The 50975-nt window shown below is 66.6% G+C and carries 69 protein-coding genes (2 of these 69 cut by a window edge); 12 read left to right on the top strand and 57 right to left on the bottom strand.

The window, feature by feature from the left end; all coding sequences use genetic code 11:
* On the bottom strand, nt 1-757 hold the beginning of the coding sequence (locus AC1PZ7_RS19620) for a lysine--tRNA ligase (protein ID WP_482356859.1). Its footprint begins 902 nt before the window's first position; only the first 757 of its 1659 coding nucleotides appear in the window; its start codon is at nt 755-757; the stop codon falls past the left edge of the window.
* A gap of 94 nt (nt 758-851) precedes the next feature.
* A complete protein-coding gene (locus AC1PZ7_RS19625) occupies nt 852-1613 on the bottom strand; it encodes a transporter substrate-binding domain-containing protein (protein ID WP_482356860.1) in 762 nt (253 codons plus the stop codon).
* Between the two features lie 234 nt (nt 1614-1847).
* Here AC1PZ7_RS19625 and AC1PZ7_RS19630 point away from each other — a divergent pair, with 234 nt between their 5' ends.
* On the top strand, nt 1848-3584 hold the full coding sequence (locus tag AC1PZ7_RS19630) for a glycosyltransferase (protein WP_482356861.1): 1737 nt from the start codon (nt 1848-1850) through the stop codon (nt 3582-3584).
* Between the two features lie 426 nt (nt 3585-4010).
* Here AC1PZ7_RS19630 and AC1PZ7_RS19635 read toward each other — a convergent pair whose 3' ends face one another.
* The 3 genes from AC1PZ7_RS19635 to AC1PZ7_RS19645 form a co-directional block, all read right to left on the bottom strand.
* Entirely contained in the window at nt 4011-4595 is a 585-nt protein-coding gene (locus tag AC1PZ7_RS19635; RefSeq protein WP_482356862.1) for a DNA-binding protein, read from the bottom strand.
* A gap of 70 nt (nt 4596-4665) precedes the next feature.
* On the bottom strand, nt 4666-5091 hold the full coding sequence (locus AC1PZ7_RS19640; RefSeq protein ID WP_482356863.1) for a hypothetical protein: 426 nt from the start codon (nt 5089-5091) through the stop codon (nt 4666-4668).
* 1 nt (nt 5092) lies between these two features.
* On the bottom strand, nt 5093-5278 hold the full coding sequence (locus AC1PZ7_RS19645) for a hypothetical protein (protein ID WP_482356864.1): 186 nt from the start codon (nt 5276-5278) through the stop codon (nt 5093-5095).
* A 156-nt stretch (nt 5279-5434) separates the two neighbouring features.
* Here AC1PZ7_RS19645 and AC1PZ7_RS19650 point away from each other — a divergent pair, with 156 nt between their 5' ends.
* The 10 genes from AC1PZ7_RS19650 to AC1PZ7_RS19695 all read left to right on the top strand — a co-directional run bounded on the left by AC1PZ7_RS19650 (nt 5435) and on the right by AC1PZ7_RS19695 (nt 13015).
* Nucleotides 5435-5641, top strand: coding sequence for a hypothetical protein (locus tag AC1PZ7_RS19650; protein ID WP_482356865.1), 207 nt, complete (start codon nt 5435-5437; stop codon nt 5639-5641).
* Nucleotides 5622-5840 carry a hypothetical protein gene (locus AC1PZ7_RS19655; RefSeq protein ID WP_482356866.1) on the top strand — a complete coding sequence of 73 codons (219 nt, stop codon included), beginning with the start codon at nt 5622-5624 and terminating at the stop codon, nt 5838-5840. Before AC1PZ7_RS19650 ends, AC1PZ7_RS19655 begins: the two co-directional genes overlap by 20 nt.
* 1018 nt (nt 5841-6858) lie before the next feature.
* Nucleotides 6859-7749, top strand: coding sequence for a Mu-like prophage major head subunit gpT family protein (locus AC1PZ7_RS19660; RefSeq protein WP_482356867.1), 891 nt, complete (start codon nt 6859-6861; stop codon nt 7747-7749).
* A gap of 85 nt (nt 7750-7834) precedes the next feature.
* On the top strand, nt 7835-8713 hold the full coding sequence (locus AC1PZ7_RS19665) for a phage protease (protein WP_482356868.1): 879 nt from the start codon (nt 7835-7837) through the stop codon (nt 8711-8713).
* A gap of 30 nt (nt 8714-8743) precedes the next feature.
* A complete protein-coding gene (locus tag AC1PZ7_RS19670; protein WP_482356869.1) occupies nt 8744-9193 on the top strand; it encodes a hypothetical protein in 450 nt (149 codons plus the stop codon).
* Nucleotides 9194-9293: 100 nt separating this feature from the next.
* Complete coding sequence (locus AC1PZ7_RS19675; RefSeq protein WP_482356870.1) at nt 9294-11291, top strand: phage tail tape measure protein; 1998 nt, start codon at nt 9294-9296, stop codon at nt 11289-11291.
* A gap of 32 nt (nt 11292-11323) precedes the next feature.
* Nucleotides 11324-11734, top strand: a complete 411-nt coding sequence (locus tag AC1PZ7_RS19680) for a hypothetical protein (RefSeq protein WP_482356871.1) — start codon at nt 11324-11326, stop codon at nt 11732-11734.
* A 586-nt stretch (nt 11735-12320) separates the two neighbouring features.
* Nucleotides 12321-12548 (top strand): hypothetical protein, encoded by a 228-nt coding sequence (locus tag AC1PZ7_RS19685; RefSeq protein ID WP_482356872.1) that lies wholly within the window; start codon nt 12321-12323, stop codon nt 12546-12548.
* Nucleotides 12549-12561: 13 nt separating this feature from the next.
* Nucleotides 12562-12783, top strand: coding sequence for a hypothetical protein (locus AC1PZ7_RS19690; RefSeq protein ID WP_482356873.1), 222 nt, complete (start codon nt 12562-12564; stop codon nt 12781-12783).
* Complete coding sequence (locus AC1PZ7_RS19695) at nt 12776-13015, top strand: hypothetical protein (RefSeq protein ID WP_482356874.1); 240 nt, start codon at nt 12776-12778, stop codon at nt 13013-13015. The genes AC1PZ7_RS19690 and AC1PZ7_RS19695 overlap by 8 nt, the downstream gene beginning before the upstream one ends.
* Here the strand turns inward: AC1PZ7_RS19695 and AC1PZ7_RS19700 are convergent.
* The 9 genes from AC1PZ7_RS19700 to AC1PZ7_RS19740 all read right to left on the bottom strand — a co-directional run bounded on the left by AC1PZ7_RS19700 (nt 12972) and on the right by AC1PZ7_RS19740 (nt 20456).
* The gene (locus tag AC1PZ7_RS19700; RefSeq protein ID WP_482356875.1) at nt 12972-13736 is read right to left on the bottom strand and encodes a DNA-methyltransferase; all 765 of its coding nucleotides are present in this window, start codon (nt 13734-13736) and stop codon (nt 12972-12974) included. The genes AC1PZ7_RS19695 and AC1PZ7_RS19700 overlap by 44 nt on opposite strands.
* Complete coding sequence (locus tag AC1PZ7_RS19705; protein ID WP_482356876.1) at nt 13712-13903, bottom strand: zinc finger domain-containing protein; 192 nt, start codon at nt 13901-13903, stop codon at nt 13712-13714. The genes AC1PZ7_RS19700 and AC1PZ7_RS19705 overlap by 25 nt, the downstream gene beginning before the upstream one ends.
* A gap of 131 nt (nt 13904-14034) precedes the next feature.
* Nucleotides 14035-15048, bottom strand: a complete 1014-nt coding sequence (locus AC1PZ7_RS19710; RefSeq protein WP_482356877.1) for a phage late control D family protein — start codon at nt 15046-15048, stop codon at nt 14035-14037.
* The gene (locus AC1PZ7_RS19715; protein ID WP_482356878.1) at nt 15048-15275 is read right to left on the bottom strand and encodes a tail protein X; all 228 of its coding nucleotides are present in this window, start codon (nt 15273-15275) and stop codon (nt 15048-15050) included. Before AC1PZ7_RS19715 ends, AC1PZ7_RS19710 begins: the two co-directional genes overlap by 1 nt.
* Nucleotides 15272-15643, bottom strand: a complete 372-nt coding sequence (locus tag AC1PZ7_RS19720; RefSeq protein ID WP_482356879.1) for a phage tail protein — start codon at nt 15641-15643, stop codon at nt 15272-15274. Before AC1PZ7_RS19720 ends, AC1PZ7_RS19715 begins: the two co-directional genes overlap by 4 nt.
* A 3-nt stretch (nt 15644-15646) precedes the next feature.
* Nucleotides 15647-17728 carry a phage tail tape measure protein gene (locus AC1PZ7_RS19725; protein WP_482356880.1) on the bottom strand — a complete coding sequence of 694 codons (2082 nt, stop codon included), beginning with the start codon at nt 17726-17728 and terminating at the stop codon, nt 15647-15649.
* Nucleotides 17729-17909: 181 nt separating this feature from the next.
* Nucleotides 17910-18365, bottom strand: a complete 456-nt coding sequence (locus AC1PZ7_RS19730) for a phage tail assembly protein (RefSeq protein ID WP_482356881.1) — start codon at nt 18363-18365, stop codon at nt 17910-17912.
* 72 nt (nt 18366-18437) lie between these two features.
* Nucleotides 18438-18971 carry a phage major tail tube protein gene (locus AC1PZ7_RS19735; RefSeq protein WP_482356882.1) on the bottom strand — a complete coding sequence of 178 codons (534 nt, stop codon included), beginning with the start codon at nt 18969-18971 and terminating at the stop codon, nt 18438-18440.
* A 15-nt stretch (nt 18972-18986) separates the two neighbouring features.
* Complete coding sequence (locus AC1PZ7_RS19740; protein ID WP_482356883.1) at nt 18987-20456, bottom strand: hypothetical protein; 1470 nt, start codon at nt 20454-20456, stop codon at nt 18987-18989.
* A gap of 185 nt (nt 20457-20641) precedes the next feature.
* Here AC1PZ7_RS19740 and AC1PZ7_RS19745 point away from each other — a divergent pair, with 185 nt between their 5' ends.
* Nucleotides 20642-21241: a hypothetical protein gene (locus AC1PZ7_RS19745; protein WP_482356884.1), complete on the top strand. Its 600-nt coding sequence runs from the start codon at nt 20642-20644 to the stop codon at nt 21239-21241.
* Between the two features lie 32 nt (nt 21242-21273).
* On the opposite strand, the gene AC1PZ7_RS19750 is transcribed toward AC1PZ7_RS19745, so the two are convergent.
* The 43 genes from AC1PZ7_RS19750 to AC1PZ7_RS19960 form a co-directional block, all read right to left on the bottom strand.
* Nucleotides 21274-21684 carry a hypothetical protein gene (locus AC1PZ7_RS19750; protein ID WP_482356885.1) on the bottom strand — a complete coding sequence of 137 codons (411 nt, stop codon included), beginning with the start codon at nt 21682-21684 and terminating at the stop codon, nt 21274-21276.
* Complete coding sequence (locus tag AC1PZ7_RS19755; protein ID WP_482356886.1) at nt 21681-23027, bottom strand: hypothetical protein; 1347 nt, start codon at nt 23025-23027, stop codon at nt 21681-21683. The genes AC1PZ7_RS19750 and AC1PZ7_RS19755 overlap by 4 nt, the downstream gene beginning before the upstream one ends.
* Nucleotides 23024-23467, bottom strand: coding sequence for a hypothetical protein (locus AC1PZ7_RS19760; RefSeq protein ID WP_482356887.1), 444 nt, complete (start codon nt 23465-23467; stop codon nt 23024-23026). Before AC1PZ7_RS19760 ends, AC1PZ7_RS19755 begins: the two co-directional genes overlap by 4 nt.
* On the bottom strand, nt 23467-23694 hold the full coding sequence (locus AC1PZ7_RS19765; RefSeq protein WP_482356888.1) for a hypothetical protein: 228 nt from the start codon (nt 23692-23694) through the stop codon (nt 23467-23469). Before AC1PZ7_RS19765 ends, AC1PZ7_RS19760 begins: the two co-directional genes overlap by 1 nt.
* Entirely contained in the window at nt 23694-24956 is a 1263-nt protein-coding gene (locus AC1PZ7_RS19770; RefSeq protein WP_482356889.1) for a hypothetical protein, read from the bottom strand. Before AC1PZ7_RS19770 ends, AC1PZ7_RS19765 begins: the two co-directional genes overlap by 1 nt.
* Nucleotides 24957-24964: 8 nt before the next feature.
* Nucleotides 24965-28198, bottom strand: a complete 3234-nt coding sequence (locus tag AC1PZ7_RS19775) for a DUF4815 domain-containing protein (RefSeq protein WP_482356890.1) — start codon at nt 28196-28198, stop codon at nt 24965-24967.
* Complete coding sequence (locus tag AC1PZ7_RS19780) at nt 28198-29373, bottom strand: phage tail protein (RefSeq protein WP_482356891.1); 1176 nt, start codon at nt 29371-29373, stop codon at nt 28198-28200. The genes AC1PZ7_RS19775 and AC1PZ7_RS19780 overlap by 1 nt, the downstream gene beginning before the upstream one ends.
* A complete protein-coding gene (locus tag AC1PZ7_RS19785) occupies nt 29370-30251 on the bottom strand; it encodes a baseplate J protein (RefSeq protein ID WP_482356892.1) in 882 nt (293 codons plus the stop codon). Before AC1PZ7_RS19785 ends, AC1PZ7_RS19780 begins: the two co-directional genes overlap by 4 nt.
* Nucleotides 30248-30631 (bottom strand): GPW/gp25 family protein, encoded by a 384-nt coding sequence (locus AC1PZ7_RS19790; RefSeq protein WP_482356893.1) that lies wholly within the window; start codon nt 30629-30631, stop codon nt 30248-30250. Before AC1PZ7_RS19790 ends, AC1PZ7_RS19785 begins: the two co-directional genes overlap by 4 nt.
* A 47-nt stretch (nt 30632-30678) precedes the next feature.
* A complete protein-coding gene (locus AC1PZ7_RS19795; protein ID WP_482356894.1) occupies nt 30679-30858 on the bottom strand; it encodes a hypothetical protein in 180 nt (59 codons plus the stop codon).
* A gap of 11 nt (nt 30859-30869) precedes the next feature.
* Nucleotides 30870-31490 carry a hypothetical protein gene (locus tag AC1PZ7_RS19800; protein ID WP_482356895.1) on the bottom strand — a complete coding sequence of 207 codons (621 nt, stop codon included), beginning with the start codon at nt 31488-31490 and terminating at the stop codon, nt 30870-30872.
* The gene (locus AC1PZ7_RS19805; RefSeq protein WP_482356896.1) at nt 31487-32077 is read right to left on the bottom strand and encodes a hypothetical protein; all 591 of its coding nucleotides are present in this window, start codon (nt 32075-32077) and stop codon (nt 31487-31489) included. The genes AC1PZ7_RS19800 and AC1PZ7_RS19805 overlap by 4 nt, the downstream gene beginning before the upstream one ends.
* Nucleotides 32077-32580: a phage virion morphogenesis protein gene (locus tag AC1PZ7_RS19810; protein WP_482356897.1), complete on the bottom strand. Its 504-nt coding sequence runs from the start codon at nt 32578-32580 to the stop codon at nt 32077-32079. Before AC1PZ7_RS19810 ends, AC1PZ7_RS19805 begins: the two co-directional genes overlap by 1 nt.
* Nucleotides 32580-33059, bottom strand: coding sequence for a phage protein Gp36 family protein (locus tag AC1PZ7_RS19815; RefSeq protein ID WP_482356898.1), 480 nt, complete (start codon nt 33057-33059; stop codon nt 32580-32582). The genes AC1PZ7_RS19810 and AC1PZ7_RS19815 overlap by 1 nt, the downstream gene beginning before the upstream one ends.
* Nucleotides 33060-33061: 2 nt before the next feature.
* Complete coding sequence (locus AC1PZ7_RS19820) at nt 33062-33343, bottom strand: DUF2312 domain-containing protein (RefSeq protein WP_482356899.1); 282 nt, start codon at nt 33341-33343, stop codon at nt 33062-33064.
* A gap of 119 nt (nt 33344-33462) precedes the next feature.
* Entirely contained in the window at nt 33463-34074 is a 612-nt protein-coding gene (locus AC1PZ7_RS19825; RefSeq protein WP_482356900.1) for a hypothetical protein, read from the bottom strand.
* Nucleotides 34075-34190: 116 nt separating this feature from the next.
* Nucleotides 34191-35153, bottom strand: a complete 963-nt coding sequence (locus AC1PZ7_RS19830) for a capsid protein (protein WP_482356901.1) — start codon at nt 35151-35153, stop codon at nt 34191-34193.
* 37 nt (nt 35154-35190) lie between these two features.
* Nucleotides 35191-35574 (bottom strand): hypothetical protein, encoded by a 384-nt coding sequence (locus AC1PZ7_RS19835; protein ID WP_482356902.1) that lies wholly within the window; start codon nt 35572-35574, stop codon nt 35191-35193.
* Nucleotides 35571-36578 carry a phage protease gene (locus AC1PZ7_RS19840; protein WP_482356903.1) on the bottom strand — a complete coding sequence of 336 codons (1008 nt, stop codon included), beginning with the start codon at nt 36576-36578 and terminating at the stop codon, nt 35571-35573. Before AC1PZ7_RS19840 ends, AC1PZ7_RS19835 begins: the two co-directional genes overlap by 4 nt.
* Before the next feature lie 324 nt (nt 36579-36902).
* Nucleotides 36903-38267 carry a phage head morphogenesis protein gene (locus tag AC1PZ7_RS19845; RefSeq protein WP_482356904.1) on the bottom strand — a complete coding sequence of 455 codons (1365 nt, stop codon included), beginning with the start codon at nt 38265-38267 and terminating at the stop codon, nt 36903-36905.
* Nucleotides 38254-39888 (bottom strand): DUF935 domain-containing protein, encoded by a 1635-nt coding sequence (locus AC1PZ7_RS19850; RefSeq protein ID WP_482356905.1) that lies wholly within the window; start codon nt 39886-39888, stop codon nt 38254-38256. Before AC1PZ7_RS19850 ends, AC1PZ7_RS19845 begins: the two co-directional genes overlap by 14 nt.
* Entirely contained in the window at nt 39882-41516 is a 1635-nt protein-coding gene (locus AC1PZ7_RS19855) for a hypothetical protein (protein ID WP_482359688.1), read from the bottom strand. The genes AC1PZ7_RS19850 and AC1PZ7_RS19855 overlap by 7 nt, the downstream gene beginning before the upstream one ends.
* Complete coding sequence (locus AC1PZ7_RS19860; protein ID WP_482356906.1) at nt 41500-42117, bottom strand: phage protein Gp27 family protein; 618 nt, start codon at nt 42115-42117, stop codon at nt 41500-41502. Before AC1PZ7_RS19860 ends, AC1PZ7_RS19855 begins: the two co-directional genes overlap by 17 nt.
* 2 nt (nt 42118-42119) lie before the next feature.
* Nucleotides 42120-42428 carry a VpaChn25_0724 family phage protein gene (locus AC1PZ7_RS19865; RefSeq protein WP_213376043.1) on the bottom strand — a complete coding sequence of 103 codons (309 nt, stop codon included), beginning with the start codon at nt 42426-42428 and terminating at the stop codon, nt 42120-42122.
* Complete coding sequence (locus AC1PZ7_RS19870; protein WP_482356907.1) at nt 42425-42745, bottom strand: DUF2730 family protein; 321 nt, start codon at nt 42743-42745, stop codon at nt 42425-42427. Before AC1PZ7_RS19870 ends, AC1PZ7_RS19865 begins: the two co-directional genes overlap by 4 nt.
* A 147-nt stretch (nt 42746-42892) precedes the next feature.
* Complete coding sequence (locus tag AC1PZ7_RS19875) at nt 42893-43228, bottom strand: hypothetical protein (RefSeq protein ID WP_482356908.1); 336 nt, start codon at nt 43226-43228, stop codon at nt 42893-42895.
* A complete protein-coding gene (locus AC1PZ7_RS19880) occupies nt 43225-44340 on the bottom strand; it encodes a peptidoglycan-binding protein (RefSeq protein WP_482356909.1) in 1116 nt (371 codons plus the stop codon). The genes AC1PZ7_RS19875 and AC1PZ7_RS19880 overlap by 4 nt, the downstream gene beginning before the upstream one ends.
* A gap of 116 nt (nt 44341-44456) precedes the next feature.
* On the bottom strand, nt 44457-44837 hold the full coding sequence (locus AC1PZ7_RS19885) for a helix-turn-helix domain-containing protein (RefSeq protein WP_482356910.1): 381 nt from the start codon (nt 44835-44837) through the stop codon (nt 44457-44459).
* Nucleotides 44834-45067 carry a hypothetical protein gene (locus tag AC1PZ7_RS19890; RefSeq protein WP_482356911.1) on the bottom strand — a complete coding sequence of 78 codons (234 nt, stop codon included), beginning with the start codon at nt 45065-45067 and terminating at the stop codon, nt 44834-44836. Before AC1PZ7_RS19890 ends, AC1PZ7_RS19885 begins: the two co-directional genes overlap by 4 nt.
* Nucleotides 45064-45435: a hypothetical protein gene (locus AC1PZ7_RS19895; RefSeq protein WP_482356912.1), complete on the bottom strand. Its 372-nt coding sequence runs from the start codon at nt 45433-45435 to the stop codon at nt 45064-45066. Before AC1PZ7_RS19895 ends, AC1PZ7_RS19890 begins: the two co-directional genes overlap by 4 nt.
* Nucleotides 45432-46064: a regulatory protein GemA gene (locus tag AC1PZ7_RS19900; RefSeq protein WP_482356913.1), complete on the bottom strand. Its 633-nt coding sequence runs from the start codon at nt 46062-46064 to the stop codon at nt 45432-45434. Before AC1PZ7_RS19900 ends, AC1PZ7_RS19895 begins: the two co-directional genes overlap by 4 nt.
* Nucleotides 46061-46285: a hypothetical protein gene (locus AC1PZ7_RS19905; RefSeq protein ID WP_482356914.1), complete on the bottom strand. Its 225-nt coding sequence runs from the start codon at nt 46283-46285 to the stop codon at nt 46061-46063. Before AC1PZ7_RS19905 ends, AC1PZ7_RS19900 begins: the two co-directional genes overlap by 4 nt.
* Nucleotides 46285-46887 carry an MT-A70 family methyltransferase gene (locus AC1PZ7_RS19910; protein WP_482356915.1) on the bottom strand — a complete coding sequence of 201 codons (603 nt, stop codon included), beginning with the start codon at nt 46885-46887 and terminating at the stop codon, nt 46285-46287. The genes AC1PZ7_RS19905 and AC1PZ7_RS19910 overlap by 1 nt, the downstream gene beginning before the upstream one ends.
* A complete protein-coding gene (locus AC1PZ7_RS19915) occupies nt 46884-47318 on the bottom strand; it encodes a thermonuclease family protein (protein ID WP_482356916.1) in 435 nt (144 codons plus the stop codon). The genes AC1PZ7_RS19910 and AC1PZ7_RS19915 overlap by 4 nt, the downstream gene beginning before the upstream one ends.
* On the bottom strand, nt 47315-48061 hold the full coding sequence (locus tag AC1PZ7_RS19920; RefSeq protein ID WP_482356917.1) for a DUF7168 domain-containing protein: 747 nt from the start codon (nt 48059-48061) through the stop codon (nt 47315-47317). The genes AC1PZ7_RS19915 and AC1PZ7_RS19920 overlap by 4 nt, the downstream gene beginning before the upstream one ends.
* Nucleotides 48058-48312 carry a hypothetical protein gene (locus AC1PZ7_RS19925; RefSeq protein WP_482356918.1) on the bottom strand — a complete coding sequence of 85 codons (255 nt, stop codon included), beginning with the start codon at nt 48310-48312 and terminating at the stop codon, nt 48058-48060. The genes AC1PZ7_RS19920 and AC1PZ7_RS19925 overlap by 4 nt, the downstream gene beginning before the upstream one ends.
* Nucleotides 48309-48608 (bottom strand): hypothetical protein, encoded by a 300-nt coding sequence (locus tag AC1PZ7_RS19930; protein WP_482356919.1) that lies wholly within the window; start codon nt 48606-48608, stop codon nt 48309-48311. Before AC1PZ7_RS19930 ends, AC1PZ7_RS19925 begins: the two co-directional genes overlap by 4 nt.
* Nucleotides 48605-48814, bottom strand: coding sequence for a hypothetical protein (locus AC1PZ7_RS19935; protein WP_482356920.1), 210 nt, complete (start codon nt 48812-48814; stop codon nt 48605-48607). Before AC1PZ7_RS19935 ends, AC1PZ7_RS19930 begins: the two co-directional genes overlap by 4 nt.
* A 10-nt stretch (nt 48815-48824) precedes the next feature.
* Nucleotides 48825-49496 (bottom strand): DUF3164 family protein, encoded by a 672-nt coding sequence (locus AC1PZ7_RS19940; protein ID WP_482356921.1) that lies wholly within the window; start codon nt 49494-49496, stop codon nt 48825-48827.
* Nucleotides 49480-49821 carry a hypothetical protein gene (locus tag AC1PZ7_RS19945; protein WP_482356922.1) on the bottom strand — a complete coding sequence of 114 codons (342 nt, stop codon included), beginning with the start codon at nt 49819-49821 and terminating at the stop codon, nt 49480-49482. The genes AC1PZ7_RS19940 and AC1PZ7_RS19945 overlap by 17 nt, the downstream gene beginning before the upstream one ends.
* A complete protein-coding gene (locus tag AC1PZ7_RS19950) occupies nt 49818-50201 on the bottom strand; it encodes a helix-turn-helix domain-containing protein (RefSeq protein ID WP_482356923.1) in 384 nt (127 codons plus the stop codon). The genes AC1PZ7_RS19945 and AC1PZ7_RS19950 overlap by 4 nt, the downstream gene beginning before the upstream one ends.
* Nucleotides 50201-50794, bottom strand: a complete 594-nt coding sequence (locus AC1PZ7_RS19955; RefSeq protein ID WP_482356924.1) for a hypothetical protein — start codon at nt 50792-50794, stop codon at nt 50201-50203. The genes AC1PZ7_RS19950 and AC1PZ7_RS19955 overlap by 1 nt, the downstream gene beginning before the upstream one ends.
* 44 nt (nt 50795-50838) lie before the next feature.
* Nucleotides 50839-50975, bottom strand: partial view of an AAA family ATPase gene (locus tag AC1PZ7_RS19960; RefSeq protein WP_482356925.1) — the final stretch only. The gene runs 622 nt beyond the window's last position; the window shows 137 of its 759 coding nt (coding positions 623-759); the start codon falls outside the window, past its right edge — the gene reads right to left on this strand; the stop codon is at nt 50839-50841.

A 50975-nucleotide genomic window follows, 5' to 3' on the forward strand; every position in this document is an offset into this window, starting at 1 on the left:
AGCGGGCGCCGAAATCCGGCTTCCACTGCAGCTTCACATGGCCGCCGGTGACGGGAACGGTCTTGTCCACCCCGTCCTCGTCGGTGAAGGTGACGGTGCCGGCCTTCGGGTCCACGTTCTTCAGCGGCACGTAGAGCACGCGGCCCGAGACCGGCGAGATCGGCAGGAAGGGCGAATAGGTCGCCTGCCGCTCCTCGCCGAGCGTCGGCAGCATCACTTCCATGATGGCGTCGTACTTCTCCGCCGCCTTCAGCAGCACCGCGTCGAGCTTGCCGGAGAAGTAGTATTCGGTCGCGCTGGCGAATTCGTAGTCGAAGCCGAACGTGTCGAGGAAGCGCCGCAGCATCGCGTTGTTGTGGTCGCCGAAGCTCGCGAAGCCGCCACCGAACGGATTGGGCACCTTGGTGAGCGGCATCTGCAGATAGGGCTTCAGCGCCACCGGATCCGGCACGTTCTCCGGAATCTTGCGCATGCCGTCCATGTCGTCGGAGAAGCACAGCAGGCGCGTGGGGATCTTGTCCTCAGTGAGCACGCGGAAGGCGTGGCGCACCATTGTGGTCCGCGCCACCTCGCCGAAGGTGCCGATATGCGGCAGACCCGAGGGACCATAGCCGGTCTCGAACAGAACCTCGTCTTTCGGTTTCCGCTTCAGACGCTCGACGATCTTGCGGGCTTCCTCGAACGGCCAGGCACCGGCGGATTCCGCCAGCGTGCGCAGTTCGACTGCAAAATCCTCGACCGGAGCGGTCGCCGTCATGATCTGCCCTCCTGGGCTTGGCTTCACGAAAATTCTGACGGGCGCGGCCAATGCCGCATCCGGGGGCATGCTCTAGGTAGTGCGGGAGCCCGCGTCAATAAACGCTGATCGGGAACCAGCGCAGATAGAGGTCGGTATAGACCCCTTCTTCCCAGAGCTGGGCGAGGGCGTAGTTGAGCGACTGGCGCAGCGCATCATTGCCCCGCTTCACCGCGATGCCCATTCCTTCGCCGAAATACAGGCTTTCGGTGAAGGGGCCGCCGACAAAGGCGCAGCAATTGGCCGAGGCCGTACCGTTGAGCCAGAGCGCGAGCTGGACGCCGTCGCCGAAGATGAGATCGACCTCCCCCTTCTGCAGCGCCGCGCGCACGGTTTCGGAATCGGCATAGGGGCGGATGGCGATCTCGCCGAAGAAATCGCGCAGATAGGCTTCGTGCGCGGTATCGGCAACGACGCCGACCGTCTTCGAGGCCAGCGCATCCGGCGTCACCTGCGTAACCGCATCGCCGCTCCGGGCGATGAAACGCGCAGGCGAGCGGAAATAGCGGTCGGAGAAGTCGATCTGCTCGCGGCTCGCCGGCGTGATGGCGATGCCGGCGATGGCGGCGTCCGCCTTGCCACTCTCCAACGCCTCGATCAGCGCATCGAAGGTCACGATCTCCAGCGTGCAGCGAATGGCCAGCTCCGTGCAGATGGCGCGGGCGATGTCGACGTTGAAGCCGGTCGGCCGGCCATCCTCGCCGCGGAAGCTGAAGGGCGGGTAATCCTCCGTGGTGACGAAGCGGATCTGGGTCGGCAGGCGCGTGACGTCGGGCCGCTCCGGCCGGCGCTTGGGATCCCAGAAGCCCGGCACCATGACCCCTGCCCTTGCATCGGCCCCCGGTGTGGCGGCGACGGACTGCGCGGCAGCCGGCGCGGCAAGACCGGCCAGGGCCAGAGCGAGGACAAGACCATGGGCAGCGCATCGCGCTGCCAGGGATTTACTTACCGGAACAATATACCGCACACTGGCCTCGCGCTTGGTTCGGCTGCCGCCGCGCTGCAGCGATCTTCTACCGTCTTGGTGGCGACTAGGCGAGGGGGACGCCGCATGACACCCGCGACGCGTAGGGCGATGGCCGGCCGGGACGAGGCCGGCCCGCCGGCCGGCATTCCAGCCGAGGCCGCCAGCCTCACCGACCGGCTGACCCCGGCCGAGATTCATTACGCGCTACGGCGGGCGAAGCGGCTCGGCGTCGGCCTCGACGAGACCCTGCTCGCGACCGGCCTCGCCTCACCGGACATCCTCGCGCAGGCCGCCGCGCGCGAGATGGGCGTCGCTTTCGATCCGCTCGACGACGTCCTGTCGCCCGCCCCCTCGCGCCTCGACCCCAACGACATCGTCGGGCTGCTGCGCAGCGGACTGATGCGCCGCGTCGACGGCCGGCTGGTCGCGGCCGCCCGCGGTTCGCGCCTCCGGCAGCTCGCAGCGACGCTCAAGGAACGTCCGCAACTGCGCCACCATCTCGACCTGACCACGCCCGAACGGCTCGCCGCCTTCATCCGCCGCCGCTTCGAGAGGCAGCTCGGCTGGCGGGCGGCTTATGATCTGCGTGAGCGCCACCCCGAGGTCTCGGCAGGCACGCTCTCCCTGTCGCGCCACCTCTTCGCCTTCGCCGCCCTGGCCGTCGCCGCCCTGTTCCTCGCCGTCAATGCGACCTCGGTCTTCGGCACGTCGATATTGGCCGCGGTGCTGGCGATCATGCTGCTGGGCAGCGCCGTGCTGAAGCTCACCGCCTGCACCGTCGGGCAGCAGGCGCCACCCCTCCCCCTGCGGGAGGACCGCAACCTGCCCGACTACACGTTGATCGTGCCGCTCTATCGCGAGGCGCGGGTCGTCCCGCAACTGGTCAACGCACTGGATGCCATCGACTACCCGCGCGAGAGGCTGCAGGTTCTGCTGGCGATCGAGCCGGACGATGCCGAGACCGCCGCCGCGCTTGCGACGCATGCCCGGCGGCCCGGCTTCGAGGTGATCGTCTCGCCGGATACGGGTCCGCGCACCAAACCCAAGGCCATGAACGCCGCCCTCCCCTTCGCGCGCGGCGCGCTGGTCGGCATCTACGACGCCGAGGATATTCCGGATCCGCTGCAGTTGCGGCAGGCCTGCACGGTCTTCCAGGCCAAGGGCAACCAGAGCGTCGGCTGCGTCCAGGCGTGCCTCGTCATCGACAATCTGGCTGATGGCTGGATCACCCATCAGTTCGCCGCCGAATATGCGGCCTATTTCGACGTGATCCTGCCCATGCTCGGCACCTATCGGCTGCCGCTGCCGCTCGGCGGCACCTCGAACCATTTCCGGCGCGGGGCCCTCGAAGGCGTCGGCGCCTGGGACCCCTACAATGTCACCGAAGACGCCGATCTCGGCGTGCGCCTTGCCCGTGCAGGCTGGCGCACGGCGGTCATCGCCTCCACCACCGACGAGGAGGCCCCGCGCCACCTCGGGACGTGGATGCGCCAGCGCACGCGCTGGTACAAGGGCTGGATGCAGACGCTGCTCGTGCATGCGCGCCGTCCCGCCCGGCTGAAGAGCGGCGCGGGCCTGCTGGGAACGCTGACGCTGCTGTTCCTGCTCGGCAGCGGGATAACTGTTACGCGAAAGATCAGATGGACAGTCGGTGATCTGCCGGGAACAGACGGGAACGGGCGGGAACTGCTGAAATGGCAGAGGGTTAGGCAGCATTCGGCGGGGGATGCCGGGACACGTACCGCGAAGGATCAAATGGCCAGAGCTTCGCAAAGGGCTCCTGGGGCGGATTGTACTCCGTATGAAGCGGAATCGCGCTAACCCTATGCAATCAAACATTTGCTGCGGCTGTGACCGGCTCAACGTTGTTGCGTCGGTGGCTTCCACAGCGAACCAAAATCGGCCATCCCGTCTCCGTTTCGCAAAGACATAACGCTTTGCTTAATAAAACGTTTCTGCAACAAGGCGTTGATTTGAATTTCGGGATTGTGCGAAGTCGGCATTCCCCTAATTCGCGACCAAAGTTAGATTGAATTGCCCTAAGAAATTCGCGATGAAACCTATCTTCGCCTCGGGGAACAATCACAGGGCCGGCGCACCCGTAACGTTGATCCAGCCATTAAAAACAGTGTTTTTGCAATATGATAAAGAGTGCGGGTGCGTGCATTTCGGATGAATGCACCTAGGCAAGAGAATGCCGGCCGAAGGGTTTGCTTCGGCCGGCGTCACTTTGTGCCTTCAAGTTGTTCAAGTAATACGGCCGATCTGGCGCAGGAAGGTGGTCACATCGGCGGGGCTTGGGCACTCCCAGGCGGGCGGCAGGAGCTCCCCTAAACGGTCGGCCAGGCGCTCGGGATCGGCGGCCGGCTCACGCCGGAGAAGCCGGAGAAGCGGGAGGGTCCAAGCCGGTGCCATGTTGCCGGGCGCGGCCTTCGGAGGAGCGGGCGGCAGGACGGGTATCGGAATATCCGGCCCTACGTCCTGTTCGTCGGCGTAGCTCTCAGGCGACGGGCCGATGATGCGGGCCAGCATTTCCTCAAAGGCGGGGCGGGGCAGGCACGAGAAGTGAAACTCGTGCTGCTCGCCCCCGCGCCCCTCCATCGTGCGGTACATCCACTCCTCGTATTGAGCCTTGCGGAACACGCCCTGCCGGGTGCGCGGCAGGGCGGGGAGGCGCATCGCCGCCAGCTCGGAGGCCGCGAACCACTCCTTGAGGCGACGGGAGCCGCGATAGGCTTGCACGAGTGCGGCTTCGAGGTAGCGCTGGCGCCGGGTGATCCGCTCCCAATCGTCGGCGTCCACCGTGACGGTGAGTTTGAGGTCGTCATCCATATTGGTTGCTCGGGATGGAGACATGAAAAAGGGCGGGGCCCGGCCCCGCCCTTGCGCTCTCTCGGATGGATCAGCCGGCTTCAGCGACGCGCGGCGCTTCGGCTTCGTTGTCCGTTGGCTCCGACAGGTCAGGGGCGGGCGGATGGGTCTCGGCGTCGTGCCGTTTGAGGATGGACTCGAAGGCAAAGGCGCGGCACTCGGCATCGTAGAGCTTCACCCGAAGGTCTTCGGCCTCGTCCGCAAGGGTGCGGACGCGCTCCACGGCCTGCTCACCCAGATCGGAAATGCCGCGAAGCAGCCCGCCAGCAAGGCCATAATAGGCGCTACGGGTGTCATCGTCGGCGATGTGATCCTCATCAAGGCAGAAGGCCACCTGCAACAATTGCGCGACCATGGAGAGTTTATGGAAGGCGTCGCCGAGCGTGGTCACGGGATAGCCGGTCTGGATCGCGAAGGGTTCGATGCTGTTCGCTTCGATTTGGCGGGGCGAGAGCATGTCACACCTCCCCCGCGATGCCGGCGAGGCGCATGGCGGCGCCGATAGCGATCCGGGGCCGGCAGATGACAACGGGGCTGGGGATGACGATATGGCGGCCATCGTCGGCATAGCCGCGCACGGTGACGGACAGGACTGCTTCATCCGCCGGGCGCCGCCTGATAGATAGGAAGATAGCTTCGGGCATAGGGGCATATCCTTTGCTCGGGGTTAGGCCGGATGGAGTGGTGGAACACTCCATCCGGCCGCTTGTGCCATTTGCACAAGTTGCACATATGGTGATCGCGCTTCTTGTGCCTGTCAACCAACTTGTGCAATCTGGCCGTAAGGTCGGAGCGAAGCGATGAATGATGAGCCTAAGGATGTGCGCCTGCCCTTGATGGTTACGCGGTCAGAGGCCGACGCCATCGATGATTGGCGTTTTAGGAACAGGATCACCACTCGTGCGGAAGCAATCCGCCGACTGATTGAACTTGGGCTAAAAGCGGGGGGCGAGGCGGAAACCAAGGCCTATAAGGGAGCAGCGCCCGATGACCGAGCCAAGTCCTGACCTGTCTGACGCCCTCACGCCCGAAGGGTTCGCCCGGCGAGTGCTGGAAATGCGGGACCAAGCGGAAAAGTTGCTCGTTGAGATGCGGGCGGGCGGCTCTCCCGCGAAAGACGTTCGCGCAATCGAACGCGAACTGCGCATGCTGGAGAAACTGATAGCCAAGCGCGGCCTGACCCGCTTCGTGCGGCCGACCGTCTGAGACGGGGAAGGTTGCGGGGGGAGGCCGTCACATCCTCCTTCCGGGCGCGCACGCACGGCGGACGTCGATTTCCCCGCGTGACAAGTTTGCCCGTATCGAGTGCGAAAGGAAAGATGCGGAGGGAGGGCGTTACATCCTCCTTGAGCAGGCGTACCCACCCGTGAACGGCAATTTCTCCGCACGCAGACTCTAACGCTGTCTGCCACGCGGCGAAAGAGGCGATTTCTCCGCCTCGCGAAAATGCGCATAATTGACCGCAGGCGGGAAATCACAGTTTTCGGCTCCACGCTCGCGAGAAATCGGAAGCGCCCGCCCACGGCTTTCAAACAGCCTTCAAATTCGATGCTGCGGCCGAACCGATAGCTTCCCCTCATTTTCTTCCGGCACATGACGACAAGAGCGGCGGTGTCTTAGCCCGCCAAGCCGCCTGCCCGGTGACACCTGTCACCGTGACAGATGTCACCGGCCTCAGTCATTCATTTCCATGCAACGCGCGCAAGGAGGAAATCGGTGGCGGATGAGGGAAGTCGACTGCTGGACCTCATCCTTGAATATGGAGGGCCCGAGGCAGCAGACGAGTTCTTGAAAGGTTTCGGCGGGGTCAAAGTGAACGTCCCTGCGAAGGCCCATCCAGAGCATTGGCTTGTTGGGCTCGTCGGTTTCGAGAATGCGCAAAAGATTTGTGCCGAGTTCCGTATTCATCCACTTGGTGGAAGGGGCCTCGGGATGGAAGTTGTTCCGCCACTTAGGTGGCGATCTAGGGGCGCCCTCATTGAGAGGGAATGCGAAAAGCTCACCGACCAGGGAGTTTCTGGACGGATTGTTGCACTTCGTCTTGGAATATCACTGAGAACGGTGAGGCGTTACACAGCCAAGCTCCGCAAGAGAAGGCGAGTGCCCCGAGCGCCGTAACCTTCTCTTGCCGGGCGGCCGCTTGGGATCACGGGATCAATCCCAAGCGGCCGATGCCCGACATCATCATTCGGCTTTCCACACAGAGCCACACAGGATCGAATATATGATTATCGACGGCCCGAACCTCGACCTTGCTTTCAAGGGCTTCCAGGCGGTCTACAGCGAGCATTTCGAGGCGACGCCTTCGCATATCGACAAGGTGGCGATGCGGGTCGGCTCGTCGTCGTCGGAAGAGGAATATGGATGGCTCGGCCAGTTTCCCGACCTGCGGGAATGGATCGGCGACCGTCACGTGCACAGCCTGCAAGCGCATGGCTTTTCCATCAAGAACAAGAAGTTCGAATCGACCGTTACCGTCAAGCGCGATGACATGGCGGACGATAAATTCGGCATCTACAAACCGCTCTTCTCCGAAATGGGCCGCGTAACTAAGCAACACCCGGACAAGATAGCGTTCGGTCTGCTCGCGAAGGGTTTCACGTCCAAATGCTATGACGGCAAGAACTTCTTCGACACGAAGCATCAGGTCGTAAAGGCCGATGGGTCGAAGGAGAATGTCTCCAATATGTCGGCCGGCGAGGGACCGGCGTGGTTCCTTCTCGACACCTCGCGGGGAGTGAAGCCGCTCGTGTGGCAGGAGCGCGAAAACTACGAATTCCAGAGCGTCACCGAGGGCAGTAGTCAGTCGGTCTTCATGCGGGATGAATTTCTGTACGGCATCCGCGCCCGCGTGAACTGCGGCCTCGGCCTCTGGCAGCTTGCTTACGGTTCCACGGCCCCGTTGACGGCCGAGTTTTACGCGGCAGCGCGCGAGGCGATGATGAACCAGCGCGGCGACCGGGGCCTCATCCTCGGCGTGACGCCGACCGATCTTGTGGTGCCGCCGTCGCTGGAAACGCAGGCGCGCCAGCTTCTTACCGGCGATACCGTCGAAGGCACCACCAACATCTGGAAGGGAACGGCGAACCTCATTCTCACGCCGTTCGTGGCATAGGAGCGGGGCTATGAGCTTCGCCTCGTCCCTCGCGAGTCTCGACACGGCGGAAGCTGCCGGCAAGCGGCGGCAGTGGGTTCACCTGATGTCGCCCGGCGTGCTTCGCTGCCGCGATGGCCGGCGCTTCGAGCTTCGGAACCCGGAAGAGGTGATCGCCGCGACGCTCGCCCGCGCTGGCGGAACGCAGCTGCCAATCGACTACGATCACCAGACGGTTCGCTCGGCCAGGAACGGACAGCCGGCACCGGCCGCCGGCTGGGTACAGAAGCTAGAAGCGCGTGCCACCGGCATATGGGGGTTGGTTGAATGGACCCCCCGTGCCGCCGCGATGCTCGCCGCGCGCGAGTATCGGTACATCAGCCCGACCTTTCTGCACGCCGAAGATGGAACGGTCGGGCCGATCCATAGCGCCGCGCTCACCAACACCCCCGCTCTCGACCTCGTCGCCGTGGCGTCGGCGCAGCCGTCCGCCCCTTCACGGAGTGCTTCCGTCATGACCTTTCCGAAGTCGCTTCTCGACCTTCTCGGCCTTCAGGCGGATGCCGATGAGCCGGCGGTCATTGCCGCCATCACGGCGCTGAAGACAAAGGCGGCTGGTTTCGACGAGACGCCTGCGACGATGACGGCTCTCGCCTCGACGGTCGCCGAACTCGCCGCCGAACGCGAGGCCGGCAAGCGCCAGCGTGTTCTCGACAAAGTCGAAATGGCGTTGCGGCAGAAGAAACTGGCGCCGGCACTGCGGGAATGGGCGGTTGCCCTTTGCAGCACCAATGAGCCCGCGTTCGACACCTTCGTCGCACAGACCGGGCCGGCCTTCGCCAGTCTGTTCGCCTCCCCCTTCACGCCGGAGGTGGAGGCGAGCTTGACGGCCAGCCTTGCGGCGGAGGGCGGTGCGCAACCGTCCAATACCGCCCGCGACACGATCAGCCGGCAGCTTTCGCTGAAGCCGGGACAGCTGACCTGAGCCCGTTTTCACTGGCGCGAGGAACCGACAATGATCCCTCTTTCCCATGACGATGAATCGGCGGATGCCCTGTATCTCAACGCGCGGGCCACTCCCGAGGCGCCGCCCGAAACTGTTACGCCCCCGCCCCCGGCTCCCGCTCCGGGGATGGTGTTTCTCGATCAGCACCGCCGGGAGCGCGTGGTTCCGCTCGCCTTCCCGTTTCTGTGGGAAGGTCGCGTTCTCAACGAAGTGAAGGTGAGGCGTGTGACGGCTGGCGAGTATGGCGGCTGGGCAGACCGGACCACGGCGGGACAAGCCGACTCGGCTGATCTCTACGCCATCATGACCGGCCTTCCCTCCAGCGTCATTCGCGGGCTCGACGCCGAAGACGGCCTCACGGTGGCAGAGGCGGCCTTCGATTTTTTGCCCCGAGAACTCCGCGAGGGTATCGCCTCGCCGGAGTCCCGAGCGGATGGCGCTCCTATGTCAGGAACGTAACGCAGGCCTATCACACGCCACTCACCGCCGTTCTGGTGATGCCTTGGGACGATGTTCTCCAGTGGCATCACGCCGCCCATCCCGTTGCTGAGGAACAGGTATGAGCAATCTTGACGTAGCCCTGCGGGTGAAGTTGCTCGCCGATCTCGGCGGACCGGCGCGCAAGGCCGAGCGAGATTTGAACGGCATCAGCCGCGCGCTGGACGGCGTCAAGCGGTCGGGCAATGGTTCTGCCCCCGCGAGCCTCGCCGGCATCGCGCCCGCTGCCGAGCGGGCGAAGCGCAATCTGGGCGGCGTCGCGCGGGAGGCTCGCCTGCTTGAACAGCTTCGCCCCGGCCGAGGGGTAGGCGATAGCCTCAAACGTGCGGCTGAACAGGCCAAGCTCACTCAGAGGGAACTGGACCTCACCAGCGCCAAGGCGAAGCAGCTGGAGAATGCCGGTTCGGGCTCTCTTGGCGGCTTGAAGAAGGGTATGGGGGATGTCGGCGACAAGGCTGGCGTCCTGGACAAGAATTTCGTCAATCTCGGCGCCTCGGCAAAAGATGCGTTCTCGTCGCTGCTGGCTTTCGCCGCTCCCGCCGCGATCATCTCCGGCCTGAATGAAGTCGAGAAGCGCGTCACGGCTCTGGATCGGAAGTACGCTTCCCTCGCGGTGACGGCAGAGCTGCGCGATCCGGCGGTCATCCAGCGGCTGCGCCAGCAGGATACGGCCATCGGCCTGAAATACGGCATGAAGCCGGAACAGGTGCAGCCGCTTCGCAGCGCGTTCGTGGCCGGCGGCGTCGATCTCGACACGGCGCAGAAGATCACCGATCCGTCCGCGCGTGCGGTGAAGGCGATGGACGCCAGCCCCGAGAACATCGCGCAGACGGTCATTGCCGGCATCCAGAATCTGAACCTCACCCCGGACCAGATCCCCGCCTATCTCGACCAGATCGCCAAAGGCACCAAGCTCGGCCGGTTCGAGGCCGACTCGGTCGCGAAATTCATGCCGCAGTTCGGCGCGTCCTATCAGGGGATGGGCTACACGGGGCTGGACGCTTCCGCCGAAATCAACGCCCTGGCACAGATCGTCCGGCAGGGATCGGGCACCGCCGACGCGGCCGGTAATAATCTGGCGAACCTGTTTCAGAAGGTGTTTTCGCCGGACGCCGTCAAGAACTTCAAGGAAAAGGGCGTCGATCTTCGTGACGTGTACGCGCGCGCCCAAAAAGAAGGAAAATCGTACGTCTCTGCCATTCTTGAGACAGTCGATAAGAAGACGAAAGGCGGCGACCCGTTTCTTGTTTCAGAACTGTTTGGTGACGCTGAGGTGCAGAATGCCTTGCGCGCCACGCTTCCCAACCTAAAACAGCTTGACGAATGGGTGAAGGCTATCCGTAACGGCTCGGCCGGCACCGTCGAAAAGGACTGGCAGTTTTTGGCCGAAACGCCCGCCGAGAAGCAGGCGCAGGCCGATGCCTCGGCGGCACAGAAGCTGGATAGCTGGGCGCCCCTGCCTCAGAAAATCAAGCTGGCGTGGAAACGCACCCTTGATGACCTCTACGACCCGATGACGCCGTGGCTCGGCAGCAAATGGCTTCCCAGGCCCGATGCTGCGCAGGAAGAGCAGGCCCGGCGCCGGGAGCAGCAAGAGAGGCGCGCAACGGGCGCCGCAGCAGCGCGCGACATGCCTGGCTATACGGCGGCGAGTAAGCCGCTTGACCTCGATGCGCTGCGAAAGAACGGCGCCGATGCGGGTTTCGCCCTTGATCGGGGACTCCGTTCAACGGGGCCGGAGGCCGTCAAGACGATGGACGATCTCATGCGCCAGATCGAACAGCGGGGAAGCGTCACGATCACGCCGCGCATTCGGCCCCAGATCGAGGGCGGCGTGACGGTCGAGCCCATGTCGTTCCGTCCGGCGCCGCGCGCTTCCGAGCCGACCCCGGGACCTTCGGCACCGGCCGGGCGGGGCGCATCGCTCGGCGGGCGCGGCGTCACTCAGAACTTCGCGTTCAACATCCGATCCACCGACCCTGCGCGCACGGCTCGCGAGGTGGATCGCCGCCTCGCCCGTCTCTCGACCGGCGCCAGCGCGCTTCATGACCTCGTTTGAGGCCCCTTCAACCCACCTTCAAAGGAACAATCATGGCCGCTCTTACTGCTCCCCGCGCGACACCCTACAAGGCCGGTTTTGCTTCAACCCCTCCTGTAGCCGCCGACACCCTCATCCATCGTGGCGCGCTGGTCGTGATGGCCGATGGCTACGCCGAAGCCGGGCACACGGCGACCGGGCTTATTGCTCTCGGCATCGCCGATCACGGTGTGGATAATCGCGGCGGGGCAGCAGGCGCGCAGGCAGTCACCACACAGCGAGGCACCTTCTGTTTCATGAACCTACCCGCCGACGCTGTGACCCCCTCGGAGATCGGCAAGGACTGCTTCATCGTGGATGACCAGACCGTCGCCAAGACGCATGGAGGCAGCACCCGCTCTGTCGCCGGTGTCGTGGTTGACGTCGACGGTGCCGGCGCCTGGGTCCGAGTCGGGTGGGGCTGAGACATGAGGGTGTTCCGGCGTGGCGTGCCGAGCAGCGTGGAACGGCTCGCAACGTCCGCGCCGGACATCTTCGAATGGCTCTGTGCCGAGGTGGATCACGGGACGCTGAGACAGGTCGAGATTCGGGCCGAAGTAAACCGGCACCTTTCTTTGCGAAACCTTCGACCCATAAGCCGCTCGGCGCTCAATCGGTGGGTTGTGGCGGTGGCGGCGGCTTCCCGTGCGAAGGGCAATACTCGACATCTGAATGTTGAAGGCGCCAGCTATTGCCCCCGCTGCGGATCCCAGTTTGCTAGCGGTTGACTAAGCGGCGACAAAACGCCCCCTAAGCCGCTGGCCATATGATCCTTCGCGATTGGCCATTCGTTTTTTCGCGCTACAATAACGGCGGCGCTACTTGTAGCGCGCAAAAACAAATGGCCAATCGCGAAGGATCATATGGCCAGCCGCTGAAGCGGGTTTGAAGGCCAATTGACCGGCTCCAGCGGGTGCTATCCGCACCTCTTCATGCAGCGTGATCCATTTTTCAGTTGTTCTCTTTTTGTTCTCATGGAATCAATCTCGCCATCAGCGAGGGAAGACGACCATGACGAGCGAGCAGCCGCCCGCCGAACGGGAACCCATTGCCGTGACGGACGCCGACGTCGACGAGGTGCTGTCGATGTGCGGCGGAAATCCTCGGGCGGCGATAAAGGCGTTCCTGATCGGGCAGCACTATCTGGAGGTGGAACTGGAAGTGGCCCGCAAGGAAGCGTCGTGGGGCTATGTCCGCGCCCGTCCTTCTCGGAAGATCGCCCGTGCGTCGGAAGGGTGAAATCAGTCCGGGAATGATCCGCCGGGACTATCCCTACCGGCTGCTCTTTCCCGAGGAGCACCACCGGGATCTTCTCGCCGGCGGGCGGTTCTATGCCTCCTGTGCTCCACGCTCCCTCGGCGAGACGATCGGAGAACAACGGTTCATCGCCATCCATTTCAGCGATGAGGCGGACGCACTCAAATTCCAACGTCATGCCGGCGGAGAACTCCGGCGAGGGAAAGGCGATGGCTAGGATCACATACTTTGTGGCGTTGCCGTTTATCGAGAACGATGATGGCGACCTCGTTCCCGGAGAGCCCGCCGAGGCGCAGAGCGCCCCGGCGGCCATATCCCGCGCCAGTGCCATGGCAGCCCGAGGCGCCGGCGCGCTGGCCTTCGCCCGCTCGGGCGATCCCAGCCTTGGCGACTTCGAGCCGGCCGTCATCCTGGCCCGCTATGGACTGACGCCGGACGAGTTGGACTAGCTGCCCCACCTTCGCGCAGCCTTCCAACGGCAATATCGAAATACGCCTCTTCCACCTCGATGCCGACATAAGGCAGACCGCGGCGGGCGCAGGCTAAGCCCACTGTGCCGCTGCCCATGAATGGATCCAGCACCGGTCCCTCGATCGGTTTGAGCAAGCCCTCCATCAGTTCCACCGGCTTCCCGGCGATGTGATGCTTCTTGTGCGGTTTGGGCATCCGGAAGACGCCCGGCGCCGTACCGCCGGCGAGCGGTCGGGGCCCGTTGGTGCCCCACACGACGTACTCCGCTTGAATGCGGTAACGCCCCTGCTGGGGCCGGCTGCCCTCGGTCTTGTCCCAGGGGACAATGCCGCGCCAGATCCAGCCTGCGCATTGCAGGGCGTCTGTGGTGACCGGCAGTTGCCGCCAGTCGGAGAAGACCGCGCAGATGGCGCCGGGCAAAGCCAGCTCCCGTGCACGGCCGAGCCAGAGCGTCGACCAGGCGAGAAAGGACCGCTGATCGCGGGTATCACCCGCGAACTCGGGATAGAGCCCTCGATTCTCCGGAGACTGGTATTTGGCGCTGGTGGCCCTGATCCGTTCACCAGCCGTCGCCCCACCCGAACAATAAGGCGGATCGGCCAGCACCATGGCGAAGCGGCGATCGAGGCTCGGCATGATCTCCAGAGCGTCGCCCAGATACAAGGTCGCCTGGTCTATCGTCTCGGCGTGATGCCGCATGCGTCGTCTCCATTGGACAGACGCTCGCGGCGCTCGGATTCGGGCTCGATCGGCCTCAACAGATTGATCGTGCCGCACCGGCGGCACTTGATCTCGACAGCTCCCCGCAGGGCACCGCCGGCGGCGCGGAAAAGCAGCGCGCCGCAGCGGCATCTTATGTCGTTCACGTAATCTTAAGTCCACATGCTGCACCTCGCCCGCGCTCGTCCGAGCTTGGGGCGGGGTTGCGGTCATGTCTGCGCGCCGCACGCGGGGCGTGTCGCAAAACTTGCCCGCGCCGGGGTCCACCCGGACCCCGTCACTCATCACCGCTCTTCCCTCCTTCAGGTTTTGCCGTCACGTCGATCGTCGACAGGACGGGCGAGCCCTTTTGCCAGTTGGTCGAAATCCGCTCGCTCGGCCAGGTGCCGTCGATCCCCTCGCCGAATCCGCTCGCCTCGACGAGGGCGCCGGCCGAATAGACCGGATCGAACTCCACCACGAAGAAGCCGGAACCCGTCTGTGTGTTGAGCTCGCGGGCTCGCGCTTCCGCCGCCGCCTCGGCCTCTGCTTCGGTGGCGCGCGGGTGAATGAGATTGTTCGTCGGCCCCTCGCTGCCGGCGCTTTTCTCGGCCAGCTTGCGCCGGCCGCTGGCCGGGTCCTGCCACGCCGCGGCCACCTTGCCGAAGCGCGGGCGCGGCTCGCCCTCGACATTCCAGCCGGAGCTGCCCACACGCTGCACCCGGATGCGCGGCAGCTCGGTGCCAGCGGCATCCGTGCCGGCGCCGCGGCGCACCACGGCGAGCTTCTCGCCGCCCGGCTTCACGACGCCCCCGTGCTCGGCCGCGAGGCGGGAGGCGAAGTCGATTGGCGAGGCCTCCCAGCGCAGCACGTAGGGTATGCGCACCTCGGCAAGCTGCGGATCGATGGCAAGAGAGAAACCGGCCGAGCGCGCCGCCTCGCCCAGGATGTAGGCAAGGCTCTGGTTGTCGAAATGCATGGTGCCGCCGGCCTTCACCTCGCCGGTATAGGTGAGCGCTCGAGCCGTCATCACCATCGCCTCGGCGCCGCCGGGCTCCCAGCCTAGGCCGTATTTCTCGATCTTGAAGGCACCAAGCGGGCGCACCTGCGTCTCCTCGTAACCGGCCCACGGCTTGAGGAGATCGCCCTCCTTCGGCAATGGCAATTGCCGGAGGTCGTCGTTGAGGAATACCTGCAGCTGGTCATTCTGGTTGCCGACCTCATCGGTCAGCGATGCGCCGAGAAAATAGGCCGCCATCGAGCCCATAAGGTTCGTGTCGCCTTTGAAAAGCTGGAAGACCGGGGTTTTCATCAATCGCCCCAGATCCGCGGCACCTTCACGGACGCTTTCGCCGTCCCGCGCGGCGGCAGCTTGATATCGGTGCCGACCGGGAAGTGCGGCCCCTTGCGGGCGAGGCCAGGATTGAGGTCGAGAATGGCCTCGACCGTGCCGCCTTTCTCGGTGCCGAGCTCGGCGCGGGCGATCCTGTCCAGGCGCTCGCCGTCGCGCGTCGTGCGGTAGATGCGATCGACCGTCATACCGTCCGCAACTCCACCTCGAATCCGAGCTTCTGGCCGCCGTACTCGGACAGGTCGGACACACGCTCGACCGCGAAAGTGCCGAGCACCGTGCCGACGAAGCCGGCCGCCATCTGGATCACGGGGAGCGCACGGCCGCTGTGCTGGCTGGCGCGGATCGCCTGATAGTCGGGAAGGCCGCCAATGGCTGACGGGAACAGCACACCCATGATGACAAAGGTGTCCCGGCGCATGCCATGAAACTGCGCACCGTCCGCCCCTCCCCAGCGAGGGAACTCCGCAAGGACCGCCTCGGTGGTGAACTCCATTTCCCGACCATTGAGCCCCACGGGTCGGAATACATGCGGGCCGACGCACATCAGCGCCATGGATCAACCCACCGTGTCATTGAGAGCGCTCGCACCGGAGCCGAGCCGCGCCAGACGACGATCGACCGCCCGCGCCGAACGCTGCGGGTCGGAAGCGCCGTAGATATTGATGGTGTTGGCCTGGGCGACGGAACGCGAGTTGTTGATCGAGCTCGTTCGCTTCGGCTTCGAGGGCGGCAGCGGAACCGGTGAGCCGTCTTTCATCGTGGCGCCGCCGCCCGGCGCAAACTGCGGCGAGATAGTGGGCGTGGCGGTGAAGTTGAAAAGTTGCCGAATGCGATCGGCTATCGCCTGAGCCTCCTGTACAGCCTGCTCGCCCTCCGAACCGATCGCCTTGGCGACCGCCGCCATGGATTGAGTGGCAGCCTCGGCCGCGCCCGGCACCTTCATCGCCGCCTCAATCTCGGCGTTTATCTGGTTCGCTTGAGCCCGGAGATTGAGAAGGCGTTGCTGCGCCCCGATGTCGCCCTTACTCGCGGCCGCTTCGTCGGCCGCGATCTCGTGCTCCAGTTCCAGCTGCCGCTGCACGGCGCCGATGATAGGATGATCCTTCTGCCCCGTCGCGAGCGTGACCTCGCGCTTGAGGGACGGATCGTTATTCAGCTTCTCCTGCTGCTCGGGGGTCAGATCCTCACCCTTCGCCCGCTTCGCCGCCATCTCCTCGATCTGCGCCGATCGGTCGAAAGCGGCGTTGATCTTCTCCAGGAGAGAGGCAACGGCATCCGCGGCTCCTCCGATGGCGGGGGTCAGCCACTTGCCGATGTTCGCCCCGAGGGCAGCGAACTGGTTGCCGGCCTTGGTGAGTTTGGACGAGGTCAGTTCGTCGAAAATGCTGAATGCGCGCTCGACAGACCCCTTGCTGCGCGCCGGATCATTGATCATGTCGAGCGCCTTGATGATCAGATCCAAAGACTGCGCCATGCGGGCAGCGTCGTCCGCGTATTCAAGGCCCATGAGGTCGGTGAGAACACCCATCTGCTTTTCGGGCTTGAGTTCCTTGATGCGACGGAACACCTCGACGATCGCTTCGGCCGGCCCTTCCGCGATCATCTTGGACAGTTGCTTGCTCGACAGGCCGAGCTCCTTCAGCCCGCCCTGGAACGCCTTGCTCTGCTTCGAGGAGGTCTGGAGCTTTGTGAGTAGTGAGTTGAACCCGGTACTCGCCACCTCGGACGAAACGCCGAGCGAGAGAATGGCCGACCCGAAAGCAGCGGCTTCGGCCTCGGCCAGGCCGAAGATGCGTGCCTGCCCGCCGGTGCGCGAGAGGAACTCCATGATGTCCGCTTCCTTCGCGGCCATGTTGTCGCCGAGATAGTTCACGGCGTCGGCGAGCGCCTCGATCTGCTCCTGGTTGAGCTGGAAGACATTGCCGAGCTTGGCTAGACGGTCTCCGCTTTCCTCGGCGGAGAGCCCGAAGGCGACCGCGGCCTTGGCCGCAAAGGTTCCAAAGCGTGCAAGATCCTCCACCGGGCGCCCGGCGAAGCCGGCCTGGGCAACCAGCTTGGCAATCTCCTCCTTGGCGAGGGGGGTTGTCCGGCTCAGGCTTAGGATAGTCTGCTCCAGCGCATCGAACTCAGCTTGGGGCATCTCCACGGCCTTGCGGACCTCGGCCATGGCATTCTCGAAGGAAACAGCCTGCGAGACAGCGCCGCCGAGAGCCGCGCTCACGCCTGCTACGGCCAGCGCTGCCCCCCCGCCCGCGACGCCCAGGCCGCGCCCGGCGAGCCCATACACCAGCGGTGACGCTCCAGCTGCGGCCGCCGCCTCTTCTGCGCCGGCGAAAGCGCCGGCGCGTACTCCGCCCGCCCCCCGAACCGCACCGCCGAGGCCGGCGGGCGGAAGAAAACGGCCGCGCGCATCTCGTAGGCGGGCGGCACTGCGATCAAGCTTGCGCATCGCCGCGTCGGCTTTATTCGCCTCACCGGTGACCTTCGTAAGATCGCCGGCAAGCCGCTGGCCGCCGCGGGCACCATTCAGACGTCTGGCCGCGCGATCAATGTCACGCAGGTCCTTCTCCGCCTTGTTCGCAGGACCCGACAATTGGTTGACCAGCCGGAGACGCAACGCGACGTCGAGATTGCTCATGCGTCATCCCCGGTGGCGCGAGCGGCGAGCAGGCGCAACGGCGCCCAGCGTTCGCGGTCGATGTCCCGCGCTTCATGAAACCAGAGGAGGACCTCGTCCCAAAACATGGCCATGACCGCGGGCAATGGTGTGCTGAAGGTGGCACTGACGCGGCCCGCTACGGCCCGCCAGTCCGCCGGGTTCACTTGAAGCCGAACACCGCCTTCAGCAGTCGGGGCAAAAAACCGGAACAGACCCCCGTCACCGCGAGGCCGTCCTCAGCATCGAGCCCGCGCAGCACCGCCGACGGCAGGCCGGTCATCACGGAATAAACCTGGTAGAGGTCGAGATTGCGAGAGCCGCTGCCCATGACGTCACCGACCTCCTGCGTCGTCAGGCGACGAATGCGGATGGTCTCGTGACGCACGCCGTCGAAATCGAACGGAAAAAGCAGAGGAAGGGTTTTCTCGCGGGCCGCGCTATCCGCGAAGGCAAGCTGCGCGATGTCCATCATGGGCGCCGCCGGTGCGGCGCTCCGGCGTTCCTCGCCTCGCCCCATTGCGCCTTCGCCCCCGGCCTCCATCGGCTTTCCGCTCGCGGGCATGATCGGGGTCAGAGCGGGTTCGCCGTCGATCGGCGGTGGCAGGGCTTCGGCCATGGCAATCACCTCGGGGACAGGGCTTGCGCCTCGGGACAGGAGGGCTTTCAAGGCGCCTTCAAGGGCGCGGGATCAGAGCGTGGCGCCACCGGAAATCCGCAGGATGCGGTTGTCGTCGTCGCTGCCGGCAGTGATGCCGTAGCCGGACCAGGTGTTGGTCCAGAAGTTGAAGCGCGCGACGATGCCGTAGCCCTCGATCACGTCCTCATATTCCGTGATGGACTTGATCAGGTGGCCGTAACCTTTGACGCCGCGGCCGGCCATTTCCTCCGGCGTGTTCTCGGCGGAAATGCCCCGTACGGTGATGATGCGCTCACGCTTGACGCCGGAGCGCTCGTCCTGGAGCAACTCGTAGATGGTGTAGAGCCGCGCGTGAGAGAGGCTCATGCCCATCGTGCCGAGCTCGCCGGGATGCGCCGAGGTCAGGTTGTAGCCCAGCGTCAATGGCTCGATGGCACCGATCGGCACGTCGAGATCCATGATGCCGCCGCCCGGCGAAAGCGTCTCGGTCTTCACGCGCGGCGTCGGAAGCTGGTAGCTGCGCAGCTTCTGCCAGTGGTTCCATCCCTCGCTGTAGAGGTTGCCGCCCTTGCGAACGAATTCCATGGGTCAGTCTCCCGATCAGGCCGCGAGGGTAACGGCGTCGTAGCCGCCGAGCGCGCGCTGGATGTCGGCCGCGAGAATGTCGAAGGCCGGGCTGTAGGGCCGCATGCCGAACTGCATGTCCGACAGGATCGGCGTGTTCTCGTGCGGCAGCTCGATCCGCAGGATGCCCTGGCGCATGTTGGCGTTCGGGTTGAGCGCCCGGTCGAAATACCGGGTGTAGCCCAGCACCACGCCGAGCCCGACGAGCTCGTCGAGGAACTGCTCGACCGTCTTCACCACCATCAGGGCGTTGTGCGCGGTGAAGTTCTCGCCGCGCCATTTGCGCAGGGCGCCCGGCAGAGAGGCGCGGATGGCGTTCTCGGTGCGGACCTTGTTGACGAAGCGCCAGTTCGTGTCGTTCGACAGCGTCTCGGAGCCGTACAGCTCCTTGCCTTCGATGAAGGTGTTCACGCCACAAGTCGAGACGAGGAAGTTCGCCTCGTGGTCGACCTCGCCATCATAGTAGGAGATCGGCCGCGCCGTGCCGACGATGCCGCTCGACGTCTGGTTTTCCGGGCTCCAATAGGGTCCGCCGCGAGCACGGTCGCGCTTGGCGAACATCGCCGCGACGGTGGCGGAGGCCGGACGCGTGAGGATCGTGTCGTCGGAGCCGTCGAGCACGGCAAAGCGGCGCACGGCCGGGTCGATGGCGTAGAGGTAGCGGCCGTCGTCGCGGCGCAGGCGTTCCGCCCACAGGGCGGCGGCCGTGCGGTCGAGGTTCGGCCCGTCGACGATGCCAATCGCCAGCATGCGCTTGCACACGGCCGACATGGCAAGCGCGACCGGATTGGCGACCGGGCCGGTGCCGACCGTGCAGGTGGCGCCCTCGCCATTGCCGGCGATGGTGCAGGTCACGGCGCCGACGATGCCGATGCCCGCATTGTCGATGGTGACGCCGATGACCTTGCCCGCCTCGATGACGCAGGTGCCGGTCGGCACCACCAGGGCGCCGGCCGACACGAAGGTCGCCGTCGCCTGGGTGTAGCCCGAGCCTTCCGCGGTCATGGTGACGAGGGTCGCGCCGATCAGGCTGTCATTGGTGAAGCCGGGCGAAATAACGAGACCCGGCCGGACCAGCGTCTGCGCGCGTGCATCGAGCAGGCCCCACAGGCCGGTGCGGTCGGACGGGTCGCCGATGATGGCGCCGAGCTGCTCGTTGCGCGTCTCCCGCTTCTCGACGCGACGCACGAGGATGGAGGCGGCGACGCCTTCGGAGAGGATGTCGTCGATCGCATCGCCGATCTCGCCGGCGTCACCGAGCTGGGCGATCTTGTCCGCCTCGTCGCCATAGAGATGAACGTTGGTCTCCAACGGGAAGACGCTCGGGTTCGCCTCGTCGGCCGGCGCGACGATGGTGAGTGTCGAGAAATCCGGCGTGACGACGGTGCGCGCATCCTCGCCCGCGTCGAGGAAGCGAACGCCGTGGTTCTTGGTGAGGGCTGCCATGCCTTTTGCGCCTTGACCGTGAGAGGATCGAAGGCGAGGCTAGGTGGCAACGCAGGAAGGCGCGCCGGTGACAGATGTCACCGGCCTGAGCTGTTGGCATCAACCTGGAAGCGAGCTCTTGTTCGTGTTCGATTCTTCATTATATTAGTTTGGTCAATTGATATTGATCAGGACCTTCTGACGGCATGCATCCAGTAGCAATAGAGCAAGCAAAGCAGCGCCTTCGTTCTGCATGTCGATCAATTGAAGAAATGACGGACGCCGATAGCTACGATTCGTTTTCTGATGCATGGAACTCTTTTCTTCTAAGCTTTCACGGATTTTATTCAAAACTGACGATTGGCGCGAAAAATGTTCCGCAAAGCCGACAATGGATAGGCGGAGAGAAGTTTTTTCGAAAGAACGACGATCTATTAAGGTATCTCCACCAAGCTAGAAATGCCCATGAGCACGGCCTTATTGATGTTATGAAGCTTGATCCTGGCGGCATTACGATTGGTGGAAATAGAGGTCCGGTTAGATTGTCAATGCTGGCCATTTTTAAAGACGGATCGGTCTTAACCGACGCGGATCCGCCTGATAATTTAGATATCCGTGTTAAAGGTCCCAAAGCTATCTTACAACGAGTGTACGACGACAGAAATAAAGTCTGGCATAATCCGCCGCTAATTCACTTAGGTCAGCGCATTTCCGACCCATCTCCATTAATCGTAGCAAATCTGGCAAAATCCTACTTGCAAAAGATGATAAACGAGGCCGAGAAGCTTCCTGCCGATCAATCCTAAATTGACCGGCAGAGGTCTGGTCTTCCTTCGAATCACGTAGAGCTGAGAGGTGCTGGCGCGCCGAACGAATAGGCACTGCCGGCGAACGTCGGCGTGACGCGCAGGCTCTCCAGATCCTCTGACGTCGTGATCGTGTGCAGGATCGCGCCCGTCTCGCGGTCGGCGATCAGCACGCAGGCCTCGCCCTCGATCGCCGGGTCGCGTGCCGGCCGGGCGATGATGAGGAACCACCCTTCCAGGGGGGCGCGGATCTCCTGCTCGATGGGGCCGACGTCCTGCACATCGACGGTCTCGGTACCGGTCACACGATAGACGTCGACCGCAGAGATGACGCAGGATGCGTCCCAATGCCATTCGCCCGGCTCGATGCCTTCGAGCACATAGGCAGGCAGCGCGGCCATGGCGCTTGCTTCATCCGCAAATCGCAAGAGATGGTCGATCATGCCAGCAGCCCCCGTAGCTGGTCGTCGGTGAAATTATCGTGCGGCCACAAGGCCGCGCGCTCGACGGTGCTGTTCCAAGGCGCGAGACCATGTCGATTGCCGATGCCCAGCTTCTCGAGCGTGGTCGCTGGAGGAGATGCAAGGGCGGCGCTAGCGACCGCGCCGCCGAGGAGCGTGCCGCGCAGGCCCCGCGCGGCCGACCAAGACACGGCGAGCCGAAATGGCTGGTCGGGTGTCAGTGTGGTCGATCCGCCGAGCGTGAGGTGGCCTCGATAAGCGTTCGCGACGTAATTGTAGATGGTCAGTTGGTTGCTCGATCGACCGATCGAGAAGCGGTCAGCGATGCCACTTGCGGGCGTCCAGATCAGGAGGCTGTTCTCGTCACCCGAATTCTGGCTTACCGGGCGACGGGCGGCGGCGGCGACAGTGAAACCATCAGCGAGGGCGACAGGCGACACCATACTTAAATTGTCGGCCGCCCTCGCTTGCAGGCTGCCTACCGGCACGATACGCGGCGAGCTGTGCAAAGCGCCGGTAGAGGCACAGGCGTAGTGAAGGATGCACTCCTGACCAGTGACAGCACCCGACGACCCGTTGGGATACACGTAGACGAGAGCAGAAGCGTGCTCGCCCGCGTTGATCACAGCAGATAGCCGGACCATCTGGCCGCCGTTGGGGCCGGAGCCAAGCTGCTCGACAATGATGTCGGTAGCCGCGCCCTGAGGGACGGTCATCGACCCATTCGCCCAGTTGTAGAATAGCAGCCCCAGCCACGATCCGGCCAGCAAGCCAAAGGTGGAATACGGGGCCTGGTCGGGCAGCCTCTCCAAGATGACATCCAAGCGATAGCTTTGCCCAGCGGTCATGGTCACGGTCTGATATCGAGCCTGAGAGCCCCCGACGTGGCAAATGTGCTTCGCTGCTCCGCCGCCGTTGAAGGCGCTCGTAACAGGCACGACGTTTTCTGCGAAAAAACCACTTGTCCAGTCTGTGTCACCCAGCGTGAATGCCACGGTGCTAGTGGTAATCGCCGATAGATAGCTCTCGATCCGCACGCCCAGCGGCGTCCGGGTGACCGGGTCGTGGTCGTAGCGGAGCACGCCGCTGCCGACCATCTCGTACCCGCCGGCGGCCGGCCAGCGCCCGGCCGACGACGCGCGGGCGAAGGCAAGGTCGCCACCCACTGAGCCCCAGCGCGGCGCGCCGGCGGCGTCGCGGATGCCGACCTGGCCACCCGCGAAATCGACGAGCATCGCCGCGCCGGGCGCGCCCCGAGCCGCCATCCAGCGGCCGACCTCGGACGGCCCGATGATGGCCGGGGCGCCGCCGAGCAGCACGGTCACGAGAGGTCTCCCTGCACATGCCAGGTGACGTTGGTGCCGTCATTGGCGATGACACGGGCCAGCACCAGCGCGCCGTCCGGCGGCAGCTTGGTGCCGACCGGATGGGTCTTCAGCGTCGCGCCGGCGGCGGCCGCGATCGTCACCTCGCCGGCGCCGAGGCGCGACAGCGGGATGTTCCAGCCGGTCGGGAAAACCGGGTCATTCGGGAGGGTGACGAGGCAGGCGGCCGTGAAGTGCTTTTCAAGCCCTCGACCGCCAAGCGCCGGCGACCAGGCCGCCGCGCTGATCACCTCCGGCGTGCCGCCGACGATGGCGGTGAAGATCGCCTCGACCGCCGTCGCGCGGGCTTCGAAGTCGGTCCATTCCGGCTGCATGAGAGTCTTGAGCGCCGCGACCAGGTCGGCGCGGCGGCCGGCGGGATTGCCTATGTCGATCGCCATCAGCTCTCTCCGGCCTCATAGGGTGCAATCGGGCCGGCCTGGCCGGCGATAACGCGCTCGTGGACGTCCCGGCCGGCGGGCTCGGGATCGTCGGGCGACGCGGTGAAGGGCAGATAGACCCCCTCAGCGAGATCGAGATGCGGCGGCCGCACCCTGCAGTCGATCGTGCCGGTCGCATTGATGGCCGCCGAGCCGTATTCGATCTCATAAGGCTGCACGTCAGACATCACGAGACCCTCTGCCAGAGACCAATTCGCCCGCTCGCGCCCAGCGCGAACGGCACGCCCAGGCAGCGCCACGACCCGCCGGCGAGAGTGGTGGTAATTCCGCCGATCCCATAGTCGACGGTGATCGTGGAGCCCGCGACGATGTCGCCATAGCCATTGCCGCCTGCTGTGCCGAAGGCCAGCGCGCCGATCTGCCCAAGGCTGCCGCCGATCGCGGCGTACAACCCGGCCCGGTCCTGGATGAGGACTTTGGTGGCGATGAGGTGCTGGGTGAAGGCGGTGGTCGCGATTGACGTATCGTTGTCAGTGGAAGCCGGCGATGGCGCCGACGGCGTCCCGGTGAAGGTGGGCGAGTCGAGGGTGGCCAGCGCGGCGGTCACTGCCTTCAATGCGGCCGGGGTTACGGCACGCGCGGCATCCGTGCCGGCGACGGCTTCGGCATTCGTCGCCAGCTCGACAACGCCGGTCACGATCGCCGTCGCGGGCTGCTTGATGCCGAGCCAGAGATTGAGGACCGACGAGTACGGCAGGAGCTCCTTGATGCCCGCGCCGAACCCGAGCGTCGTCAGCAGGGCGTCGGCGTTGGCGTCGTCCAGAAGCGACCGCACGAAGGGCGTGACGCCGAGCGTGGTCAGAGCCTCCGAGGCACTGGCGTCGTCGAGCAGGCCCCGGATGAAGGCCGTCACGCCGAGGTTTGTCAGGGCCTGCGCCCGCTGGGCGGGCGATAGCGTCTGCGCAGCATCGAAGCGCAGCCGGTAGCCCAGCGCGGTCGAGATCGTGGTGGCGAATGCCGGATCGGAGCCGAGCGCCGCCGCCAGCTCGGCGAAGGTGTCGAGCGCCGCCGGCGCCGCGCCGGCGAGCGAGGCGATGGCCTCCGCGATCTTCGCATCGACGGTGCCTTCCCAACTCGGCACATCGCCAAGGTTAAGCGTTGCCGCCACCCAGCGGGTGCCGACACGCTTGATCACCATGCTGTTGGCCGGGTCGGCGGCATCGACGTCGGACAGGTCGTCGAGGGCGTGCAGGTGCGCAAGAGCCGCCTTGTCGGCGAGAGCCTCCACCAGTCCGATGATGGCGCCCATGGCGTGCGTATGCTCCGCCGGGGCTTTGCCCGCGACGGCCGCCGCAAGGGCGGCGAGCGCAGCGTCGACCAGGGCGAAGGCCTCCGCGGTGCGCGGGATGTCATAGTCCTGCGTATTGCCATCGAACACGGGCACCGGGAGGCCGTAATGCTCGGTCCTGCTGTCGATCATGTCGGGCATGGCAGACCTCAGATGGTGGCGAAGCGAGGCTCGGCGACGGACGGCCGGGCCGCCGGCGTCCCTGCCAGCTCGATCTTGATGCGGACGGCGTCGGCGGTGAGCGATGCCAGCTCGTGCCGGCGCTCGATCCAGCCGTCATTGAGCACGGCGGTGGTGTCGATCGGCATGGCCGACCAGACATCATCCGCCTTGTCGATCGTCAGCGTGGCGGATGACCCGGCCGGCAGGAGCGCCTTGTAATGGGCGATCGCCGTCACGCCGGTCGCGCCATCGAAGGCCCGGCAGACATAGTCGCCGGTGGCGCGCAGCTTGCCAGCGAGCACGGTCACGCCCGGAAAAAGCACCGGGCTCACCTTGCTGGTGCCGCGAAGCACAGCCCACACCTTGACCGCCTCGGTGATGTAGCTGTCGAGCTCGACATTGTCGTTGGGCAGGAGGCGGAAGACGCCGCCGGACGCGCGCTCGACCTCGAAGTACAGCTCGCAGGCGTCGGTCGGAAGCTGCACCGTGGCGCGGATCTTGATGTCCGAGCAGTCGACGAGATTGACGGTCCCGAGCAGCACCCGGCGCGAGGTGGCGATGAATTTCGCCGCCCGGAGCCAGAAAGTCAGGTCCGAGCCCTGATGATGGTCCCACGAGACCGCATTGCTGGAGCTGTGACGGTTGCCGATCGTGTACGGATTTTTGGTCACCCACTCGTCGCGATCGTCGTCGTAGCCGCCGAGGTCGGCGATGGAGATCGAGTGCTCGTTGTCGTCGCTCTTGACCACCATCGCCCACATGCGATCGGGCGTGAGCACCACCGGCGCCTTCCAGGTGCCCTTCACCCGGTCGCCGACCGCCACCGTGGTCATCGGCACGATGGTCGAGGCCATCGTCTCGTCGGTCGGGTCGCCATCGCGCATCGGCGTCAGCTCGATGGCGATCGGGTTGCCGGCATTGCCGATCTTGCAGATCCGCACCTCGGCACTGGTGAGGTGCCGGATCTCCGGCACGGCGAAGGATTCGGCCTGCGGATCGGTACGCGTGCCGAAGGAGACAGGGCGCGAGGGCCGGCTGATGACCTGCGGCAGCTCGGGATCAGGATCCGGCTCGTCCTCCGGCGGATCGGGCGTCGGCGGCACGGGCGGCGGCGCGATCTCGATCGACACCAGCCGCTGCATGACGGTGATGTCGATCTCGCCCTGCCCGACGAACTGCGCCCAGGCTTCCACGCCGCTGGCGCCGCGCGCATAGAGCCATTTCGTGCCGGCGGTGACATTGGCCGGCACAGTGAAGGTACCGGCAATCTCGCCGTTCTCGTCACCCTCGGCCGCCGGCGGCGTGATGTCCAGGCCGTCGAAGGCGAGCACACGCAGCTCCTCTCCGGGACCGAACCCCTCGATCGTGTAGGCCACCTCGATCTGCCTGAGATAGGCGAGCGATTCCTTGCGCTGATCCACGACCTCTGTGGTGACGGTGGTGCGGTCGGTGAGGCCGGAGATCTGCTGGGTCTTGTCCGACAGCCAGTCCGTGCGGGTCTCGGACCAATAATCGACGGCGGGCGTGATCGTCAGCTTCGCCGGCAGCGGGTCGAAATTGCCATGCGGGTTGATCTTCACGCAGCCAGTCCGGCGCGGCTGCTCGATGATCAGCTCCTCGACATATTCGAGCATCACCGGCCCGGCCATCGGGATCTGATGCAGCGTCTCGTCGATGGCGAGCTGGATCGAGCCGCCGAAGACCGCTGCCGTCTGCGACTCGCCCTGGTCGCGATAGGTGTCGTCGATGCACGGATCCACAAAAAGCCCATGCTTGGCGACGGGCTCGCGGCTGTCGATGTCCCGCTTCAGCCGCTCCAGCGCCACGAGGTCGAGCAGATCGACCACGCGGTTGAGGTAGCGCCACAGCAGCGCGAGATGACACACGCGCACGCCATTGTTCGTGACGACCGGCGCGCCACGCCAGTCATTGTAGATGTCGGCGAGGCCGAGGAGATTCGATCGGTCGGCCGGCGGTTTGGGGCGCACGGCCGAGGAGACACCGCGCACATAGACCACCTGCCCGTATTCATCGAGGCACAGGCGATCCACGCGCGGCAGCTTCCACTTGTAGGCGACGAGGACCGCTGTACCGGTGACGCCGCCGGCGACCGTGACGCTCTGGACGCCGAGGTCGGCGACGGCGACCGCCTCAAGGTGGCGATAGGTGACCTGATAGCTCGACCCGACCGCCGGCTCTGTGCCCGCCGGCGACCAGTCGACCGCGTTCGCCGTCAGATCCCACGCCGTATCCGGATAGGTGGTCGCGCCCTGCGTGACGGAGATGATCTCTGTCGCGCTGGCGCGGGGCAGAGGGTCGGAGGTGCCATTCGGCGAGCCGCGCACGATGGTGTCGGTCGCCTGCTTGGTGACGATGACCGTAAGGATCTGGTCCACCGGCCCGCGATTGAGCGGGATGACGGCCGTGCCGGTCCCGGCGTCGGCAAAGACGTGCGGCTCGGCGTCGATCTGCTCGGTGTCCCATGCCAGCGGCTCGCCATAGCGCAGCGCGGCCGAGCGGGTGCGGGTGTAGCCATAGATCGAGGCCGCGCCCTCGCTGATGGCGAAGTGCATCGCGCTGCCGACCTGACCGATGGCCGTGACCTGACAGCCCTCGATGACATAATTGCCGCCCGTCACCGCCCGGTCCTTCGCCGCGATCTGCTGGGCGATCTGCGTCAGATTCGACGGGGCGGTCTGGTCGATGACCGTGCCGTCCTTGGCGAGGTAGACCCGATAGAAATCGCCGGGCTCGTCGAGCGATCGCAGCGACCAGGACACGTCCTCGATCTCACGGGCAGCGGTCGGCTCGCCCTCGGACTCGGCGCCGGGCGCGAGCCCGTACAGGGCGGGCTCGTCCTCGGCGGTGATGTAGCGCCGCACGAGGCGGATGCCGATCGACACGTCGCCGGCCAGCTCCACGTCATCGAGGACGCGCGCGGGCACGGTGCGGACGTCGCCGGCGGCATAGATCAGCCCGCCCGCGAGCGTGATGCGTCCGGCCTCGACATCGATCACGACCGCCGCATCGGCCAGCCGGTCACCGTCACGCGCCACCATGTCGCCGATCCGCTGCGCCCTTTTGCGCATGATGGACTGCAATTCGTTGTGTTCAGCGCCTTCGCCAAAGGTGCGCTCGGAGAAAACGAGGCCCGACATGGCCGGGAAGGCGGCGGATCGGTCGAAGGTGTAGGGCAGTCCGGAAGGATGCTCGTAAGCCATCAGAACCTCAGCAGGCAGGCCACGCGCTCGCGCACGGTGCGGCCGAACTCAATGTGAAAGAGCGTCTCGGCGATGATCGGCCCGGCCGGCTCCAGCTCGCCGGGCTCAAGATGCGCCGCCCCGGGCTTGAGGCCCGAGGCGGGCTGACCGGACAGGATGAAACCGACGCTCGCGGCGACGCGGCCGGCGCCCTCGCCGAAATCCGTCATGGCCTCGATGTAGAGGCGCGTCGCCGCAGCATCCGTCGGCGCGAAGCGGCTGCCGGCGATCTCGTAGATGCCGGCGGGATCGGCCTTGACGCGCCGGCGTGCCCGGGCGCGGCGATAGAACAGCACGGCGCCGGCCTCGTCCTTGAAGACCGCCCAGGCCGGGCCCGATCCGGTGGCTTCCAGCGTGGCGGCCGACGCGTTGAAGGTCTCGGTGGAGCGCCACGGCACCGCCAGCCACGGGCCGCCCCAGCGAACCGACGTGCCGCCGGCGGGCACGAAGCGCAGCGCCTCGCCATCGAGCGTCAGCGGCTCGCCGTCGATCTCAAGCGCCCATGGGTCGGGGATGCCGTGCGCGGCGAGGTCTTCGGCGGTCACCTCGTGCACGATCTCGTAGCGCCGGCCGAAGCTCCATTTGGCGCGGGCGCCGTCGATCAGGACGCCGGAATCGTCGCTCCACATCGCCTCGCCCCAGCGACGCTCGCCATATTCCAGCGCACGGACGTCGTAGCCGGCATAGGCGCGCCAGAAATCCGAGCGCAGCGGGATCGACAGCCAGGTCAGGCCGTCGATGCGGATGAGGTCGGCCTCGTCGTCGCGAACGCGGTCGAGGCCGAGCTGGCAGCAATTCCACCAGCGCCGGCGCACCGGGGCGTATTCGATCGCGGCTTCATACCCGACCCAGCCGAGCGCCATGTCGACCGCCGCCGGCGTCCCGCGCACCCGCTGCCAGTCGATGCCCTCGGCGATGAGATCGTAAAGGTTCGGCACATAGGGCGAGAGCATGCCGAGCCCGTATTCCCACACCAGATAGGGCAGAAACGACGCCGGCGGGTTGAGGATCTTCAGCCCGTGCAGGCTGTCGATCGACGGGCCGACCACATCGGTGGTGTCGACGGCACGGGCGAGCGTCCTCTCATAGACATGAGCGGAGGTCGGCAGCAGCTGCGCGGCGTCATGGGCGCTCAATAGTCCCTCCCGCGATAATTGGCTGTCACGGAACGGATCGAGATCGCCTCATAAGGCGCGGCCGTGATCTCGACGGAGGTCATGCGCGCCCGGCGAACACCCGCGATCATCGCCCGCGCCTGGACCCATTCGCCCGCGAGATCGAAGCCCATGCCGGTCTCGCTCGACCAGGCCTCCGTCACGGCGGAGGGGATCGCCTCAAGGATAGATTCCAGAGCATCGGGCAGCAGCCAGACATCGAGGGTGATGTCCGCCGCTATGAAGACCGCGGCCCGCACGTTGAAAGTGTCGTTGATGAGGCCGTGCGCCCTGCTTTCCAGCGCCGCCCGCACCTTCGCCAGCAGCGCCGCATCGGCGACGCCGGCATTGTCCGTCGACCAGATGGCGATATGGATCGTCGGGTCGCGGCCGATACGATAGGCGTGCGCGTGCTTCACCCGCACATCGGCGGCGCGGGCGATCGCCTCGTATCGCTCTTTCGGGCCGCCGGGGCTGCGGCCGGCAATGGCGAGGATGGTGCGGGATTTCACCGCGTCGTCGGCCTCGCTATACATGCGCAGCACGTCGTGGAAGATGACGAGATGATCGATGTCGCTGCCCTGGGAATAGAACAGCAGATTGGAACGCGCGGCGTCATTGACGCGGGCCCGCAGTGCCGCCTCCTCATAGGCGGCCATCTCGATGATCTTCCGGCCGGGGTCGCTCGGCAGATGCAGCGTGTCGATGGCCGGCAACGCCGGATTGGCGGCCCGCTCGATCGTCCAGAACTCTTGGAAGCGGGCGACCTTGCGCTCGGTCATCGCCTGCCAGGACAGCTCCTCAATGATCTGCGCTGGCGGCAGGCCCGCCAGTGCCGCGACCGTCACCCCGTCCGTCATGCCGCCGCACTCCCGCGCACCAGCACCGAGGCCGGAAGGGTGAAGGTGAAGCCCTCGGCGACGCTGTAATCGCCGAGGTGGCCGTAGGGATAGAAGACCTGATGGAGATCGAAGCCGATGGCGCCCTCCCGTCCGGCGAGATAGGTCGGCTCCATTCGGGCGATGCGGATGCCCGGCTCCTGCGAGTGAACCGCTTCGACGATCTCGGCGTAAGCCCTCAGCACATTGGCCGCGGTCATGTTCTCGCCGCGAAGGGCGGCGAGGTCCGAGCCATAATCGAGGTTCATGACCCGCTGGAGCTTCCGTGTCGCGAGGATGTCGCGCACGGACTGCTCGGCATGCGCACGCCCGCGCAGCAACCGGCCGGTCGCACGATCCATTCCCGTTCGCGTCGTGAGGGTCAATTCAAAGCTCCTTCAAGGCGTGATCAGTCGGCCTTGTCGGCCGCGGCCTTCTTGCCCTTGGCCGGCGGATCGGGCTGCACGGGCTCCAGGCCGCCCCAGGGCGCCTCGGCGGCGTGCTGTCGGTCATCGAGCGAGACGATCTCGCCGACCTTGCGCATGCGGCCGCCGATCGGGCGACGTTCGGTGATGCGATAGTCCTTCATGCGGTTCTCCTTCAGAGGGGCGGGCCAGAGGTGCCGGGCCCAGGCATCACGGCGATATGGACGTGATCGTTCGAGATGTTCTTGCCGTTGTGGGTGAGCGCCTCGCCGGTCAGGCCTATCGCGCCGGCGACGCTGACGGTCTCGCCATTGACGCGAACCTCGCCGCCATCGAGCGCGACCGTCGAACCGCCCGAGGTGATGACGATGCGTCCGTCCGCAATGGTGATGCGGCTTTGCCCCCGCTCCAGCACCACGTCCTCGCCGCCGGCGGGCGCGGAGTGGTCCTGGTCGAAAGGGCCGCGTACGCACCAGCTGCCTTCGCCGACCGTGCCGGACGGCGAGAGCATGCCGAACCGCTCGCCGATGGAGGGCCTGACCTTGACCTTGAGAGCGCCGGCGCTGACCGGCTGCACCGGAAGCCACGGGGACAACACCGCCTTGCCTTCGGTATTCGCGCCGAGATCAAGCCGCACCTGCCAGTCGCCGGCGACGGCACGGGTCTCGGCGACCTTTCCGGGCATGAAGACGCGCGCGACGCGCTGATGAGCCTCGCCGAGGCTGCGCTCGATCATGTCCAGCCGTCGCGCCAACTGGCGCCAGCGGAACTCTTCGCGATGCGGCGCGGCGCTCATACCGGGGCCTCCGACAGATCCGCCGGGAACTCCACGACGGAACCATCCTCGACCGCCTCGACTCCGGCATAGGGCATCCGGACCAGTGGGTCCGAGCCCATGCCGAGTAGCACCTGGCGCCAGGTCAGCGAGTAGTAGGCCGTGCCCTTCGCGTAGCTCTGCGCCGTCACGAGCGGGCGCATCTCGGCATCCTCCGGCAGCCGGAGCGATGTCAGGCCCCAGCGCGGCACGTCGAAGTCTGCGAGGATCTCGAAAAGTCCGTAGCCGAGGGCATGGGCGACGGCCTCGCGGCGCTCCGAGCGGGAGCCGATGACCGTTTCCTCCGTGACGAGATAGGCGACGAGTTCGACCGGCAGATCAAACGAACCGCCGACATGGATCGGCTGGCGCACCCGCGAGAAGGTCACGCCGATCATGGGCGGAGGGAAGACGTCGCCGGCGATGATGTCGGAGATGTCGATCCGGCCAGGCAGCTCGCGCAGCTCGACGCCGGGAAAGAGCGGCTTCAGCGTGGCGACGATCGCCGTCACCAGCTGGGCGACACGGGCGTCCTCCAGGCGTTGCGCAAGGGTTCGGGGAGCAATCATCATCGCGCTCCCGGCAAGCCGGAGACGAGGCCCGAAAGCCAGTCGAGCCCCACCCGCTCGATCTCGGTCTCGTCCTCGGCCGAGACACCGACGAAGGGACGGGCCGGGATCGTCACCTGACGGGCGAACACCGGCGTGTTGCCGACCATGAAGTGCAGCCGCGTGGCGCTCTTGGGCTTGATGACGGCACCGTCCTGGTGGACATGCGCGTGCTCCCAGGCGGCGCCAACCTCCACCTCGGACGGCGCCGCTATGAAGGCGACGCTGTCGCGCAGATGGCGGCCGGTGGCCAGGAGCGTGGACGTGCCCGCCCGGTTCTCAGGCCATGGCGTCCCGTCCGGCGCGGTCTTGGTGTCCTCGATGCGCTCGCGCGTCGAGGATTCCAGCACAGCGCCGATATCGGTCATCAGCGGCAGCGTGTCGGACAGGCCGTCCGCCAGCCGTGCCAGCATGTCACCGGGGAGCACGCCCTCGACATCGATGACCAGGCGGATGCCGTCCATCACCAGCCTCGCATGCGGTCGCGGGTGAAGACGCGCTCGGGCGCGACGACGAGCGGCTCGGACGGCCCGACAGTCGAGGGTTCGCCGGGCAGTCCGCCGCCGGGCACGCCACCGCCGCCCGGCCCGTCAAAGGTCAGTGCGCCCTTACCGGCGGCGATGGCCTCCAGCCGCTTCACCGCCACGTCGTACCGTTCCTTGATCCGCTCATTGCCGCGACCGAAGGAAAGCGCGACCCGGTAGAGCGCGATGTCGGTGGCGTAGATGCGCAGCACCTCGCGGCTGTCATCGTCGATGCGACCGAGCTCGTCGCGGGTGTAGCGGGCGAACAGCACCGCGCGGATCTCGGCGCCGACGTCGACCAGCGCCGCCTCGATGCGGGCATCGTCGCGCTCGCGCGTGGTCTCGTCGGCGGCGAGGACGGTGGCCTCGGCGGGGTAGCGCTCCAGGACGTCGGCGAGAGTGGCGAAGGCGAAGGCCATGATCAGGCGCCCACCATGCCGAGCGCCTGCAGATACAGGTCGACGATGGCCTCATGTTCGGCGCGCTGGTCGGCGTCCGACTTGCGGATCTTCAGGATTTCCCGCAGCGCCGAGGTGTCGAACCCGGTGCCCTTCGCCTCCAGGAAGACGTCCTTGATGTCGTCGGCGATGCTCTTCTTTTCCTCTTCGAGCCGCTCGATGCGCTCGATGAAGGATTTGAGTTGTTCCTTCGCGAAGCCGGCCGCCGCGTCGGAAAGGGGCTGATCGTTCGGGATGTCGGACATGGGCGGGCTCCTGGTGCGGGAGGGGTGGACGGGGGCGGCGTACCGCCCCCGTCAGGGGCCCGGAGGTCCGGGCCGCGCGGCTCCCGCGCGCCTGTCGCGTGCAGCGCGGTCGGCCGGGTTCAGTCGGGCCAGTCCTCGGCGACCACGCCGACGGACTTCAGGGCCGCATGCTCTTTCCGGGTGAGCGGCACCCAGCCATCCGGCGTGTAGTAGTGACCGCCGCGCTTGACGCGGGAGAGCAGCCGGAACATCCGCTCGTTCTCGCCGATGCCGCCGGACGGCTTCCTGTCGGCGCGCTCGCGCACGGTGCCGCTAAACGGGTCGAACACGAGCGGAAAGGCGTCTCGAAACCAGACCGCCAGTGCGAGCTTCTCGGCCTCGCCGAGGCCGGCGACGAAGGCTGCGGGATCGAAGGGGGCAGCCAGCTCGTGCGGGGTTCCATCCGCAGTGGCGGGGATGGCCGTCTTGGCGACGCCGTCGCCAGCGTCGCTCTGAAGATCGGCGTCGGAGGCGGCGCCAGCCGGCGCGCCGCTCCCCGTCGCCTCGCCGGTTTCAGGCGCGGACAGCCCGGACGTTACTCCGCTCGTCGACGCCTGGGCGGCTTCCCCGTCGACCTTGTCGACGAGCTCGGCCTCCGGCTTTGCCGTCCCGACCGAGCTGCTGTGCTCCGGCTGCTGGTCGGCAGGTATGGATGACGGGGGCGCGGACTGTGTCCCGGACGGCGCCTGCAAAGCGTCGTCACCGCTACCGGCGCTGGGGGCCTCGCGAGCCGTACCAGGCGCCCCCTCGGGGGTATTTCCGCGGGCGGCCTTCGCCGCCCTGGTCTTTGTCGCGCGCGGAGCCATCGTCAGCTGACCGCGTTCTTGATGAGGTAGCCGACATCCTTGGCGATCATCAGTTCCTTCACGCGCTCGCCGGCACGCACGCGGTGGCCGCCCTCCAGGCCGAGATCCGGATCCTCGATGCGCCCGGCGATGCGGGTGCCGAACTGCGCGGTCATTCCCCAGGTGATGCCCTGGCCGGGAGTCGCCGCGGGATTGATGTGCAGCAGCGCGATGTTCTTGCCCCACACACGCTGCAGGTTCGGGGCCTGCCCCTTGTGCGCGAGGTTGACATGGCCCTCGCCCACGAGCAGGCGCTGGATCTCGAACAGCTCGCAGAACTGCTCGCGCGTGATCATGCCCTTTTCGGTCAGGTTGCCCTTGATGGCATTGACCAGATGCGGGTGGCGCCGGACCTTCGACCACACGACGGAGCCCATGACGCAGGTGTTCGGCCGGTAGATCAGCGTGCCATCGATGCCGTCCTGGATCGTCTCGATCGGATCGCTAGCCTCGTAATTGTCCAGCTGGTCGCTGCCGGCGAGCACCACGCGGCGCGCGGCAGCGTAGTTGTTCTCGTCCTGCACCACGGCAGCCACGCGCACTTCGCGCGCCAGAGTGACGAGATCGGTCAGCCCTTCGACCGCCCGAGCCTCGGGGTCGTAGATCGAGCGACCGGCGGCGCGGGCGGCTGCCGCCGCTTTCACGTCACTGTTGACCACCGGTGCATCGAGGCCGTGGTCTTCGACCTCGCTGGTCTCCTCCTTGCCGGAGAACTCGACCTCATTGACCTTGCCGGTGCGGCCGACGCGGGTCTCAGGCACCGTGAAGGCATCTGCCAGCGGATAGGACGTCCAGCCGAAGCGCTCCTGGGCGACGTCCTGGCGCGGCAGCACCTGGTCGGCGATGAGCATCTGCGCCTGGTTGCGGTAGGCGATGGCGACCGCGGTGAGCACCGGGTCGACGGAGAAGGAACGACGGGGAGCCATGGAAGAACCTCGAATTGGCGGGTGGCGCGCGCGACCGTCAGGCCGCCGGCGTGGGAAGGAGGCTCTTGGCCACCGTGATCGGGAGGATGTCGTCAAGCGCGGCGGGCGCGCCCGCCCAGCCGACGATGACGACGGTCTGCCCGGCGATCGGCACGGCCTTGACCGCCTTGCCGTTGGCGTCGCTGGTCAGCGGGTCGCCGAACGCGATGTTGCCGCCGGCGCGCACCTCGGCCGGCCCGGAGAGAACGACGTCGACGGTTCCGCCCTGGTCGCCGCCGAGCGCGTCCGTCACGCCGAGCAGGACATCGGTGGCCGCCGTTCCGGGGCGCACCGTCGTGCCAGTGGTGGGCGCTGCCGCCGTCACGATGAGGTAGGGGTCGACGGCTACAGCGCCGATATAGGATTTGATGAGCGCCCTCACTTCTTGCCCTCCTTCACCGCATGGACGGCATCCGCCGTCGAGATCGTGATGCCGTCGCCGGCGAGCCTCTTCTGGTAGGCGACCGCCAGGGCGGCGAGCGTCGTGGCATTGATGTCGCCCCCGGCGGTCGGCACCTCGCGCTCGTCGAGCGCCGACGCCTGGAGATTGGCCGGCGTCTTCTCGATCAGGTTCTTGACCTGCTTCAGCCCTTCCGGCGTGGCGCAGAGGCTCGCGTACTCCTCGCGCTGGGCGGGGACGATCTTCTTCTTTGTCAGCGCGTCGTCGAGCAGGGCGTCGACGTCCTTCTTGTGCGCCTCTGCGGCGAGCGTGGTGAGCTTGGCCTCGGCCGCGTCCTTCGCGGTCGTGATGGTGGTAAGGCTGGCGAGTGCCTGCTCATGCACCGCCTTGGGAACCGTTTCCGCCTTCAGGCTGGTGATGGCGGAAAGGCAGGTGGTTTCGTCAGCGGCCTCGGTCAGGCCGAGCGCCGCCGCGATCTTCTTCAGCATGGGCTGATCCTCTTTGGTGAAGCCGGCCGAGGCGACGGCGGGCATGGCAAGGGCCGGCGCTGGCACGAGCGCGACCGAATGCAGCCAGGTCGCATTGCCGGCGTCGTCGTGATGAAAGGTCGGGGATACGAAACGATGGGTGCGGGCGGCGAGCGCGACCGTGCCCGCCTTCAGCCACTCGACCCGGGCGTAAAGGCCGTCCGCGCGGGCTTCCAGCTCCGGCGCCCAGCCGACCACGGTTCCGGCCTCGCCGAACATGGCCTTGCGCGGAACGCTGTGATCGAGATCGACCGGGATCGAGATCGCGTCGGACTTGAACCGGGCGACCAGCGCGGCAGGGTCGAAGGCGTAGGAACGTCCGTCGCGCGTCTCGACCCGCCCGGCCGGCGCGACCTTGATCCAGGCCGGTGCCGTGCCGCCGACATCGAGCGCGGCGAGCTCGCCGGCAATGATGCCGGTGGTGAAGGGTTCGGAGGGAGTTGCGGAGCGGTGCGACATGGGGGCACGCTAGGCGAGCCCCGCACGATCGGGCCGGTGACAGCTGTCACCGGGGCGGGGAATGCGCTCCCCGAAGCGGATGCGGTCGACCCTAACCGATCAGGATCGTTTTTGAAGGTGTTTTGAAAGCCGTGGGCGGCGATTTGCGCCCTTGCGGCGGGAACGGGCCGGGCGGATACCGCCAGGCGGTCACGGGGGCCTCTGGGAAGGTTCGCTCGGCTTGCAGCGCCAGCGAAGCGCCGCTACATTGTCAGAGCGGAGAAATCGACGTCCGGCTCGGGTACGCCCTAGCGAGGAGGATGTGACGGCCTCCCTCCGCGCCTTTCACCTTATCCGATCACACCGCTCCACCTGCTTGCGGGCGTAGCTGCCGTCCCGCCCCCCTCGCCCCCGGAACAGGGTGCTCACCTGGAGCCCACCGCCGGGCGTGGGTCGGAGGATCGCGAACCAAAGCACGCCGTCGACCGTGGCGAGGGCAAGGGTAGCCCCATCGTCGCGCCGGTGCCAGATGTCGTCTCCATCCAGCGCGATCTGCACGATTCGCCACATGGCGGTTCGCAGGGGATGCGTCACGTTGTGGGCGATCGCGTCGTCACTGATGACGACGGTATGGCGCACGACGCCGAGATCGCGCGCGAGGCCCGGACTGACAATGGCGACCGGCTGCGTAGCGAACGTCCACGGCTCAATCTCGTTGACCAGATCCGCCGGCCGCTGTGATGCCTTCAACGCCGCCTCGACGGCGTGACGGCGGACGCCGCGAGCTCGCGCCTGGACGACGTGGGAGAGGAAGCCGTCGCCGGCGACGATCTTCTGGACGCGTGCTGCCGCGAGTTCCGCCGGCGTCTCGTCCAGTTGCTCCTGCAGAATGCGCCCCAGCGTGCGCGAGCGGCCGACACCGGGGTTGCTGTGCCAGCCGGGGTCGATGCCGTCCGGCACCTGCGTGCGCTGCCCGGTGCGCTTGTTGACGAAGATGCGCATCCGCTCTTCCGGCGGCGTGTCCCGGTAGATGACGCCGCCCTCTTCCGGTTCCCGGCCGAGCAGGCGCGCCGCCTGGGCGGCCGAGATCTGCCGCACGGCGCATTTGCAGCCCCAGCCATTGGGCGGAAAATGCGTGCGCCAGAACGGATGATCCACCGGCAGGATGATGCCGGCCCAACGCAGATGCTCCGGCCGCGGATCGCCGGCCGTCGTGCGCACATAAAGGATGTAGGGCAGCGCCCGCTTGGTGCGCTGGATGCGGTCCCATTGGCCGGCGGCACGCGCCGCGCGCACATTCGACCAGAATGTCGTCTCCAGGCGCCGGGGGCGCGTGAAGTCGACCGTCTTCACCTTGGTGCCGTCCGGGTCGATGACGCTTCGCGGCCCCCACCATCCCAGCGGCTTCAGCCGGCGCTGCATCTCCGCCTTGAAGCTGTCGAAGCCGGTACCGTTGGCGAGTGCCTGGTCGAGGCCGGCGCGGAACTCGGCAAGCGTGCGCTCCTCCAGCACACCGGCGACGGTGAAGGCATGCGCGTGCTCCTCTCCCCACACGTCGAGCCAGGAGAAGCGCGGCGCCAGCTTCTGGTCGCGGAAATAGTCCAGCACCTCCGGCGGGGTCGGGAAGCCGCGCTCGATGCGGCCGCCGGCGGCGAGCGAGACGAGCCCGGCGATGAGGTTCGCCCGCGCGACCGCCTCAGTCGCGGACATCGCCCAGCCCGCGCGCCTTCGCCATGGCGATCGCCAGCTTGATGGCGATCTTGTTGCCGTCGACCTCGCCGGCGATCCGCGGCAGCATCGCCTCCAGTTCGGCGAAGGATGTCGCTGCCTCCACCGCTTGGCGCAGGGGCGCGAGCAGCGGGTCGGCGTCTTCCTCCCACTCCGCCATCGCCTCGGCGATGAAGTCGTCGAGCTCGTCCTCGACGTCGATGTCGCCCGGCTCGGCTGCGAGGGTCGCGGGCGCACCCGCCCGGCACGAGGAGCAGCGGCACCCGCCATGATGGGCGGAAAGCGCCGCCTTCTTGCCCGGCGCCGGCGGCGCGGGCGGCACGGGCGGATTGCCCTCGGCCGTCACCTTGCCGGCCGGAGGAACGGACGGTGCCTCCGGTGTTAGGAGCTCGTCCTCGTCGTCGGGCTCCGATAGCCCGATCTTCCCGCGCATCTGCTTCTGGCCAACCTTGAGGCCAAAGGGCACCAGGCGCGCCACGGCCTCGGTCAGCTCCTTGATGTCCTCCGGCTCGGCGACCGGCAGCGTCACCTTGGGATAGACGTCCTGCGGCCCGTAATTGAGGGCGACGTACCAGGGGATGAGGTCGCGGTTCAGCGTGTTGCCGAGCTGGCGGCAATCGGCCTGGGTGATGTCGAGGCGTACCTTGTCGTGGATCTTCGCCTGCGCCTGCGAGGAGCCGTCGTCAGCCGTCATGGTCTGGCCGACAACGAGCTTTGAAACCTGCTTGTCGAGATAGTCGAGCAGCCCGCCAAAGACCGCCTCGCCCTTCGAACCCTGCGCCTCGATGAACTCGATCTCCATGCCCTGTGGGATGATCGCGGCGGCGTCGTTGGCGATGGCGGCGACCGCCCGCAGCAGCGCCTTCTTGTCGGCGGCCGAGGCGCCGGCGTGATATTTGCCCACGCGCATGGGGATGCCATAGATCTCGGCGAAGGCGGCCCAGTCCTTCAGGCCGAAGGATTGGAGCATGAAGGCCCAGGTGGCGGCGCGGGCAAAGCCCCGGCGCAGCGGAATGCCGGTCTTCGAGCGCGGCATGTGGACGATGAAGGTCGGCTTGTCGATCGGCACGCCGTCGAGATTGCCATCCACCGCCAGGCGCAGCTCGGAAAGGCCGACGCGGTCGAACTGGAAGAAGCGAGGGTCGCGCCACTTGAAGGCGACGGGTCGGAGCCGCTTGCGCTCAAACTCCCAGATCGGCTCGACGACGGCATAGCCCTTGGCGATACCGTCCGTCAGGGCGCCGATGGCGTCGAGCAAGTTCGGATCGTCGACCAGCTCGTGCACCGCGTCGACGATCTCTTTCGGGTAGCCCTTCGGCGATTCAACCGCCGGCGCCACTCCCTCGATGGCGAGGCGTCGCGTCTGCACCTGCGAGGCGTAGTGCAGGTAGCGCTCCTCCATCTCCTCGGCGAGGGTCAGGTAGTCGCGGGCATTGCCCATCGCCGCCTGCTTCAGGATGTGCGCCAGGCGCTCCGGCTTCAGCCCGGAGGCGACGCCGTCCATATGGGTGGAGCGCACGCCCATCAGCGTCGGCGTCGCCACCTCTTCCGAGAGCTTCTTCGACGAGACGGGGCGACCGTCCGGCCCGATCAGGCCTACCATAGCGCGCGCCCTCCAACGTCCTCGGCAAAGATGCTGTCCGATCCCCCATCAAGGGCGGAAACCGGGATGTAGGCGTAGTCGATCGGCGCCAGGCCGGTGGCGTGCCACATCAGCACGCCGGCGATCGCGGTATCGCCATGACGCTCGTATCCGTCCTCGCCCTTGAAGCGATGATCGTCCGGCACCTTGATGATGCCGTTGACGTACTGGAGCGCCTGGTGGTCGCTGAGGACGTCGGCGTCGCGCGGTAGCTCGACCGTGCCGTCGCCGAATGCCTCGACATAGGCCGTCGAATTCTTGCGATACCAGTCCGGCGTCGCCTTCACCTCGACGATGCGCTGCGCGCCGTAGCGCTGCTGCGCCACCTCCGCCAGATACGCGCCATTGCCGTTGGCATCGAGGGCGCCGCCGGAAAAACGCGGCAGCCGATCGACGATGTAGAACAGGATGTCGCGCTGCTGCTCGAAGGGCACGTTGCGGAGCTCGACGAGCAGCTTGACGCGCCGGATGAGATCGCGGCCGAGCTCGCAGGGCATGATGGCGGTGACGTCGCCCGTGCGGGCGAAGTCCTCACCAAAATAGTGCGGGCGGTGCGGATCGAGCGCGTCGAGGATCGGCTTGAGCTCGCGCTCGCAGAAGGCGATCGCCTCGGCCCTGCGGATGTGTTCCGGCGCGCTCTTGAAATCGTCCGCGCAGCTCCAGCGGACGACCGGCGCACCATCGGCCATGCGCGCCTCGATCTGCACCCGGGACAGGGCGGCGCCTTCGGCCTCGGCGGGGATCGCATCGAGCTCCTGGCGCATGGCCGCGGTGCGCACGCCGTAGGCGCCGCGGATCTTCGCCTCCCACGCCGCCTCGGCCTCTGCCGACCATTCCTTGCCCGACATGAGGCAGACGCGCTTGAACAGCCCGTTGGCGACGGCTTTGGCAAACGGGATGAAGTGGCAGGAGAAGGGAATTTTTCCGGCCTTCGCCTCGCGGATCAGTTCGTTGAAAGGGTTCAGCACCCCGTTATGGGTACTGATCACCCGTACCTTGCCGCCCCAGATCAGCAGCGCCATGACGGCGTCCAGGACGAGGCGGACATTCTTGTGATAGGCGGCTTCGTCGATGCAGACGACGCCCTGCAAGCCGCGGATGTTCTCCGGTCGGGATGAGAGCGCCTCTACGCGAAAGCCCGAGGTGAACTGGCAGCGGAACGCCGGTATCTGAGCAACCGACCCGTCTTCCTTTTGGTCCTCGAACAGAAATTCTTCGATTGAGACGAGTTGCTTCGCTACGACACGCGCGAAATGCGCGACGTAACCAATGAACTCGCGCCCCTTGTCCTTGGTATCGCCAATGTAAAAGCAGTTCTGGCCGCCGGCGGAACGCTTCGCCGCCGCGACCAACGTCTCGTCGAGCGCCTCGGCAAAGGTGACGCCGGTGCGGCGCCCCTTCTCCCCTAGCTTGAGGTCGGAATCGTCCTCGATCCACTCAGCCTGGTGCCGCATGAGCACGCCCTCGGCGAGCGGGTCGAGATCCTCGGGGATCTCGCCGCCGCGAGGCAGCTCTGGCGGCAAGGCGCTTTCAGTTCGGGGCAGAACCGGCGCGCCGGCGACGCGATCGGGATCAGGAGACGGAAGCATCGCTACCCGCCTCCGCCTTCGCCTTCGGCCGCACGCCGAGGAAGTCGCGGCGCAGCTGCGCCACCACCTCGGCCGAGAGCCCACCCTCCTTCGCCGCGGCGTCGATGATCTTGGCCGTCTTGCTCTCGTAATCGGTCTGGAGCTTGCGACGGCGGTCATCGGAGATTTTCATACCCGAAACAATCGCCTGGAAGGCACGCGCCAGTTCCATCGCGCCCTTCGAGTCGAGGCCGCCTCCATCGGCGATCTCCAACACGAGGGTTTTCAGGAACTCGCCCAGGACGACGGAGCTGGCATCCGTATCGTTGTGATCGAACTGAGTGGCCAGTCCCTCATAGAGCGCCTTGGCTTCCGCCATTTTGCGGACGGCAGAGGCCCGGCGCATCGACAGCCGATTGAGCGAGGACCGGCTCGCCTGGGGAATGTCGGCGGTGAGGCCATTCTGCCAAGCCGCGGCCCGCAGCCTCTCGTTGACGCCGTCGAGGATCTCCAGCTGGGTAAGGGTGCGCTCCGCCAACTGGCCGAACGCCCACAGGCGCGCCTCGTCGCCCCATTCCGGCAGCGTGTCCCAAAAGGAGAGCCGTCCGCGTCCGATGGCCATGGTTATTCGCCCGGCCGGGAGGGTCGTTTCACGCCCTCGATGACGAGCTCGCGGCGCAGGTGACGATGGCCGTCATTCGCCAGGGTCGCGATCTTGACCGTCTCGGCGTCGACCAGGCTGATGGCGTCCATTTCGCGCAGATAGTCGAGCTGGCGATGGATCCACGGACGGTCGCGCGGAATCCCGAACCGTTCGCGCAGATGGCGTACGAGCAGGTTGCTGTTGAGGCTTTCATTCACCTCTTCCGCAAGCACCCGCAGGATGATGAGCCGGGCTTCCTCAGCGAGCCACTGTTCGCGCTTGTCGTTCACGCCGTCCGAGCCTCCCCAAACACCATTTCCTGCGCCCGCTTCGCCATCTCGCTGACGGGCTTCAGCCGCTCATCCATGACCTCGATCCGGCCTTCGAGCTTGCTGATCGCCAGTTCGAGCCGGTGCGTGATCTCGCGGTCGGGCAAGTGCTTGATCTCGCCTTCGACCGCGGCCAGCCGTTCGTCGATGGAGGAAGTGCGCACCTCGATCTTGGACACGCGCTCGCTGGCCGCTTTTCCGCGGGCCGAGCCGATCGCGTAGGCGACACTGATGAATGACAGCAGGAGCGGCCCCCACCGCAGCAGCAGGTCCTCCATCAGGCGCCTCCGGCCGGCTTCCACCCGCAGTGGGCCTCGCCATATTCGTTATGCGTCACGAGCTTGGCCTTGTTGTCCGAGGACATCACGGCAAACTCTGCCGTGGAGACGATCCAGGGCGCGTTGGTCTGGCACCAGGACGAGGGGTCAGCGGGCTTCGTCGTCACGCACCCAGCGCTCAGCACGGCGATCAAGCTCAGCATCGGAAAGATCGGCCACTTCATCCTGCTTCTTCCTGTAGTCGGCGACGGCCTCGTCGGTGTCGCGGGTGAGCTTGGCCTCGCGGTCCTGCCAGCCCTGCTGGCGGGCGCGGCGGAGCATGACGGCGGCACCGAGGGCGGCGAGCAGGCCGGCGCCGATCTGGAGGGCGCGCGTCAGGCCGACGACGCGCACCAGCAGGACGACGGTGATGACAAGCGGGACGAGACCGAGCCCCGCCCACCACTTCCACCCCACCCCGTAGGTCAGGAACAGGTCGATCATGCCGGCACCGGCGCCTTGGCCGGCCAGATGGCCGGGATGACGTAGGTGCGGACGATGCCGAAGACGATGATGCTGACACCAATGGCCATCACCGCACCGGCGCCGTAGGCGAACCAGTCCGACAGGCCTGCATAGCCCTGGAGCACGTCGGCCTTCTCGGTGATCTGCTGGCCGGCCTCTGCCAGGGCAATCGTGCTGACGCCGGCGGCGACCGGTGGGGCGACGGGCGGCGGGTCGGAGACCGTGACCGTGCCGGTCGCCGGCGACGTGCCGGCGATGCGGGCGGTGATGGTTTTCGTGGTGAGATCGCCGGCGATGCCGTCCGTCTTCAGCCCGTTGGCCTTCTGGAAGGCGACGATGGCCTCGGTGGTCGCCGGGCCGTAGAGGCCATCGGCCTTGATGTCGTAGCCGAGCTCGCGCAGCTGCGTCTGGAGCACGCGCGTGGTCTCGGAGGGCTGTGCCGCCTTCCAAGATTCCGGCGCCGCGCTGCCATCGCGCAGCAGCGGCCAGATGCGGTTGAACCAGGCGACGCGATCGTCATAGCCGTTGTACCCGCCGTTGACCTTCTGGGTGATGGCGCGGGCGTCGTTGAGGTCGGCAAGGCGATTGCAGCCCGTGCGCGTCCAGTGATCGAAAGCGCCGCGCAGGCAATGCCCGGCGGTCTCGATCAGATCGGGATGCTCGTCCAGGCCGAGGCGTGTATAGGCATTGCGCCCGGTGGAGTGCATGGCACCGCCGCCGCGAAAAGCGAACCCGTCGCCGGCATATAGGTTTCCCAGATCCTTCGCCTTGACCGGATTGCCGATGCCGTAGACCCGCTCGAACAGGGCGCGCTCGTTGCCGGCGAGCTTGGCCGCCTCGGCCGCTGTGACGGCCGCCGAGTGCTTGCCGACGCCGAAGACCTTCACGATCTGCTTGGCCGAGTAGTGGCCGCTCTCGCGCAGCTTGGTGAAGCCCTGCGTCTCATGGGCGATCTGCGCCATGAAGTGCGCGAGACGCAGCGGCGTGGTGAGGCCGGCGGTCTTGAGATCGGAGGTGCGGCCGAAGGCGGCGACGAGCGCCGGCGCGGCCTTGGGCGCGATCTGGCGGAGGATGGCGACGGGGGACAGCATCGTGCGGCTCCTGTGAGGAGCCGAAGGTGCCCAAGGGGCGCACCCGAAAGGCCGGTGACATCTGTCACCGGGCGACAGAGAGAGCGGGCGCGCCGCATCTTTCCCAAATCCGGGCGTCAGAGCAAGGTCAGCTGACGTGGGTCCTTTTTCCGCATGCGGTAGGCGGTGCGGCGGGAAAGGCCCGTTGCACGCGCCGCCGCATCCGCCGGCATTCCAGCATCGAGCGCCTCGGCCATCCGCCGCCGCGCCTGGGCTAGGGTCCCGGTTGGGCCGCGCGGCATGTCGATCTCGACGCCGCGCTCGGCGCCTTCCGGCGACAAGGTGCGATAGTGGGCACAGAGCTGGTCTGCGGCCTCACGGCCGAGCAACTCCACCAGCCAGTGCCCGGCAGGGGCACGCGCCGGCACGGTGAGCCGTCCGCCGCCCCGCACCTCCGCCAAGCGGATCGCGAGGGGCAGGCCGATCACCTCGGCGATCTGGCCAAATACGTCGCTCACCGGATGACGAGCCCCTGCGCGACATAGGTGATGGTGGCGACGACATGGTCGCGATGCCGCCAGACCATTCGCGCGGTCACCGATCCATCCCGGCAGCGCCAGACCCGGCAGGAGGTGCGGGCATAGCCGCGCCCCACCCACGTGGCATCGGCGGCGGCGAGGTTCGCATCGGCAGCGAGCACGGCCGCGACGGCGGCGGCGTCGTTCGGGAGATGGCGCGCGCGTTTCATCGGGCACGCTCCCACTCGGCTTCCATCGCCGCCCAGCAGGCATCACGCTCCCGCTCGGCGCGCTTCCTAGTGCGTTCGGCCCTATCGGCCGCGTCCTTCAGGTCGAGGTAGATGCGCTCCAGCTTGTTCTTTTCGCGATGATCACCATTGCAGGCTAGCCACGCCTGCATGGCTCGCGCCTGGTTGCCGCACGCAATGATCCACCTGTCCGACGCGGCCGTCTTCTTGGCCTGCAACGTCTCGTGTCGTACCGAAAGAAGATCGGCCTGACGGACAGGCTCCCCGAAAATTGCGCGCGGCAGGACACTGTGGCCGATCCACGCCAGCAGTTCCTCGCGCGAGAGGTCTTCCAGGGCGAGCTTCTTCACGCCTGCTCTCCCAGCGCCGCGCGCAGTTGCTCGCCGCCAATCCGCATCCACTCGACAAACTGCGCGCTCTCGAAGCGGCTGGTGTCGGCCGGCATGTGGACCCGCACCCGGCGCTCGGTGAGCCGCCGCCGCAGGGCGTGATAAGCGGCCTCCTGCGCGCCGCGCGTGGTGCGCGCCCGGCTCCAGTCGACGCCGGCCTCGCGGCCGATCCACGCCTTCAGCCCCTCGATCGCCGCCTGCGCCGGCGCCGAGTCCCGCCACCAGTTGGGATGTGCGATGCCGGTTTGCCGTTCGCAAAAAGCGAGCAGAGCTTTGTCCGAACGGTCCTCGACCACACCGAGATTGTAGCCGGTGATCCAGAGCGCGCGGAGCTTGCCGGCATAGGTACCGTCGATGCGGACGGCCTTCCGGCCCTTTGAAGATGCCTTCAAGGGAATATCTGGCCGGCCAGGGAGCGCGCGCAGATAGTCCAGCACGCGGCCGGCCTCGCCGGCGTTGAGGTTCTTCGACGACTGCTGTCCGGTCTCGCGGCGCAGCATGTCGCGGTAGCTGTCATCATCGAGCCCGGCGCGACTCTTGGCGGCGTGGATGGCGCCGATCTGCTGGCGCGAGGCGGGTGCGGTGCTCATCGCTTGGCCTTTCCGCCGAGAGCGAGCTCGGCCGCGAGGATCTGACGGGTGAGGAGCGCGATTTCGCGCTCGGCATCGAGACGGCGCTGCGAGCGCGGCGCGATCCTGACGAGCCGCCGCAGCAGCTCGTGGCGCTCGCGGGTCAGCTCGGAGAGCCGGCCGAGCGCCTCAAGGGCGAGCAGCGGGGGCATCTCCGGCGACACGGCGCGAGCGCGGGGCATCAGCCTTCTCCCGCTGCCAGCGGAGAGAGATCGGCGGGACGGTGCGGCTTCGGGTTCCACACGTCATGGCCCGGCCAGGGCTCGATGCCGAAGAGCTCGGCGCCGAAGGCGTTGGGTCGCAGCCGCTGGGCCATGGCCCGCATCTCCGGCGGCTTCTGGCTGTGCAGGCGGCGCGGGCTCTCGATGAGGTTCCGCACGGCGCGGTCGCCGATCTCGGGGGAACCTATCGTGCCGACGAGGAAGGGCTCGCAGCTGGAGCGAAGGATGTAGCCGGTGCCGAAGGCGCGCTTTCCGGTGCGGGTGGTCTTCGTCCAGCTGCCGCCGGTCTTGTAGGTGAAACCCCAGCGCCGCAGGACGTCGATCGCCACCGGCAGCTTCGGCCAGACCGCCCACATCAGCAGGATGCAGCTGTCGGTGGCGAGAAGATGCACCGGAAGCGCGGCGATCTCGTCATCAGCCATGGTCTCGTAATGGGCTTCCGGCGATTTGCCGTAGCCCTTGTCCGACCACATGTCGTAGCGCCACGCCGGATCGGCGATGATCACGCCGTACTTGTACTGTCGGAGGTGGCCGAACGGCCAAGAGCTCGCGGCGGCGGTCACGGCGTGCGCTCCCCGCACCAGGGCTGGCGCGCGGGGCAGCGCCCGTGCGGGCAGAGATAGGGCCGAGCCAGCCCTTCGGCGATGAGCGCGGCGCCGAGATCGCGGCCGCCGACGCCGATCCGCGCCAGCGTGCGGCCGTAGCGGTCCCGCTGGTTCTGGCGGTCGATGACGAGACAGCGACTGACATCCGCCTTCGCCAGCGGCCCGCACACTTCCTGCAGCAGGGTGATCACGCGGGCCTTGGCGTCGAGCCCCAGCCGCAGCTCGGCGTCGCACTGCGCCCGCCGCGTCTCGGGAGCGTCGATCCCGACGACACGGATATGCTCCCGGCCAACGACGATGGTGTCGCCATCGATGACGTAGATGCCGGCGGCGGCCGACGAAGTGAGAGCGAGGGCAAGTACGAGACCGGGAAGAGACGACCGGATCATGACCGATCTCCCGAGGTCAGCAGCCCGGCGACCGCCGGGCCGGAGAGGGGCGCATCGATGTCGACGGCTCGGCCGGCGGCGAAGCCGTCCCAGCGGGCGACGTCGCGAAACTTTCCAGCTGCGGGCGCCAGCGCTCGGGCCGGGTCGAAGGACATGCCGCGCCGCCCCAGCTCCTCCTTGATCGGCCCCCGGATCGACTGGACCAGCGCCTGCCGTTCCACCAGCGGGTGGCCCGACATGCCCTTTCGCTTCCAGAGACCCGCCAGGATCTTCGGAGCAATGCCGGCGGCGAAGCCTTCTTCGAGTGCCTTGAGCGCCTGAGCTTTCGTCCGCGCCGTGCGGCGGCGGCGGTATACGTCGCTGTCACGAAACTCCCGCGCGGCCGTGCGGGCGGCGCGGCGCACGACCTCATGGACGTACTCGGCGACCAGGACGTTGGCGGGGTCGCCGAAATAAACCCAAGACCACCGGCTGCCGGCCTTCTCCAGATAGCCATGGCATTCGGCGAAGACCGCCACGGTGCTCCAGACGCTGTCGATCGGCCGGCGGCGGGTGCCGATGGCGACGGAGAGTCCCTCCATCAAACTGGCGTCCAGTTCGACATCGGTCATGCCGGTGGATGCGAGCAACTCGGCCGCCTTTTCCGCCGCTGCGAGCGCCTCGGCCTCGGTGCAGCCTTTCGCTGTTGTCTTGCTGCGAAGGGCGGCGATCCGCTGTCGGAGCTTGGAAAGGTCTCGGGTCATGGTCCGACGTCCTCCCCGGCTTCCAGGCGCTCGCGGACGCTGGCACGTTGCCCCGACATGAATCTGTCGAGCGCGGCCGTCAGCTCCTCGGCCTCGTTGACGGCGCCCTGATCTACGTCCCCCCAGATGCTCATGACGTCGAGAAGGGCGGCCTTGGCGTCCTCGATCCGGCATTCCATCCGGCGCAGGGCAATCGCCGGCGTCCAGCGGGACATGGGATCGTAGCGAAACAGGCGACGACGGCGCATCATGCCGGCCCCCCGATTTTTTGGAGCGCCGAGGTGCGCCAATTACAGAGAGCGGCAGCGTGGCCGCAGGTCGAACTGGCACGGAGACCGCCGAGCCTGACGGAAGTTTCAAACCCCTTGTCGCTCCAGCGGGCACCCTCGGAGCGGGCGAGATCATCAAGAGCCGCCTCCGCTGCCCTCCTGTGCGCGGTGTGGCTGCCGTAGCAGTCGTTATCGACCTCCGGCAATTGGTCGAGGATCGAGTCGACGACGCCGACAAGGCGGCGCAGCCGGTCGAGATCGAGGATGCGCTTGCTCATGACCGCACCTCGCGGATTGCCGCGCGGGCCATCTCGGGATCGGCATGCACACGGCCGGCGTCAACGACGATCGAGCGCTTCGCACCGAGAACATGCACACGGTGCTTGCCGAACGGCGCCTCATGGGCACGGACCAGGGCTGCCTGGCGCACGCCGGTTCGGATGGCGACGAATACTTTCGGGTAGGCGGAACGGCGACGGGTCATCCGCGCCCCCTCACGCTGCAGCCAGATCGATGGTGACGGCCTGCCACGGGCCATCCGGAGCGTCGCGCCGGTGGAAGCGGATATACGTCTTCGAGCCGATCACGCGCATCGAGTCCCTGAGGGCGTCCATGGCGCGCTGCCAGCGCGGCTCCTCGATGGCGAGACGCATCAGGCTGAAAAGAGCCGAGCGGTTGATCTGCCCTTCCTTGTCCACGTCGAAGGTCTGGTTGACCACGGCGCGGAGATTGTCGCCGGCCTCCGCGCCCCATTCGGCCAGGCACTCGTCGATCAGCTTCTTCGCCGCCTGGAGCTCGGGGCCGAACATCAGCTGATCAGCGACCTGAATGGTGACTTTCATGGTCCCGTCGAACGTCGGGAGGGTGATGTTCCCCTTCTTGCCGCCTACGCTGGCGCCATACTCCTGAGCAAGCAGCGCTTGCAGGGCTCCCACATCATCGAAGCAGTGGCCACGAAAGCGCGCGATCCGGGCGTTCAGATCGATCGCAAAGCCCATCATCTTGCGCACGGTTTCGTCGATCAGCAGATCAGTCGCCGTGACCTTGGAAAGCGGGACGTGATCGCCCTTCGCATTCGTCATCACCGGCTTGCCCTTCACGTAGAAGGCGCCCGGCGGCAAGGCGGCGGCCGCCTCGGCTGCTACGGTTTCACTGTGCTCGTTCATCGGGGGATTCCTGTTCGGCGGGGAGGAAGCCGAGCGCCATGAGGGCGTCGGTGAGGGTGGCCTCGTGTTCGGCCATGTCTTCGAGCGCGGACACTTCGGTTTCGATGTCGCCGCTCACGCTAGCCGCGTTGGCCCGGCCAGCGTCCTGGAGTAGCTCGGCTGCAGCCTTAGCTATGTCGTCGAGCGCGCAGACCGTGTGCGCTATGGCGAGGACGTGGTGCACGCTGATGCCGATCGCGCGACGCGTTCCGTCGTGATTGACGATGTCGCGTGCGGTCGCGCGCACCTCGTCGAGCGTGACGATGACGGGCGGGTGCTCGCTCATGCTGCGGCTCCCTTGCAGTGGGTGGCGTGCGGACAGCCGCTCCGGCAGGCATGGAACAGACGGACCCGCACCGACGATGTCGCCGCATAGGGCCGTCCCTGTTCTTCAAGACACCGGTCGCGGCCGATGTCGCCGAGCACCGGGCAGCTGACCGTGACGCCGAGATAGACGCCACGCACAAGCTGCTCGATACGGTCCAGCCGGCCCGCATAGTTGTTTCCCAGTACATGCGAGATCTGCGAGCCGGAGACGCCGAGGCGCCGCGCGACACCGCTCTGCGTCTCGCGCTGGCAGGCTTCCGCCAGGGCGACGATCCAGTCGGGCGGGTTGCCCCAGGCCGCTCGCGCCTTGGCGAGGAAGTCGGGTACAGGAGCCGCCATCAGAGCGCCCCCTCGGTATCGGTGGCTGCCCCGGCGATGGCGGCGCGGTTCTGGTCCCACACAAACCGGGTGTGCATGACGATCGGCGGCAGCGGCCCGGTGTTCATCGCGGGCTTCAAACGCCAGATGGCCAATTGAGCCGCCTTGCCACCCTTCGCCGGACGGACAACGGCGAGATACCCGGCGCAGGCCAGTCGCGCGACGTAGCTCTTCGCGGCGACCATGCTGACGGTGACGACGTCGGTCGAGGCGCTAAAGGCAAGCTCCCGCGCGTCGAACTGTTGCAGGCTGCGCATCGCCCGCCACATCTGCTCCTGTTCTGTCGGTGGGCATTCCGAGCCGTCCTCGCGAACTCTCGGCGCCTCGACCGGAGAGCGGGTTAGCCGGTACAGAGATGCAGGCTTGGGGCCTTCGCCGGGGGATTGGCCGACAACATCGGCGAAGCCGGCCTTTTTCAGCCGCCGCACATAGCGACCGATAATCTCATGGTGCGAGCGCGTCCGACCGGCGATCATCGCGATCGTCCACGGTCCAGCGGCGTCAGCCTCGCGGATGATCTGCCAGTAGTCGGCAAACCCTCGCGGGATATCCACGCGAAGCTCGTGCAGCTTGACGGTTGAAGGTCGGTGACCACCCATCACGCCACCGCCAGTTCGCTGTCGCGACGGGCGCGGGGCGCCTTGGCCGTGTAGAATTCGGCGCGCCCCCAGGAAGAGCGATCCAGTGACTTCACGCCGCGATTGCGGGCGATCTCCTGAACAAGGGCGAGGTTGA

Source organism: Ancylobacter sp. TW_SC_1, from assembly GCF_056836805.1.

Coding starts and splice junctions, on each gene's coding strand:
- AC1PZ7_RS19730 (WP_482356881.1), bottom strand. CDS start 18,365: ATGGCCGAAGCCCTGCCACCGCCGATCGACGGCGAACCCGCTCTGACC.
- AC1PZ7_RS19750 (WP_482356885.1), bottom strand. CDS start 21,684: ATGATCGACCATCTCTTGCGATTTGCGGATGAAGCAAGCGCCATGGCC.
- AC1PZ7_RS19740 (WP_482356883.1), bottom strand. CDS start 20,456: ATGGCAGCCCTCACCAAGAACCACGGCGTTCGCTTCCTCGACGCGGGC.
- AC1PZ7_RS19745 (WP_482356884.1), top strand. CDS start 20,642: ATGCATCCAGTAGCAATAGAGCAAGCAAAGCAGCGCCTTCGTTCTGCA.
- AC1PZ7_RS19940 (WP_482356921.1), bottom strand. CDS start 49,496: ATGAACGAGCACAGTGAAACCGTAGCAGCCGAGGCGGCCGCCGCCTTG.
- AC1PZ7_RS19800 (WP_482356895.1), bottom strand. CDS start 31,490: ATGAGCGCCGCGCCGCATCGCGAAGAGTTCCGCTGGCGCCAGTTGGCG.
- AC1PZ7_RS19805 (WP_482356896.1), bottom strand. CDS start 32,077: ATGATTGCTCCCCGAACCCTTGCGCAACGCCTGGAGGACGCCCGTGTC.
- AC1PZ7_RS19925 (WP_482356918.1), bottom strand. CDS start 48,312: ATGATGCGCCGTCGTCGCCTGTTTCGCTACGATCCCATGTCCCGCTGG.
- AC1PZ7_RS19720 (WP_482356879.1), bottom strand. CDS start 15,643: ATGGCGCTGATGTGCGTCGGCCCGCATGTATTCCGACCCGTGGGGCTC.
- AC1PZ7_RS19830 (WP_482356901.1), bottom strand. CDS start 35,153: ATGGCTCCCCGTCGTTCCTTCTCCGTCGACCCGGTGCTCACCGCGGTC.
- AC1PZ7_RS19770 (WP_482356889.1), bottom strand. CDS start 24,956: ATGCCCGACATGATCGACAGCAGGACCGAGCATTACGGCCTCCCGGTG.
- AC1PZ7_RS19875 (WP_482356908.1), bottom strand. CDS start 43,228: ATGATCGACCTGTTCCTGACCTACGGGGTGGGGTGGAAGTGGTGGGCG.
- AC1PZ7_RS19915 (WP_482356916.1), bottom strand. CDS start 47,318: ATGATCCGGTCGTCTCTTCCCGGTCTCGTACTTGCCCTCGCTCTCACT.
- AC1PZ7_RS19845 (WP_482356904.1), bottom strand. CDS start 38,267: ATGTCCGCGACTGAGGCGGTCGCGCGGGCGAACCTCATCGCCGGGCTC.
- AC1PZ7_RS19760 (WP_482356887.1), bottom strand. CDS start 23,467: ATGGCGATCGACATAGGCAATCCCGCCGGCCGCCGCGCCGACCTGGTC.
- AC1PZ7_RS19795 (WP_482356894.1), bottom strand. CDS start 30,858: ATGAAGGACTATCGCATCACCGAACGTCGCCCGATCGGCGGCCGCATG.
- AC1PZ7_RS19785 (WP_482356892.1), bottom strand. CDS start 30,251: ATGACGGACGGGGTGACGGTCGCGGCACTGGCGGGCCTGCCGCCAGCG.
- AC1PZ7_RS19900 (WP_482356913.1), bottom strand. CDS start 46,064: ATGAGCACCGCACCCGCCTCGCGCCAGCAGATCGGCGCCATCCACGCC.
- AC1PZ7_RS19645 (WP_482356864.1), bottom strand. CDS start 5,278: ATGCCCGAAGCTATCTTCCTATCTATCAGGCGGCGCCCGGCGGATGAA.
- AC1PZ7_RS19950 (WP_482356923.1), bottom strand. CDS start 50,201: ATGGCGGCTCCTGTACCCGACTTCCTCGCCAAGGCGCGAGCGGCCTGG.
- AC1PZ7_RS19665 (WP_482356868.1), top strand. CDS start 7,835: ATGTCGCCCGGCGTGCTTCGCTGCCGCGATGGCCGGCGCTTCGAGCTT.
- AC1PZ7_RS19700 (WP_482356875.1), bottom strand. CDS start 13,736: ATGCGGCATCACGCCGAGACGATAGACCAGGCGACCTTGTATCTGGGC.
- AC1PZ7_RS19880 (WP_482356909.1), bottom strand. CDS start 44,340: ATGCTGTCCCCCGTCGCCATCCTCCGCCAGATCGCGCCCAAGGCCGCG.
- AC1PZ7_RS19850 (WP_482356905.1), bottom strand. CDS start 39,888: ATGGTAGGCCTGATCGGGCCGGACGGTCGCCCCGTCTCGTCGAAGAAG.
- AC1PZ7_RS19715 (WP_482356878.1), bottom strand. CDS start 15,275: ATGACGGTCGATCGCATCTACCGCACGACGCGCGACGGCGAGCGCCTG.
- AC1PZ7_RS19735 (WP_482356882.1), bottom strand. CDS start 18,971: ATGGAATTCGTTCGCAAGGGCGGCAACCTCTACAGCGAGGGATGGAAC.
- AC1PZ7_RS19870 (WP_482356907.1), bottom strand. CDS start 42,745: ATGGAGGACCTGCTGCTGCGGTGGGGGCCGCTCCTGCTGTCATTCATC.
- AC1PZ7_RS19710 (WP_482356877.1), bottom strand. CDS start 15,048: ATGAAAACCCCGGTCTTCCAGCTTTTCAAAGGCGACACGAACCTTATG.
- AC1PZ7_RS19890 (WP_482356911.1), bottom strand. CDS start 45,067: ATGAAACGCGCGCGCCATCTCCCGAACGACGCCGCCGCCGTCGCGGCC.
- AC1PZ7_RS19660 (WP_482356867.1), top strand. CDS start 6,859: ATGATTATCGACGGCCCGAACCTCGACCTTGCTTTCAAGGGCTTCCAG.
- AC1PZ7_RS19765 (WP_482356888.1), bottom strand. CDS start 23,694: ATGTCTGACGTGCAGCCTTATGAGATCGAATACGGCTCGGCGGCCATC.
- AC1PZ7_RS19685 (WP_482356872.1), top strand. CDS start 12,321: ATGACGAGCGAGCAGCCGCCCGCCGAACGGGAACCCATTGCCGTGACG.
- AC1PZ7_RS19920 (WP_482356917.1), bottom strand. CDS start 48,061: ATGACCCGAGACCTTTCCAAGCTCCGACAGCGGATCGCCGCCCTTCGC.
- AC1PZ7_RS19625 (WP_482356860.1), bottom strand. CDS start 1,613: ATGGTGCCGGGCTTCTGGGATCCCAAGCGCCGGCCGGAGCGGCCCGAC.
- AC1PZ7_RS19630 (WP_482356861.1), top strand. CDS start 1,848: ATGACACCCGCGACGCGTAGGGCGATGGCCGGCCGGGACGAGGCCGGC.
- AC1PZ7_RS19860 (WP_482356906.1), bottom strand. CDS start 42,117: ATGGCCATCGGACGCGGACGGCTCTCCTTTTGGGACACGCTGCCGGAA.
- AC1PZ7_RS19650 (WP_482356865.1), top strand. CDS start 5,435: ATGAATGATGAGCCTAAGGATGTGCGCCTGCCCTTGATGGTTACGCGG.
- AC1PZ7_RS19820 (WP_482356899.1), bottom strand. CDS start 33,343: ATGTCCGACATCCCGAACGATCAGCCCCTTTCCGACGCGGCGGCCGGC.
- AC1PZ7_RS19935 (WP_482356920.1), bottom strand. CDS start 48,814: ATGACCCGTCGCCGTTCCGCCTACCCGAAAGTATTCGTCGCCATCCGA.
- AC1PZ7_RS19635 (WP_482356862.1), bottom strand. CDS start 4,595: ATGGATGACGACCTCAAACTCACCGTCACGGTGGACGCCGACGATTGG.
- AC1PZ7_RS19655 (WP_482356866.1), top strand. CDS start 5,622: ATGACCGAGCCAAGTCCTGACCTGTCTGACGCCCTCACGCCCGAAGGG.
- AC1PZ7_RS19815 (WP_482356898.1), bottom strand. CDS start 33,059: ATGGCCTTCGCCTTCGCCACTCTCGCCGACGTCCTGGAGCGCTACCCC.
- AC1PZ7_RS19775 (WP_482356890.1), bottom strand. CDS start 28,198: ATGGCTTACGAGCATCCTTCCGGACTGCCCTACACCTTCGACCGATCC.
- AC1PZ7_RS19640 (WP_482356863.1), bottom strand. CDS start 5,091: ATGCTCTCGCCCCGCCAAATCGAAGCGAACAGCATCGAACCCTTCGCG.
- AC1PZ7_RS19905 (WP_482356914.1), bottom strand. CDS start 46,285: ATGCCCCGCGCTCGCGCCGTGTCGCCGGAGATGCCCCCGCTGCTCGCC.
- AC1PZ7_RS19725 (WP_482356880.1), bottom strand. CDS start 17,728: ATGAGCAATCTCGACGTCGCGTTGCGTCTCCGGCTGGTCAACCAATTG.
- AC1PZ7_RS19855 (WP_482359688.1), bottom strand. CDS start 41,516: ATGCTTCCGTCTCCTGATCCCGATCGCGTCGCCGGCGCGCCGGTTCTG.
- AC1PZ7_RS19930 (WP_482356919.1), bottom strand. CDS start 48,608: ATGAGCAAGCGCATCCTCGATCTCGACCGGCTGCGCCGCCTTGTCGGC.
- AC1PZ7_RS19790 (WP_482356893.1), bottom strand. CDS start 30,631: ATGGATCGTGCGACCGGCCGGTTGCTGCGCGGGCGTGCGCATGCCGAG.
- AC1PZ7_RS19695 (WP_482356874.1), top strand. CDS start 12,776: ATGGCTAGGATCACATACTTTGTGGCGTTGCCGTTTATCGAGAACGAT.
- AC1PZ7_RS19945 (WP_482356922.1), bottom strand. CDS start 49,821: ATGAGCGAGCACCCGCCCGTCATCGTCACGCTCGACGAGGTGCGCGCG.
- AC1PZ7_RS19680 (WP_482356871.1), top strand. CDS start 11,324: ATGGCCGCTCTTACTGCTCCCCGCGCGACACCCTACAAGGCCGGTTTT.
- AC1PZ7_RS19840 (WP_482356903.1), bottom strand. CDS start 36,578: ATGTCGCACCGCTCCGCAACTCCCTCCGAACCCTTCACCACCGGCATC.
- AC1PZ7_RS19670 (WP_482356869.1), top strand. CDS start 8,744: ATGATCCCTCTTTCCCATGACGATGAATCGGCGGATGCCCTGTATCTC.
- AC1PZ7_RS19690 (WP_482356873.1), top strand. CDS start 12,562: ATGATCCGCCGGGACTATCCCTACCGGCTGCTCTTTCCCGAGGAGCAC.
- AC1PZ7_RS19810 (WP_482356897.1), bottom strand. CDS start 32,580: ATGGACGGCATCCGCCTGGTCATCGATGTCGAGGGCGTGCTCCCCGGT.
- AC1PZ7_RS19675 (WP_482356870.1), top strand. CDS start 9,294: ATGAGCAATCTTGACGTAGCCCTGCGGGTGAAGTTGCTCGCCGATCTC.